The following is a 47,123-nucleotide window of genomic DNA, read 5'->3' on the forward strand; positions in this document are numbered from 1 at the left end:
CCTTCTCTCCCCTGAGAGCGGCGAAATCCAACTTCGATAGCGAAGGTGCAGTACCCAAAAGAAAGCATCTTTGACCAGAAAACTTACCTTCAATCTCTTTGAATTTGTCGGGCGTCGATTTAATCATTCTCGGCGCTATTTCAGGAATCTTCCGATTCAGGTCGCTCTGTAATTTCTTGAGATTTTTTTCAATGTCGTCCAGTTTCGAGAGTTTAGCCTCAATGCTATTAAGAAGTCGTACATCCGCCCCAGGTAAATAGGTACTTGTTCGACCTTTCCCAAATAGGAGCCTAGCCAGTTTCGTGGAACTCGTATTTCTGCCTTGCTTCTCGCCCATCGCTTATCCCCTATACTAAATGCCGAATTTTATTGAACATCCGGTCCATGTCCTTTCTTCCTTGAAGGACATAATTTCGCGATTTGGCGATAAAATCAGTATGATCTTGCTTTGCGAACTCGTTCACGCGCTTTTCAGTAAGGTCCTCACTATTCACCAACAGATATGAAGAAAGATCGATTCCCAGATCAGAAAGCAACGCGCCTATCTTGTGTGTATTCGACTCGATGCATAGCATTGGTTTTCCAGCTGAGAGACCTAGACACAATGCATGAAAACGGCCTCCAACGATGGCATCAGCGTTTGTGATCCTGTCCAAAGTCAACGGGTTAGGGGTCCCATTTGCCATTGCGTATGACGGCAAATCCATGCCAGCAGAAAGCGTTTTTAGCTTTGCGCTCACATCGTGCAATACGCTGTCTGTGAATATTAGATTCCCCTTAGGGCTTTGAACGCTTTCAATGTGTTTGTAGAGGCTTAGATCGGGGACACATATGGCCTCTTTTGCACCATCGGCGGAGGCTAGCTTCATCGACGTGGATTCTCGGAACGCCGTGAGCTTAAAAAGCTGTAAATACTCCTTGGTTTTTGGGTTTGACTGCCAAACAGAATTGACCAAAACAACAGGTTTTCCGGCGTCAGCCGCAAGGGCGGCCTGTTCAAAAAGACCGATGCCTCGATCATGGTGCAGGCTCCCTTCACCGTTTAAGATAACGATGTCCGCACCACGAATACGCTTCTGGAATGTCGCCTTCTGCGGTTTTTTTTTGCTTTGTATCGTGCGAGATACATTGATCCCATGCCGGGTGCAAAGTTCGATTAGATTCCCCATTACGAAATGGCACCCCAAGTGATCACCATCGCGCCGAGTATCGTTTAGAATTACGGCTTTTGGCTTTCGAAACAGGTATTTCATCACAGAAGTCCGATCGCTTTGCTTTGTCTAGTTGGCATCCGTATCTAGAAACCAGTTCGAAGCCTAATCATGATGTCTGCACCGGTCGTTCATAACCCAGAAAGTCAAAATCGCTTTGGTAATAGTCTATGATTCGACACCAGGCGCGATCGGAGCTTTCAAGCAGATCTTGGAAACTCTCTCCTTTGGTATGACGGATTCGAGGGAAATCACCGGCCTCTTTTCCAACGGCCTCCAGAACCTTGTTGAGATCTTTCTCATAGTTTTCATATCGGCCAACAAAATCAGCCTCTTCCAAGCAGTTGTAAGGGTGAGTTTGAGGGATCGTATGGTGGCGCACGCTGATCTCAACATTGCCGCCTGCTCGGCCATAAGGGATATTTTCATCCAGAACGATATCAAGAAACTTGTGAAAGCCTCCGTCAAATCGCCGTATATCCCTGAAATCGCGATAGGCCGACGCAAGTCGCTCAAGAGGGTGGCGCACAAAGGCGAACTTGTAATGTCTTTTCCAGTCGGCCGGGATCTCGCCGAAGATCGGGCCAGTATATTTGCGTTCCCAGAGTCCGACGCGGATAGTTGATCCTCCGGTTTTGGGAATGTGAATAAAAACCGCATCAGGATCGGATAGCAAAAAATTAGACAAATCCTCAATTCTCCGTTTTCAGTTTTGATCGGATATAGCGGCCTGTTCCCAGTCGCAATTCAATTTCCAGCCCAGCCTCGCCGCTGTGTCACGAACATAGTTTTCCTCACCCTGGAAGTCATGCGGTCCGAAGTGTTGCTTGGCTGAGTAGTTGGTCAGCGTCCGTTTGAAATCAAACCCAAAGATCGAAACGTGTCGTGGATTTAAGCACGAAATCAAATCTACCGTCATCGCGCCCACGCTTGGTCTTGCGGTCAACCTTTGGTGCAAGTGCTCCCATCTTTCTAAGGGATAAAAGCTCATACCATCCAACTTGGTCTGAGCGCTTTGCTCGCGAAGTTTCGGCGACATCCATATCAAGCGACGGGCATCGAACTCAAGATAAACATCTTCGATAATCCGGGGCGTACTGAATGCCAGAATGTCAGTTCTCGTTCCCTGCGAAATAAAGGACTTGGGAACACCGCGATTCATCCTAACGACAATATCGCAACTATCGATGGCGTGCCCGTGCCGCATGGATAACAGTGAGGCCGCATTGCCCACGATGGCGACAGAGCGCAGGCTCCAGTCCGCGAATTGACTTAGGTCGGCAGTAATATCCAAGATTCGATTTCCTCACCTTCGATACTGTGACTGAGGTATGGAACTGTCGCTAAAGCTGGTTTCGTGACAAATGTCTAGGGGCTAATCGCGCACCGTTTGCAATCTAGCGGAGCAGATGGCCATCCAAGTATTCTGGGGTTTGTCCCAGTTTTCTACGACTTTCCAGCCTAGACAGGCTGCAGAATATTTGATTGGTAGGATGTGAAATGGTCGCAGAATGCCAGAAGTCACTGCTAACTACTTGAATAAAAAATGAAACTTGACCTTTTCCCATAATTTTCTTGCGGACCCCAGTTTCTGTGTCTCTGCCACCCATTCTTCTGGGAAACGCTTGCGACAACAGGCTTGTATATATGAGCGGACGGAATCGGCGGCGTATTTCTGAACCTCTGCACTCTGACTATCGGCAAAAAGTAGTGCGGCACCAGGGCGGCTTCCTTTGAGCAGACCATCAATCAATTCTCGCGGATCCTTGTCCTGCGCTGCATTTTGATGAGGAACCTCACCTGAAAAATCCAACCCTATAAAGCTCACGAGCTTGCTTCTGGCTTCTTGATCATTCCAGCAGATTTCAATGAAGTTTTCGGAACCTGAAAAATACTCTCGCACTTCCTCGATATGGCGCAGGTAAAACTCCTTTAACTCTGCCGCGTTCTGCGCTGGCAGATAGCCGTTAAGCGACATAAGTTGATTGTCTTTAGGGCCTTGCCGAAGATTGTGCGTATTTAAAGACTTCCACCAAGTATCAGGGTTTTCCCTCTTGGTCAGCACAAATTTGGCATCTGGATATTTTTCATGCATCACCCGATAAAGGAACGGCCACGGGTAATCATCAAAGCTATCGAACATCTCGGAAATCCTGAAAAGGGTTTCGAGGTCTTGAACCTTGAAAGCGGCAAGTCCTATGTGAACCGGGCCTTCCGAATGCTTGTAGCCACATTGACGCATGATTTCGCCAAACGTTGAAGTGCCCGTTTTGCCGAGACCTATACAAAACACCTTCGTCTTGGGCTCGCATCCCGGCTGGCTAATGGTTTGCATTCTCTTCTCATCTGTTCGCATCGGTGTTCGGTTAGTGTACACGTTAGACGCATCCCGGCTGGTGTACTAGTCCATCTCCTTCTTGCAGTCTATCCGGTTTTTACAAGACAATTGGGTTGGTCCTCGTACCTCTTTCTATGCTTAGGACTGTTTTGTTTGAGCTCTTGCAGTCCCTGCTTTCACGACCCCTAAGTATTTTGTGCTGCAGGTGGCGAGAAAGATGATCTTACATCCTGACTTGCGTGCATTTAGGGTCAATCGCCAATGATCCTTCCCGATTGAGATGCTGTTGTGGCTTTGGACTCCCACTCCGTCATGGCTACAAACATGAGGTACTGCATCGAGGGTCTTCTCGATGCCGGATCATATGGCCTTGCGTCCAACAAAAAGATTTTTTAGTAGCGCGAAGATGGAATTCTCGACCTTTGCCCTATCATACAAAGATGTTCTGGCATCCTCGAGCGCATATCGATAAAGCTACCAACAAAATTTAGTTAAAACTGCATCGATCAGAAAACACAAGATGAGCTCATTAAAGCTACCGGCGAACTACATTGCGCTTGACGACTTCGGGGGATTGCAAACCCTTTATGCTGGCTTTGCCGAAGCAGTCACCGCGAAGGGATATCAAGTTTTTACCGTCAACAGAGCGAATTCACTTCCGCTTCAGCATTTTTCTGCGACGCTGGAGCAAATTGGCGGGTCGGTGCAGTCGCCTCAAACTTATCGGGTCGCGAATGTGTTGCCGGGAACACGGCGCCTGGTGCAGCACACTCTTTTGAACTGGCGATTTGGCAGCTCGAATCTGGATCATGTGTTGTGCTGGAACGCCCCACCCGATTCGTACATGAAGTCAAAGCGGCGAAAATTCGCTTTCTATGATCATGGCTTCTCTTCAATCAGGAAAGTGAACAACTGGCGACAACAGCAACTGGCTCGGATGAATGGGATCATTAGCGTCTCCGAGTCCAATAAACGCTTACTTAAGGATTTATGGCATTATGAGGGCAAAGTTCATGTTGTTCGAAACCCGCTGCGTCAGGAAATCGCCAAGCAAAGTTTGAAAAAAAAGAGGAATCCGGAAGACAATTTTAGAATCTCTTGCGCGTCGCGTTTGGTTTCTTTCAAAGGAATTGTAAGTGTTATACACGCAACTGCTCTGCTTGTGCACCGAGGTTACCCGGTAACACTTACAATCGCTGGAGAAGGACCCGAGGCGCGCATTTTGGAAGATACCGCACGGCAACTTCTTCCAATCGACAAAGTGGCGTTTCCCGGTCTAGTAAAAGATATGTGCTCGTTTTTCGAAGAAACTGACATCTTCGTCGCACCATCGCTCCGTGAACCATTCGGGCTTTCTCCGCTGGAAGCACTGGCTTCAGGTGTCCCAACAGTTCTATCGAACATCGATGGTCATCCAGAAACTCTACCGTTCGTCGGAGCTGCGACACTAGTTGAGCCGGAATTGTCACTAACAGAGTACGCCCAATTGGGTTCAACAAACACAAAGCTGCCAGAATACGTTTACTTTCCTTCTCTGCAGATGATTGCCGAGCCAAAGGCGCTTGCGCCCGATACGCTAGCCGATGCCCTGTCTCAGGTAATCAATTCATACACTGAACACGCTAACACGGCCTTCGCCGCAGCGGAGCAGGTGCGCCGAAAATTTAGTATTGAAAAATACACTGATGAACTCCTGGAAGTTCTTGGAGAAGTTTTTTGAATCTCGTATCTAGACGCCGCAGCGTATATGTTAGGGCGATCAGTAAGCTTTGCAAAATGTCGCCAACCTGTCTCAAGTTCTTTCGAGATGTATTTTGGAATAAGCAGCGCGTTTTTGTCGTAGGTGGGCACGGGGGTACAGCCTTTGATGATAACGGCCGAGCTGTTGCTCTTCATCTTGCTCATGACAATGGGAACTTGGTTTACTGGATCTTCAAATCAGGCGAACTCGCAGGACTGGATCATGGCAATATCCGACCGCTCGAACGCGGAACTTTAAAAGCGCAGATTGCGCTCGAATTGTGTCATGCCTGTTTGTATTCACATGGATGGACAGACGTCACTAGTGATCGCCACCGATCAAGGTCGTGGCGAATTGACGTTTTTCTAAGCCATGGAGTCTATGGTTTAAAACGTGCGGCGCGTTACATCGATTGTCCGCCTAATACGCCATTCGATGTGACGATTTGCAGTTCGGACTGGGAACGTAAGGTTAGAGCGCGGCTGTTTGGTGTGGCTGAACACAAAGTCCTGCCTGTGGGCCTTCCGAAACATGATACCTACTTGGAAGCGCAGAAAAACGGTCGGGACACCATCACGCATCGGGTAGTTTATATGCCGACTTGGCGAGATTGGTTGCAGGCCAAACCGACCCAGCGAGCCACCGATAATCATATTGCCGGCCTTTCCGGCCTCATAACTTCTATGCCGAAGAAAGATTCTAGTGGTCGTGAATTCGCACTTACGCTTGTAATCCATAAAAACATAAAATCTTCCCTATCGAGCTTCGCTGCAGCATTCTCAGAGGATCGTGTCCGTGTTGTTCAAAGCGACGAAGTCGATTTGCAAGAGCTGCTGGTTTCTTCCGAAACGCTTATAACAGACTACTCATCAGTATTTTGGGATTTCTCACTTACCGGGCGAAAAGCAGCCAGATACATCTTCGATAAGGAAGTTTATGAATGGATTACCGGCGAATATCCGGAAGCTTCTGAGCTCACGGCGCCGATTACGTTCTTTGACCCATTGCAGATTTGGAACTTCCTACGAGACGATAACAATTCGGACCTGTCAAAACGTATGGCACAGGAATGGGCAATCTACTCGCGCGGAGACGCTTGCTCCCAGATTGAGATGTACCTGTTGGAAAACCTGGAGACATTTCGTTGATCCACGCCAGTTCTTATAGCCGCGCACGGCTTTGTTGCACAAATCGCGGCGTAAGCACACTTCCCCTATTTATCCTACAGGCTCGGTGACGGGTATGCCAAGAGCGGTGTAGCGGTTGAGAACAGCGATGCGAACCTAGAGCTCAGCGACCTGCCGTTCGAAGTCGCGGACCATGAGGCCTTGGCCAAGGAGTTAGACGCAGTTCATCTTTGCCTCTGCGCGTCTTACGCTTGATGCCCCTGACCAACTTGTTAGCGGCGTCATTCGACGTTCCGGATTTCTTGTTAATCTTCGTTCCATATAGGCTTCGATGAACCAGAAATCCTCCGCTGCTCATCAGACATTCGCGGCTGTGTTCGTTGAGGGTGATAAACGTGCGAAACACCTTTCCATCATCTGTGCGACAATGAACGAGGTCATAGCTTCAGACTGGTTACGTCGCTCGGGGCGCAACCGGACGCCTGACCCATCATTCAGCCAGAGCCGCCCCTTCTTCGGTTGCTTCATTGGCACTTTCAGCCCCTTACGACGCCACAGACGTTCCACAAGCTTGTCGTTGATTGGCCCGCCCGCATCTCTCAGCAATGCCGCGATCCGGCGGTAAACTTATCGGCCATACTGACGAGCCAGTTCGATCATGTCCGCGACTAATCCGCCTTTGTCAGCTCGGCCCCTCGATGGCTTGCGTTGCGTGGATCGATGCTGCCTCAGCACCCGACAAGCACCTCAACCTGCCGCAATGTCGGGACAATTTCTTCGGGTTTGCGTCGCTTGTTTCCTATCGTGAACCCTCGTTCTCCTAAACATAACGGCGGACCACTTTAGTGTGGGAGAATCAGGACCACGTTGTCTTTCAAAAGAATCGGAGGAAAGCTGCCTTTCGCTGCGACTGCAAAACACTTGTTTTGAATTGGAGCCAAATACCTTTAGATTTTATGCTTCTTTGCTATCAAAAGCGATAGAAGCGTTTTGATGTGCCATGGAACACGTCTTCTTGGTTTGAGCTCGGGATGAGTTTCTGGTGCCGGGAAACAACCTCGTTGTAAGTTGAAGTGAGGCTATCGACCGGGAAATTCGATCCGAACATGCAGCGATCGGCGCCAAACTGGGACAAGCAAGTCGAAACAACAGGCGCGACGCTATCAACGCTCCAGTTGTGGTCGAACATTCCGAGGCCGGAGAGTTTGCAATAAACTTGCGGCAGGCTCGACAATGCTGTCAGTTCATCCGCCCACCTTTGCAAACCTTGTGGTGACCTGTCGTGTGGTGAACCTGCGTGACACAGGGCAATCCGGGTTTCCGGGGATTGCGCAAGAACATCTGCAGCTTGATCCATTAGTTCGGGCAGGAGTTGAAGGTCAAAGGAAAGGCCGCGAGTGCCCAATTGCTTTAGACCAGCCAAAAACGCTGGGTCTTTAAGCAACGCGTTTGTGCCAGTTGACGCATCTTCACCCGGAGCACGTCCAATGATCTGACGAACGCCGCGCACAGAAGGCAGGGTTTGAAGACGGTCGAGTTGCTTGCTCAGATCATCAGCAGTCAGATCGCAGAAAGCCACTTGTACCAACGGCCAGTCAGAAAACTGGTCAGCAATGGTTTGCACCCATTGAGCTTCGGCCCAGTGGTCAGCCGCACCGACCTGAATGTGTACCGAAGCGCCGAAGCCCATGGCCTCGGCATCAGCGCGAAATTCCGGCAGCAAATAGTCCCGCTGAATTGAAGCCGGGTCGCCAAAAAAACGAACGATACCTTTCTCCATGAGCCATGGATAGGTCACTGCCGAGAGGTCCCATAGGTGGTGATGCGCATCGATCTTCATGGTGTTTCGATCCCTGTGGTGCGGGCCAGAATATCAACACCTTGCCCATTCCAGAAATGGAGAAGGTCGATAAAGATCCAGTTTTCGGCCAGTTTGTCACCAGCGCGGCGATAGATGTCGATCACCCTAAACTCTCCGGGTTTATCAGTGGCAGGCATACCCATAAACCCTCCCGTCGGAGTGGCCGTGAAGTTGGGCCAGCCAAAGAAGCCGCCATAATGCCCTTCGGCCAGTCGGCAGACATGTTTGGTTTTTGATCGATCTTTGAAACCTGCACGGAACGGTCCAGAGTGTTGCTTGGCATAGCGTTCTATCGTGTAAGTAGCGCCGATCCCCTCAGGGCCCCACCAGATCATGTCCTGGTGCCAGGTCCGGGCCAATTCATCCTCGAGCGACACTCCACTATCCCATTGGCCAAGATCCGTGATCATCGCATTGATGACCGCCAGCGTCTTCTCGCCTTCTTCAACGGGTTGTTCGTTCAACAGCAGGCCGTCATGGGGCATTGGTCCGGGTTGCACCAAATGTGCTGCCGTTTGTGGGGGAAACGGATTCTGTCCTGCTTGCACCATCAGGTGAGGTATGTCGAAGTACATTGCTGTTTCGACAATCCTGCCATTGGAAACTTTGTGGAACACGCAATATCGCAGGAATGCCAATTTACCAGTTGGGCGAATACCCAACCAAGGTCGGTCGAACAGGCCCATCAAGTGCCCCATGGACACGACCCAAACGTCAGCCTGGTCTCCCAGTGAGTTTTGCCCCGCGAACAATATATCCACACGGTTTTGCATGTGGGTAAGGCTGCTTTTCAGCGGCTTCCAGAATTGCCGGGCAACCTGCTCGGCACTGTTGATTTCGTGGAATGGATGAAAGCCGCGCCACTTCAGGTCCGGAGCGCAGAATTGGCTCATGACTGTGGGGGATTCGTGCTCTGTCGCGGACACCAGGGCGGTGTGAAACGCAGAGACCAGTTTTTTTTCTGTCTGAAAGTTCACAGTGTTTACCATTGTAATCAGGGTTTTACGAGAGGCACGAGGCCGGTGTGAGTCGGAAGTCAGCGGTAGTTTTGCATACGTATGCAAAAAAGTCTTGCCTGATTTGGTATATGCGAATTACAGTTTTGCAAACGTATGCAAAATGATTCCTTGCAGGGGGCACCATGGCGGAAATTCAATTGCGGAACGTCGGTAAACGATGGGGCTCATTCGTTGGGGTTCACAATTTCGACCTGACGATCGCGGATCGCGAGTTTCTGGTGCTGCTCGGGCCCTCGGGCTGCGGCAAGACCACAACGATGCGTATGATCGCTGGCCTTGAGGACGTGACCGAGGGCGAAATCCTAGTCGACGGCAAGGTGGTCAATGACCTTGAGCCCAAGGACCGCGACGTGGCGATGGTGTTCCAGAGCTACGCGCTTTATCCCAACATGAACGTCTATGAAAACATCCGTTTTCCGCTGAAGGTGCGCGGCATCGACGCCTCGACGCATGACGACAAGGTGCGCCGTGCCAGCGCGATGGTCGAGCTGGACGATTTCCTGCACCGGAAGCCTGCCGAGTTGTCGGGCGGTCAGCGACAGCGTGTGGCACTGGCCCGCGCCATTGTACGCGAGCCGAACGTGTTCCTGATGGATGAGCCACTATCAAACTTGGACGCTAAGCTTCGGGTTTCGACGCGGGCACAGATCAAGAACCTCAGCCACGAACTGGCGGTGACGACCATCTATGTGACCCATGACCAGATCGAAGCCATGACTCTGGCCGACCGTGTCGTAGTTATGAAGCAGGGTGTGGTGCAGCAGGTCGGCAGCCCGACCGAAATTTATGACCGCCCAGCGAATACTTTCGTAGCCAGCTTTATCGGCTCGCCCGCGATGAACCTGATGGATGGTAAGGTTTTGGACGGCGTTTTCCGTGCAGAGCACGTCGAAATTCCGGTCGATGCGCTGGACGGCCCGATGACGCTGGGCTTTAGGGCCGAGGATGCCAGCCTTGCCGAAGGAAAAGGCCAGATTACCGCGCCGATCTACACGCTGGAATTGCTAGGCGACGCGACCATGATCTCGGTCCGGGTCGGTGGGGCTCTGGTCTCGGTCAAAGCGGACAAAGCCTTCCGTGCCGAAATTGGCGAGCCGGTCTCATTCTCGGTGCCAACAGAAATCTGTCACCTCTTTGAAGCTGAAAGTGGTGCGCGGATCGGGGGTTAACCCCAAAAACTGCCCGCATGGGCATAACAACGGTCCGGACGTCGACGACGGACCGATCCTGACAGGGAGAAACGCATGAAACTCAAGACGATCCTTATGGCAGGTGCCATGTCCATCGCCTCCACCGGTGCGTGGGCTGATTGCGCCTTTGAAAATGATGTACCGCTGAAATCGCTCTCTGCTGGGTTCGAGGCCTGGAAAGCGGTAACCGATGCGATGGCGGAATGCGGCAATTTCAGCGCCTCGCTGGACCAGGAATTCCGCGAAAAGCAACCCGAAGCGTTTGCAGCCGATCCGGCGCTGTATCAGATTGGTGGTGTTTCAAATGCCACGTTGGTGCCGTTGCTAAATGCGGGCACGATCCGCCCGCTGGACGATCTGGTCGAGAAGTACGGTCAGGATTTGCTGCCTAACCAGTTGATCAAGGTGGATGGCAAGACCATGGCCATCGCGATGATGGTGAATGCTCAGCACTTGATGTATCGCGACGACGTTCTGGCCGAATTGGGCATCGAAGAACCAAAATCCTACGCCGACGTTCTGGCCGCAGCTGCTAAGATCAAAGAAGCCGGTGTCATGGATTATCCGATTGGCGGCACGTTTAAGACCGGTTGGAACCTCGGTCAGGAATTCGTCAATATGTATCTCGGTGAAGGGGGGACGTTCTTTGGCGACGGCAACATGCCCGCAATCAACAATGAGCAGGGCGTTGCCGCGCTGGAAACCCTGAAAGCCATGACCGAATACATGGATCCAGAATATTTGGTCTCTGACTCGACTTATGTTCAGCAGCAGTTCCAACAGGGCAAGATTGCCATGGCGAACCTATGGGCCAGCCGTGCAGCCGCCATGAACGACGAAGCCGAAAGCCAGGTTGTTGGCAAAGTGACTATGGCCGCAGCGCCGATGGGTTCGGCGGTGCCAGCGACTACCATCTGGTGGGACGGTATCGTTTTGGCCTCGAACATGAGCGACGAAGAGGCCGATGCTGCCTTCCGCGTCGCGCTTGAGGGGATGGACAGCGATATGGTCAGCGCGAACAACGATGTCGCTGTATGGTTGAGCCCGGCCTACTCAGCAGGTGAATTGGCCGCCGGTGCTGCAGCTTCCGCAGAAGGGGGCGCCAAGGCGTACCCGGCTTCGGGTCCGATGGGGATCATGCACACAGCCTTAGGTAATGGTCTGGCCGACTACCTGACCGGTGCCAAGGATGCGCAGACTACACTGGCCGATATCGAGGCAGATTACATCACCGCCGCGAAAGAAGCTGGCCTGATCAGCAACTGATCCTTCCTGCGGGAGGGCTGCGGCCCTCCCGTCCTTTACCTTGAGAACCATGAGAAAGGCAGAGCCATGAATTTCCGGACATTTGCCGCTTTTGTCGGCCCCTCTGTCTTTATGATGCTTCTCTTCATCGCGTTTCCGCTAGTCAGCGTGTTCAAGCAAAGCTTCTATGTCACCCAACCAATCTATGAGACGGTTGAAAAGGAAACCTGTACGCCCGGTTTCCTGACGCAGATTTGTGTGACCGAGCAAGTGTCGCAGCCTATGCTGGATGAGCATGGTGAGATTATCACGCAGACCCAATATGTCGGGCTGCAAAGCTATCGCAATGTGTTGGAGCCTGAGCGGGCATGGCGCGCCATAAGCGATGGCAGTTGGCATGTGCTGTCGACGATTAACTTCTGGAAAGCCCTGCGGTTTACGTTGACCTTCACGCTGATCACTTTGCCGCTGGTGGTCGGGTGCGGTCTTGGAATTGCAATCCTTATCAACAACGCCGCTCGATCAATCCGTGGACCGGTGATCTTTATCTCGTTGCTGCCGTTCATCATCACGCCGGTGATTGGTGTGCTTTCGATCAATTGGCTGTTCCGCGGCGACGGTATCCTGACCGCGATGATGGAATGGTGGCTGAACCGCGACATAGCTCTGTTCGCGCAGGCTTGGACCATCGAGGTTCTGATGATGCTCTACCGCGTCTGGCACGTCGCCCCCTTTGCAGCGATCATCTTCTATGCCGGTCTTCAAACGGTCAATCAGGACAGTTTGGAAAGCGCGGTGATTGACGGGGCAACCCGCTGGCAGCGTTTGAAATACATCGTCATCCCGCACCTGATGCCCTTGATCATCTTTGTTGCGATGATCCACCTGATGGACAGCTATCGTGTCTTCGAAGAAATCGTTGGTTTCTCGAGTCAGGGCTACGTCATCTCGCTTCAGTGGCTGACCTTCGACTACCTGACGCCTGATCAGGCGGGCAACCGGTCGATCAGCCGTGCCTCGGCGAACTCGATGCTGACCATGATCGGTGTCGTCATCTTGCTTATCCTGCCGCTGCGCCGCACCTGGCGCGATCATAAAGGAGGTCACTGATATGTCCTCACGCGCGCTTCGCCAACCTTTCAGCTTGCGGTTGACCTCGAACATCTTTTTGGCGCTTTGGTGTCTGATCGCAGCTTTCCCGATCTTCTGGATCGTAGTGATGAGCTTCAAGTCACCCGTCGATGCATTCGACAGCAACGCGCTTAACGTGATCTTTGGTCCAGCCACGCTAGGCGTCGGCAAAGGATTGTCACTGCTCGACATCATTCTGGGCATCGCGGTCATCTGGGGTACGATCCTCGCGGCTACCAAGACCCTACCTTCCATGGTGAAGTCCTACACCAAATCCGGGCAGGAGTGGTTTGGCTGGCTAGTCGGCGTGCTGGCTTTGTTGGTGGGCTTCCTGCTGGCCTTCTTCGTCATACTGCCTGCGATCCTGAACGTGTTGAACCCGCTCTTTGGCCCTCTCGGACGGGATGTACTTGGTCTGACGACGGAACACTACAAGACCGTTTGGATCGACCGGGGCTTTTCGAACAACTTCAAGAATTCGCTGATCGTGACGACTGGCGTGGTGACGGTATCGCTGACTGTGGGCACGTTGGCAGGGTACGGTCTGGCTCGGTCAGGTTCGACTTTGGCATTCTGGATTCTGATCGTCGCGCTGGTCTTTCGCGCCTTGCCGCACTCGGTGCTTGTCGCGGGCTATCTGCCAGTATTCATCAACTCGGCTGAGTGGCTTAGCCCAATACTGGGTGAAAATGCGCCGACCCTTTACGGTAAGCCTTTCGCGGTGATCGCTGTATTAGTTGCCATCAACCAGCCCTTCACCATCTGGATGCTGCGGTCGTTCTTTCAGAACATCCCGGCAGAGTTGGACGAGGCCGCCCGCGTTGACGGATGCAGCCATTTCCAGGCGTTCCGCCGTGTCATCATGCCGGTGATGTGGCCGGGGGTTATCACGACGGGCCTGTTCAGCTTCTTGCTGGCCTATAACGATTTTCTGGTCACAGCGTTGCTACTAGACGCGCAGAACCAGACCATGGTTCCCGCCATCGTCGGCATGTTCAATCGCGAAACGACCACAACCGACCAAGTCGTCGCCGTGGCCGCCGCCGTGTCGATCACCGCGCCACTAATCTTCCTTGTTCTGATCTTCCAGCGCCAGATCGTCAGCGGTCTGACAGCCGGGGCGGTGAAAGGCTGATGAGTAACCACGCCCGCCATAACGCCATGTCGCGCCACCCGGCGCTGAACAGGATGCCCAGGGATTTTCTGAGCTTTGGGGGCCTTTCCCCCAATCTCTTCCCTGCAATACCTGAAAGGACATGACACATGAAAGGTTCCCGCCCCGCACAAGCGGTTCTGACCCGCGACACGGATCTCAGCAAAACCGAAGACACACGCCGAGTGATTGAAACCATGGTGGATGGTCTGAATGACCATCGCATCGACGATATTGGCGAGTTTTTCGCCAGTGGCTTTCGCTGGATGGGCAATCAGGGCTGCGGTACCAAGACCGGCCTGAAAGAATTTCAAGACAACTGGCAGCGCCCGTTTCAGGCCGCGTTCTCGGACAAGACCTGTATCGACGAGGCGCGTCTTTATATGGGTGAATGGGCGGCTGCCTTTGGCCGTCAGGAAGCCACCCATTCGGGCGAGTTTCTGGGCATCGCCCCCACCGGCAAGCGCGTCGAGATTCGCTACATGGACTTCTGGAAAGTGGTCGACGGCAAGATCGTCGACAACTGGGTGAATGTCGATTTCGCCCATGTCGCCGCGCAGCTGGGCGTGGACCTGTTCAACGGCCAAGGCTGGGAAGCATTTGACCGGGGGGAAAAGGCTCCGCCCCGGCCCAAAAACTGAGGATTGAAAAATGGCAATCGAGTATCTCAAACGCGGTAAGTCTGACGCTGACCGGGCTGAAGACGACGCCAAAACCCGTGCCGTGGTCGAGGCGACGCTGAAAGACATCGAAACCCGCGGCGATGCCGCCGTGCGCGAGCTGAGCGAGAAGTTCGACAACTATTCGCCCGCGTCTTTCCGCCTGTCGCAGCAAGAGATTGACGACCTGATTGGTCAGCTGACCGAGCGTGAACTGGCGGACATCAAGTTTGCGCAGGAACAAGTGCGCAACTTCGCACAGGCGCAACGCGATTCCATGCTGGATATTGAGGTCGAAACCCTGCCGGGTGTGATCCTGGGTCACAAGAACATCCCCGTTCAGTCCGTGGGCTGTTATGTACCCGGCGGCAAGTTCCCGATGGTGGCCTCGGCACATATGTCCGTCGCCACCGCCTCGGTCGCCGGTGTTCCGCGTATCATCGCCTGTACGCCGCCGTTCAACGGCAAGCCGAATGGGGCTGTAATCGCAGCGATGCATCTGGGCGGCGCGCATGAGATCTATGTCATGGGCGGCATTCAGGCCATAGGCGCCATGGCGCTGGGAACCGAGACCATCGATCCGGTTCACATGCTGGTTGGCCCCGGCAACGCCTTTGTAGCCGAAGCCAAGCGCCAGTTGTTTGGGCGTGTCGGTATCGATCTTTTCGCTGGTCCGACCGAGACGATGGTCATCGCTGACGAGTCCGCCGCAGACGCAGAGCTTTGCGCCACTGACCTGCTGGGGCAGGCCGAGCACGGCTATAACAGCCCCTGCGTGCTGCTGACCAACTCGCGCAAACTGGCTGAGGACACCTTGGCCGAGGTGGACCGCCTGCTGGGCATCCTACCGACTGCAGGGACCGCGAAAGTGTCGTGGGAAGAATATGGCGAGGTGATCGTCTGTGACACCTATGACGAGATGCTGCAGGTTGCCGATGACATCGCCTCGGAGCACGTCCAGGTCATGACCGACCGTGACGACTGGTTCCTTGAGAACATGACCTGCTATGGCGCTTTGTTCCTTGGACCGCGCACCAATGTGTCGAATGGCGATAAGGTGATTGGGACCAACCATACGCTGCCAACGAAGAAAGCCGGGCGTTACACCGGTGGGCTATGGGTCGGTAAGTATCTGAAGACGCACAGCTATCAAAAAGTTCTGACTGATGAGGCGGCGACATTGATCGGCGAATATGGTTCACGCCTATGTATGTTGGAAGGTTTTGTCGGCCATGCGGAGCAATGCAACATCCGTGTGCGCCGCTATGGCGGCATCAACGTGCCCTATGGCGAACCGGCACCTTACCGGGACGCAGCCGAATGAGTGACAAGCATACCCAGCACAAGGCCCTGATCGCTCCGCTTAGGGCTGCAATGTATGATTTTTCCGAGGCCAGTGTGCGAAAGGCACTGGCCGAGGTCACGACTTCGGATGCCGTGTTCCATCTGTGCCACCCCTTTGGCGACAGCACTGGCAGTGACACGTACTACGATATCGCCTACAAAGACCTGCTGTCCGCCTGGCCCGATCTGGAACGCCGCGACTATATCGTCATGGCTGGCCCGGATGAGCATGGGGCCGATTGGGTCGGGTGCGGCGGCTACTATACCGGCACCTTTACCGGGCCATGGCTGGATATCCCGCCGACCGGCCATCAGGTGACCATGCGCTTCCACGAATTCTACCGTTTTCTAGACGGCAAAGTGGTCGAGATGCAGGCCCTGTGGGACATCCCCGAGGTGATGATGCAGGCAAATGCCTGGCCGATGGCCCCCAGTCTGGGCCGTGAATGGCATGTGCCCGGACCGGCCACGCAGGACGGCTTGGTGCCCGGCCCCTATGATGCGGCCAAGGGGCAGGCGGCCTGTCAGCATATCATCGACATGCTTGAACACCTCAAGAAGCACCCCTCGCAAGGCGGGCCGGAGGTGATGGAGCCCGACCGGTTCTGGCATCCCCGCATGAATTGGTACGGCCCGGCGGGCATCGGCACCGGGCGCGGGTTTTCCGGGTTTCGCAACTGGCACCAGATTCCGTTCCTCAACGGGATGCCGGATCGCGGGCAATATATCGACGACATCACCTATCACTTCTTCGGGGATGGCGATTATGCCGCCGTGACCGGCTGGCCCAACATGATCCAGACCGTAACCCATGATGGCTGGATGGGGATCGCGCCCTCGGGCAAACGGATCACCATGCGCAGTCTCGATTTCTGGCGGCTGGAAAACGGGCGAATCCGGGAAAACTGGGTATTGGTCGATTTGTTGGACGCCTACCGGCAGCTTGGCGTTGACGTCTTTGCCCGTCTGCGGGAATTCAACAAGGCCCGCAACATGGGCCGCATTGAAATACCGGATGGAATGACCTGATGACCGACTTGCCGCGCACACCTTCGTTTTCCCTGAACGGAAAAACCGCCCTTGTTACCGGAGCCTCCTCGGGGATCGGGCAGGGATGTGCGGTAGCTTTGGCCGAGGCAGGCGCGCATGTCGTCTGCGCGGCCCGCGGTGCGGATCGGTTGAACGACACAGTGGCTGCACTTAAGGCGCAGGGTTGGTCAGCCGAGGCTCTTATGCTGGATCAGAGCGATCTGGACGCGTTAAAACAACTTTTTGAAACGCGCGCCTTTGATATCGTGGTGAACTCGGCCGGGGTCGCTCGGCACAGTGCAGCAATTGAGACAACGCCAGAGGATTTCGATGCCGTCACCAGCGTCAATCTGCGCTCGGCTTATTTCCTCTCAAGCTATGCTGCCCGCGCTTTGATCGAAGCCGGCAAACCCGGCTCGATTATCCACATCTCCAGCCAGATGGGGCATGTCGGCGGGGTCGACCGGGCGCTTTACTGCGCCACCAAGCATGGGCTGGAGGGCATGGTCAAATCCATGGCCATCGAATGGGGCAAACAAGGCATACGGATCAATACCGTCTGCCCGACTTTCATCCGAACGCCTCTGACCCAATCTACCTTTGACAACCCCGAACGCGCCGCGTGGATCATGGAAAAGATCAAGCTGGACCGGGTGGGCGAGGTCGAGGACATCATGGGCGCGGTGCGCTACCTCGCCTCAGACGCTTCAGCGCTGGTCACCGGCACCTCGATGTTGATTGACGGAGGTTGGACGGCAGACTGATGGCTGAGAAAGTAACATCACTTCAGGTCGCCCAGCTTGCAGGGGTCAGCCAGTCAGCGGTTAGCCGAGTCTTTACGCCCGGAGCTTCGGTCAGCAAGAAGACTGAAGAGAAAGTGCGCAAGGCCGCAGCCGAACTGGGTTATCGCCCCAATGTGTTGGCGCGTGCAATGGTATCCGGAAAAAGCCGCATCATCGGTTTGGTGGTCGCCTATCTGGATAACTATTTCTATCCCGAAGCACTCGAGAAGTTGTCGAACGAGTTGCAGGAGCAGGGGTATCACGTCCTGATCTTCATGGCCTCCAGAACAGCGGGAAACATTGACGACGTGATGGAGGAAATCCTCGATTACCAGGTTGATGGCGTCATTCTGGCCTCGGTCGCGATGTCGTCTGATATCGCAACGCGCTGCCAACAGGCCGGTGTGCCAGTGGTGCTGTTCAACCGTAGTCAGGACATCGACGGGATCACGTCGGTCACTTCCGACAACTATGCGGGCGGTCGCAAAGTGGCCGAGTTCCTTATCGCAGCCGGTCACAGCCGCATCGCTTACATTGCCGGGTGGCAGGGCGCATCAACCCAGCGAGACCGCGAAGCTGGCTTCCGGGCAGCTCTGAGCGATGCGGGCCAGGACCTGTACGCTCATGAGATCGGAGAGTTTCACACCGAGAATGCGCGCTTAGCGGCACGTCGTATGTTCGATGTCGAACCGCAGAAACGGCCAGACGCGGTATTTGTTGCCAATGACCACATGGCTCTTGCCGTCATGGATGTCATCCGGTTCGAGTTGGGAATGCGTGTGCCCGAAGACGTTTCGGTCGTTGGATATGATGACGTCCCGCAGGCCGCATGGCTTGCCTATAACCTCACCACCATTCGTCAGCGCGCCAACCTGATGGTTGCCGAGACCGTTGACGCCCTTTTGGGCCATATTGAAAACCCGACAGCCGCTATGGCACGCAAGGTCGCAATTGATGGGCCTCTGATTGTGCGCACATCGGCACGGCTGCCCAAAGGCTGGACGCCGCAAAGGATGAAAACATGAAAGGTTTCGATCCCAAGTTTCGTGACTTCCCCGACTATATCATCGGTATCACCAAAGAGATTTGGGAAGACCGGGGTATCGCGACCCTGCACGACTATTACAGCGAGGATATCGTCGTGCGATCGCCCGGTTCGGTGGTTTTGGGCAATCAGAACGTAATCGGCGCGACCATGGCAACACTGGCCGAGTTTCCGGATCGGCAGCTGTTGGGCGAGGACGTGATCTGGTCTGGTACACCCGAAGACGGGATGCTGAGTTCGCATCGTATCATTTCAACGGCCACGCATTTGGCCGAGGGCGTTTACGGCAAGCCAACCGGAACCAAGCTGCGCTATCGGATACTGGCCGATTGCCACGCCATCGACAATCAGATCAACGACGAATGGCTTATCCGCGATCAGGGTGCCATCGTCCGCCAGATGGGATGGGACCCGAAGGAATACGCCGCCGATCTCATCGCCCGCGAAGGAGGCCCGGACAACTGTGTCAAACCCCTAACTCCCGAAATCGATCAGTCGGGGCCGTACAAGGGCCGTGGAAACGACAACGAGTGGGGTCAGCGCTACGCCGACATTTTGACCCGGATCATGAACGCAGATATGGGCGCGATCGAGTCCGAGTATGACCGGGCTGTTCAATCGGAATATGTGGGCGGCGTAACTGGACATGGTTGGGATGCGGTTGACCGTTTCTGGATGGGCCTACGGGCGAGTTTCCCGAATGCCAAATTTAGGATCGAGCACCAGATCGGGCGCGACGATCCGGATATGCCACCCCGCGCCGCGATCCGCTGGAGTCTGTGGGGCAAACATGACGGCTGGGGCGTGTTTGGCGCACCGACGGGTGCACAGGTGTATGTCCTCGGCATCAGCCACGCAGAGATCGGCGCGCTGATTGGCGGCCAGCCGCAGTTGCGCCGTGAATATACTCTGTTTGATGAAACCTCGGTCTGGAAGCAGATCCTGCTGCAGAGCGGAGAGGTTTGAGTGGCGCGCCCGGTCGCATATCGCATCCTTGTGGATGGCCTGAGTGAGACCGGGACTCTTCGGCGTTACCATATGCACCGTCAAAGCCTGCGTGCACGGCGTTTGAACCTGCGTCCGCCAGGGGAGTGAGAGAGTGTGCTGCAAACGCACGCAGACCACCATTCCTGCAAACGTCGTATCGGAACTTACAAAATGTCGAAATCAACCATCTCTTCCCGCATTGTTCGCTATGGTGAACTCCAGCCCTGCAAAACCGCTTTTATCGACGCCCATACCCCCGGCAGCGATCAGAAAGAGAACTTTACAATCATCGGCGGTGGTGTCTCGGAATCCCCGGATCAGCACGTGCACATCACTGACAAGATCGGCTTTAACATCGGCGCTGCGGGCCAGCCGCCGAAGTGCCGGAACTCTTTGCACAGCCACACGACGGCCGAGGTCTTCTTCGTCGCCAAAGGACGTTGGCGGTTTTTCTGGGGCCGCTATGGCACTGCAGGAGAGTTCATCGCCGAGGAGGGTGATATCTTCAACATCCCGACCGGCATTTTCCGTGGTTTCGAAAATGTCGGTCAGGATTATGGGATGATCATGTCGATCTTGGGCGGTGACGACGCGGGCGGCGGAGTGACGTGGGCACCTCAAGTTATCGAAGATGCGCAGGCACATGGATTGATGCTGGGCGACAATGGTGTGCTTTACGACTCCAAAAAGGGGCAGGAACTGCCTCACAACGTCCGACCAATGCCTTTGCTGACCGAAGAGCAGTTGAAAGGCTACCCCGAGGTTCCGGTTGAGGATGTCGTTGGTAAATACGTCGCGCGGTATTGGGACCTGATGGCGTTTTCGGCCAACAAGCCCGCGCAGGTGATTGGCGAAAACGGAATGATCAAGGATAAACCCGGTTTCGAGGTTGATTTCCTTGGGCGAGGGTCCGCTGTGACCGAGTCGATCGCGGCAGAAAAACCTGTGGTTCTTATGCCGGCCAGCGGCCACTGGCGTGTTTCGATCGACGATCATGAAACCACTTTGTCGACCGGCGACACGGCTTTAGTTTTGCCCGGTGAAGCCTATAGCGTACAACCTTCAATGACTGGTCAGGCGGGTTTGTACAGGATCACCGCAACCGATGACCCGGCAGGAGCGACCTGGACAGGATGAGCGTAGATCCAAACGACACCCATGCCGTTTATGAGCGGCAAGCGACGGAGTATGACAAGCTTCGCTCAAAGGCCCTGTTCGAAGCGCGCTGGCTGGCGCGCTTCACCGCCAGTCTCAAGCCGGGGGATCATGTGCTGGATCTGGGCTGCGGCACAGGCGATCCGATTGCGCGCTGGTTCATGGCCGAAGGGTTCGCAGTAACAGGCGTCGATTTCGCCGAGGCAATGCTGGCCATCGCCCGTGACCGCTGGCCTGACGGGGATTGGCGGCATGCTGATATGCGGGACTTTGAGTTAGACCAGCAATTCGACGGCATCATCGCCTGGAATAGCTTTTATCATCTGACGGCAGGTGAACAAAAAGACTGTATCGCGCGCATGTCGCATCATTTGCGCTCCGGTGGAATGCTTATGCTGACTGTTGGACCTCGGGCCGGAGAGGTTAGCGGAGCGGTGGGATCAGAGCTTGTCTATCACGCCTCGCTATCCCCAGCCGGTTACGCGACATGTCTTGAAGAAAACGGACTGCAAATGACCGGGTATCTGGCCGAAGACCCTGAGACCCAAAGCCACACGATCCTGATGGCACGCAAAGTTTAAGGAGGCGCTGATGACTATCAAAACCACACATGTTGGGTCTCTGCCCCGGACGCAAGACGTGGTGGATTTCATTTTCGCCCGTGAGAACGGTGAACCCTACAACGCGGCCGCGTTTGATGCCTGTATGACCGATGCGGTTTCTGAGACAGTGCGTAAACAGATCGAATCCGGTGTCGATGTTGTCAGCGATGGCGAAACCTCAAAGATTTCGTACGCCACCTATGTCAAGGATCGTTACACTGGCTTTTCCGGAGACAGTCCCCGAAATGCGCCTGCAGATTTGAAGATGTTCCCCAGTTTTCTGCAGCGACTGGCTGATGACGGTGGCACGCCAAAATACGCACGTCCGATGTGCACAGGCGAGGTGCGTTCAAAGGGGCAGGGCGAGTTGGAGAAGGACATTGCCAACCTCAAAGCCGCCATGGCCCAACATGGGAGCGAGCGCGGTTTCATGAATGCTGCGTCACCTGGTGTGATTTCGTTGTTTTTGCAGAATGAATTTTACCCAACACGAGAGGCCTATCTGGCAGCGCTGGCCGATGCCATGAAAGAAGAATACGAAACCATCGTGGCCGCTGGTTTGGACCTGCAACTGGATTGCCCCGATCTGGCCTTGTCGCGCCATATGCTGTTCACCGATCTTTCGGACGACGAGTTCGTCAAGATTGCCGACTTGCACGTTGAGGCCCTGAATCACGCGCTTCAAGACGTCCCACAGGATCGTGTGCGGGTGCATATCTGCTGGGGCAACTACGAAGGTCCGCATTGCTGTGACATCGCAATGGACAAGGTTTTCAGCACCCTGATGGCCACGAAATCTCGCTATGTTCTGTTTGAGACCTCGAACCCACGACACGCGCATGAGTGGACTGTGTTTCGCGATCGCAAGTCGGAGATACCAGATGACAAGATTCTGGTGCCTGGTGTGGTCGACACCACCACCAATTTCATCGAGCATCCCGAACTTGTGGCGCAGCGGATCGAGCGCTTTACGGGAATTGTCGGCGCGGACCGCGTAATAGCGGGCAGCGATTGCGGTTTTGGGACCTTTGCGGGATTTGGGGCGGTTGATCCTCAGATTGCCTACGCCAAATTGTCCGCGCTGTCTGCGGGGGCGAAGCTGGCTTCGGCATGACACCCGTGATTTTCTTGCCGGGTATGATGTGTAATGCCCGCCTCTTTGGCCCGCAGATCAATGCTCTGTCGGGCAACAGGCCCGTAATGACGTTCCCTTTGTCCCGGCATGACAGCGTGCAGGCCATGGCGTATGATATCCTGAAAAACGCGCCGCCCGATTTCGCACTGGCAGGTTTGTCGATGGGGGGGATCGTGGCGATGGAAGTATTGCGTCAAGCCCCTGAACGTGTCTCGCGACTGGCATTGCTCGACACAAATCCACTCGCTGAAAATCCAGAGGTAAAAGCCCGTCGTGGGCCCCAAATGGCGGCTGTTCGCGACGGCAAGCTGAGGTCGGTTATGCGGGACGAGATGAAACCCAATTATCTGGCCGACGGACCTAACCGGGGGGCTATCCTGGATCTTTGTATGGCGATGGCCACCGATCTGGGCCCAGACGTTTTCTTGCGCCAATCGCAGGCGCTGATGGACCGCCCAGACCAAAGCGCGACTCTGGGGGCTTTTACCGGAAAGGCCCTGGTCCTGTGTGGGCGAGAAGACAAATTGTGCCCAGTTGAGCGCCACCAGTTGATGCATGATCTGCTGCCACACAGCGCGCTGGAGATCATTGAAGGTGCAGGGCACCTCCCGACACTGGAACAACCACAAAAAACCACGGCGGCATTAATCCGCTGGTTGGAGGACACATGACCCCATCTCTTTTGTCCCTGCTGCGCAAGGTCGACACCCCCACCGTCTGCAATGCCATCGAAGTGGCGAAGGGCAAGCGCGGTTTCGACGATTTTACGCGCGGTACCATGCTGTGTTCAGCGCCTGAAGAACCCGCGATTGTCGGCTATGCGCGCACGGCCAAGATCGCGGCAGCCAACCCACCGACCGACCCGTCCGACGTCATCAAAGCCCGGCGCATGGCCTATTACAAATACATGGCCGAAGCGCCCAGCCCCTGTGTCGCTGTGATTGAGGACTTGGATTATCCGGAATGCATCGGAGCCTATTGGGGTGAGATCAATACCTCTGTCCACAAAGGGTTTGGCATTTTCGGTGTCGTAACCAACGGTGTCATGCGCGATCTCGGAGACTTACCCGAGGGGTTCCCAGTTGTTGCCGGTTCCATTGGGCCGAGCCACGGTTTCGTCCACATCCGCGAGATTGATACGCCGGTTTCAATTTTTGGCCTGACGGTCAATCCAGGCGAGTTGGTCCATGCCGACCGCCATGGTGCGCTGGTGGTTCCTGAGGATGTTCTCAATCAATTAGAAGCTGCAATACAAAAGCTGTTGTCGACGGAACGTATTGTCTTGGACGCAGCCCGTCATCCGGAGTTTAATTTTGAAGCATTCGAAACCGCTTGGGCCGCTTTTGAAAAGGCCAGAGTCTGAGTGTCGGTTAAGTGAACGAGAAACGATATACCTTAGGTACAACTGACTTTATTTGGTGCCGCAATGACAATCTCTGAAAATGGCAGGTCAAAAGAAGTTATATTGCGGAATCATACTCAACTTCGAAAGTCCGGATTGGTCCGAAGGCTTCCCACCGCGGGATGCGAACGCGAAAGGAAACTTCGCTGATGGCTGAGAACCTTTTTAACTGCAAAGCTTCGGAGAACCTGCGCTCCTGATTTTCCGGCCGTAGTACATGTGACGGATCCCGGCCCAGTAAGCCGCGGCTTCGCACATGGGACACGGCCTGGAAGATGAGTACATGACCGCGCTGTTCAAATCTCGGTCATTGAGGCGGCGCGCGGCGTCCCTGATCGCGGCCATTTCGGCGTGGGCCGTGGGGTCTTGATCCAAGATGACCCTGCTCCATGATTGGCCAATAATAACGTTGTCGCGCACCACAACTGCGCCATACCCCTGATCTCCATGGTCAATCGCATACTGACGCATCTCGAAAGCCCGCTCCATGAATGTGGCATCATTGGGATTACTTGGTTGAGGTATTGCGTCGTCCGCCCTTGTAGAAGTTTGGCCTACAGCGGAGCCACTCAATCCAATTGTCAGTGCGCCAAGGCCTGATGCGCCAAGAAAACCACGCCTCGCGAGAACGAGTGCGCTAGGACAGTCCTGTTCACTTTTTCTGATCTTGTCCATTGTGCCGTTACCCGTGAGATGTGTTTAACTCTGTCAGCGCTCCGCTACGAGAGGACCTTGATTTGAGGTTGGTCTCATCCAAGCTGCCATCGGTACCTGTGAGGTGGAACGCTCCGCTCCAGCATGCTGGATTGGCCTCAATCATCTTTTCTTAGCCGCTCTGCCATCTCAGTAAATCCGCGCAGTTCGGCGTGTTCGAGCGGCGTAGTGCCGTTTCGATCGGCAAGCGATCGGTCAGCACCTGCTGCCAACAATGCATCCAGAACTGCAAGATGATCCGGACCGCCGTCGCCAAGCACAACGGCTTCGATAACTGCAGTCCAGTGCAGATTGTTCACATGGTCCAGAGGCGCGCCAGCGGCGATCAGCCGTCTGACAATCTCAACATGACCGAGATGCGCGGCCGCGATCAAAGCCGTTCCTTCATAAGGGCTGGTCGTTAGGCCTGGATCATTGCCCAATGCGATTGCGAGCGTCATCAGTTCCGGATCGTTTGCCACGGCGGCGATCGTGACCACGTCGTAGGCCTGACCTTCAAGCGCATTCATATCAGCGCCTGCCTCAGCGAGTGCACGCAACGCTTCGTCCTTCGAAGCAAAGGCTGCCGCATGGGCTGGCGTGCGGCCTCGCGAGTCCCGCGCGTTGACATTTGCTCCCGCCGCAACGAGCTGCTGGATCATTTCTACGTTGCCAGTGTGAGCGGCTGCAAAAAGGCCATCGTATTCTGCGACCTCCGCAGCCGAAGGCGGCGTCTGCGCCATACCCATGTTGGCGGCAAGACCCGTCACGAACGTAAATAGCAAAAGACGAAACATGGCCAATCCTTATACTTAAAAACAGGTCAGGAGGGTGCGGTAGCAATAGCAGGTGTATTCGATGTCCTTTTCCATTCAAGCTCAGAATCTTTTCCTACTGTCCGTCCTCAGGGATTTTGGGACAGATGGTCGCCTGATCTAAGATAGGATCTGGCTCAACTGGTTGTTGTGATTATGCGGCGGATTTGCGGTGAAGCAAGCGCCTGGTTTCGATTGTTTTCCGTTTAATCCTTTCGCGTTGTTTCAGAATGGTCTGGCCCCGTCCGAAGTAGACGTCAGCCGTTGCTGATGCTTCGCCCCGGTGTATTTGCCATTTGAGGGTTGCGCGAAATACGCGGTGTTGCTTATCCAATCGAGCTATTTGCCCTCATCGAGTGAGACAGTTTCGAACCTTTGGACTATTAACGAAGAATTTTGCACTCATTTCACCAAACTATTTGGTGTTGGCTAACCAAACACCGATCATTCGATAGTCTCTTCCGGTGGCACTGGGTAACCAGCCATAGTCAAGCCCTCCATGACCCTGTGGATCAGCTCTTTAGGCATGCCGCGCGCGCGAAACGGGGCACGGGGATCTAATTGGTAGTCCGGAAACTGCTCTTTGATGTATTCTACTGTCTCTTCAGCCTTCTCCTGTTGTCCATTTAGCGCATAACAGGCAGCGAGGCTGGCTTGGTTCATTGGCAATCTGCCGCCCATCGCTAGCAGAATGTCAATGGCTTCGCCGTATTCACCTAGCATGATGGCGTTCAAGTGCGCTGCATAATTATAGCCCGGATGTAGTTTGGGATTAAGCGCTCGCGCTCGCTCGATCCATGCCAGCCCTGTTTCAAAGTCACCGGAATAGGCAAAAAAGATTCCAAGGTCGGCTAAAATCCAAGAGTCATTCGGGTTTAACGACACCGCGCGCTCAGCATGTTTACGGTAGACATCCATGCTCTCGCCGAGCAACCGGCTTCGTACCGCAAGAGCGTAATAGGCATCAGGATTATTTGGGTCTGCTTCAATGGCATGATGTGCTGCGTCAGAGCTTTTCTGGGCCCAGTTTGGATCCAGATCGTAAGAGTTCTTTTTTGAATCAAGATAGTTATACGCTAGGCGCGACCAGCCCAACGAATAGCCTGGCTCCTCCTCTACAGTCCGCAACAGGCAATCGCGCGCTCTGCGGTGCTCCGGCAGGGCAAAAGTTTGATAAAACCAATGTGCCGTCATGTAACACTCGTACGCGTCAAGGCTTTCGGGTGCCTTTTCGCGGATCGTCTGTATGACGTCGGCCTTGAATAGCGGCGCATCGCTCGACCCTATGAGCGAAGCAATCTTGCGAGCAACTTCCACCTGCACGTCCAGAATGCTTGCAAGGCTCACGTCGCCTTCAAACGGACCAGGTGCCTGAAGCTGCAGGCAGGTTTTTGCATCGGTGAACGTGGTAGTGACCCGCAGCTTGTCATCCGATCGTTGTACGGTGCCACCCAGAATGTAATCTGCACTAAGCTCATTACGGATCACCTCGCACTCTGGCTTGTCGCGTAATGCAGTGCCGGCCTCAGGCGCGAAGATAAAAAGATTGGTGAATTTGGCGAGCATGGCGTTGATGTCTCGGGTCAGTCCATCGCTGAAATAGTCGTCCTGTGGATCTCCGCCTACGTTCTCGAAGGGTAGGATCAACACCTTAGGCCCGGTCGGCAGCGTAAAGCTCTCTTCATTTGGGTAGACCAGATAGACCAGCCCGCCTAAGACAAGAGCAGTTGCTGCGGCTAACGATCCTAGTTTTTTGGGGTCGCGCTGTTTTGCCGACCTTACTGCTTTCTCGGGCGGCCAGGTCCAGAGATTTATTCTTTGCGTGATGTTCTTTAGCTTGTGGGCACCTGAATCCCCAAACGCGACATCCAGCTTGCCGTGTACCATTTCGGCAACCGGTTTCGAGATGATAATTCCACCGGGCGGCGCCAGTGACTCGAGCCGGGCGGCAATGTTGACGCCATCTCCCAGAAGGTTTTCACCCTGAACCATTACGTCGCCAAGATGAACGCCCATGCGAAACTGCAGCTGGCCACTCTTCCGGCTTTCGGCGTTAGCTTGGGCAATGCCATTTTGCGCAGCCAATGCTGCTTGTACAGCCTTCACTGGGCTTGCGAATTCCGCAATGACACTGTCCCCGGCGCTCCCGAAGATCCGACCGCCATGGCTTGATATTTGTGCGTCAATGAGTGCACGGCAGGCCGTCAAATCGGCCAATGCCGCTACTTCGTCCTCGCCCATTAGCTTTGAATATGCGACAGCATCTGCAGCGAGGATTGTGGCCAACCGTCGTTCCATCAAAACCTCTCGTTAACCGATTTTAGCCTAAAGGAGAAAAATTGCTAAGCGCATAGGCCAGTGCAATCGAATGCCAATGCCTTTTTGCGTAGACTGTGAGTTTATGTGGTCTTCGATTTCGTACCCGCAGCGTGGCATCACGACAGCATTTCTCGAAGTGAACTCAGACATCGCGGGTTGCCAAGGCTTTCATCCACCAGTGCAGCACCAGCAGTTGATCCGTGGCAGACATTTACAATCAGCCATTGCATTTCTCGAAATCGCAACGGGGCGGACTTTTGCCCGAGACTACACTCGATACCAGCTTTCAACGTCTCGGGCGGCTTCCCCGACTGTAAAAGCAGCCTCTACCTCTGCGATTGCACACTGTACTTCGTCCGGGCCTGCACTGAGTTCTGAGACGTTCGCACCCAGGTCATGGGCTGACCCGGCATCTGAATAAATCGTATCAACCCCAATTCCGATGGCGTTTCGGTGTTGCAGCAGGTGCTCAAAAAACCGCACATAAATCATCTCCTCGTACGGAGAATAAATTTCTTCTTCAGAGATCAAGCCCAATTCTGCAGCCTTGGCACACGTCAAGTGCCAAGCCAGCTCCATTGTCGATGGAGGCGCATCTCTGGCCTCATCAGGATGTTTTGGGTTCGCAAACGTAGATCTTCGGATGGCTTCGAGTTTGTCGCGCAAACTCTTTGTGGGAACCGGATAGATGAATTTGGTTCCATCGGATGCGAGTGCTGTTTCAACCTGATCCGGCTGTACCTGAATGAACTCGGAAAACCTGTTTCCGATGATAGGGACTTCACCGACAATCATGTCGGTGGGATCGGTATTCTCTGCCAGCCATCGCGCCAGGGCTCTCCGGCCCCACAATCCGGCTGCCTTTCGGATCAACGGATGAGTTCCATCCGAAACATCTGGATACCTTGCGAGTATGTCCTCGGTCTGAAACGCCGCGAGCCCCGTATCCCAACGCATGATATGCACACGACGCCCCAAGGATACCGAAATAGATATCTGCTTGCGCAACAGGAATGACTTTCCAGAAGCTGGTAATCCGGTGAAGAAAACCATGCGGCAACGGCGTGCAGCATCCGCAAGGTGTCTTCCAATCTCTGTGTCCGCAAAACTGTCGATAGAAATTGCGAATCTCCTAATTCGGTGTCGGCCACAGGCCGAAACGGCAATTGGACTTTGCTGCCCAAAAACCGTTTCCAGCACGCGACCTTTAAAGCCAACCAGACAATATCAGGTGCAATGCGGGTGACACGCGCACCAATGCTGCCTGATCAGTCGGTTGCGAAGCAATAAAACAGACCCGCCCCACCAGAACGTGGCAGATGTTCCTCCCCGCAACCGCGCGAGCCGTGCGATGAGTTCCAGGACAACATGTTGCGGGCATCGTTGAGACCGACACGGTCATGGTGTCCAACAATTGCAGACCCGTCTTCACTATTCGAAGTCCAGTTGCTGCATGTCGTGTCACCACCTGCCGTCGAGAAATATCCAGCGGAATCGGAGCCGGTCAGAATGTCATGTTTGTTCGGCTGACTGCCACGCCCATTGACAGGAATACCATTTTCGTCGAGCGCGGTTTGAAGATTAATATTCACGCCTTCACTGTGCAGCTCTTCAACATTATTGGCGATGAGCTCTCCATTGGCATTATACCATGGACCTGACCCGATCCGGTCGCGTGCAGAAATGCCATTGGTGATTGTCATCGGATCGGTGCTGCGATCAATGGACATTGAGGTGCTCAGATAGGCCGCAAAAGTTTTGGAAGAACCGGCCGCGGAAGCAAGCGCATTGCAATGAGCATCGGCACCTTCGAGGCCGCCTAGATTGGCACCATCCCCCTTGCCCACGCTAGTGATGAAAAATGACATCTCCTCGCCTGCCGATTGCGCCTGTGCGGTCGCCGCGAAACAGAAGGTTAGAAGTGCAGCAAACCCGTGAACAGTTGTTCTTTTGGTGAACTTCAACATATATGTCTCCCTTCGTGCTATGTGATCACTGATGCTAGTCGTATGCCCGGTATGGGTCCACGAAATAGCGATCACGATTTGTAGAATACAGCAGCGAAGCCTGCCAAACACGTGATGACTGAATATCGGCTGGCACAAACTTTGTGGCGGACTTTCGTCACCTCCGCAGCAACAAAAAAATTGGTTCGTCCGACAACTTCGCTGCTGGGGCCGCGAAAGCTCGGTCTGAGGAGTGCTCTTTCGCTGCGCCGTAACCGAACGCCTAAAACGCGGTTACCTCTGACTTATTGCACGTACGCGTCTAGGATACATCCATGGGCTCACCTTCAAAGCCAAAGAGCGGCCATGTTCGAGAAAGGGGCAACCGAAATGTTGTTTGCTGATGCGCTAGAGAAAGCTTCTTCGTACGCTGCTGCCTGGAGTTCCAACGATCCGGCGCAGGTGGCAGCACATTTCGCTGAAGATGGGGCGGCACGGCTCAATTCCGGCAAAGCAATTCGAGGTCGGGAAGCGATTGCTTCGGATTACGCAGCACCGTTCTTCCGTGATTTTCCAGGCTCTTCTGTGTTACTGCATGATTTTCGTTTATCAGGGAACCACGCTCTCTTTACCGGTATGCTCGTCGGTCCCGGAAAGCGTGAAAGTTCTCCTGTTCGCCTGTTGGGCTGGGAGGAGTGGACCCTCGACGATAATGGCTTGATACAATTGTCTTTGGTTTGGTTCGACCGCGACGACCATGCTAGACAGGGCGGTGACACTTTCTCATAGTGATATCGCCACGCAAAGCGGGTAATCTTGCATCTGAGAGGCGCGGTAAAGTTGAACCTCAGCAAACGAAAATTCGTGTCCGTATTCGGTCTAACTATGCGGAATGCACTCTCAGTAAATTGTGACAGAGGCAATTCTTCCTGCTCAATGTGAACTGAATTGAGATTTTCGTGCATTTGTTGGTGGGCATCAACGAATTCGTTACGAAGGTGGCCACAAGATTTTTCTCTTCTACTGCGGTAGGCGCAGGTGTTTGGGCATAAATTGCTCCTCGCAAATGACAGGTTTTCCGACTCTTTCAAAGCGATACCCGGTAGCGTGGAAGTATATGCGACCTCCGCAGCGGTCATTCAGTTCGATGGTCCAGACAAATTCGGAATATTCTTTTCCGTGGATTCGAACTGGTTCTCTGGACCTGGTGATCCGGTCAATTGGCAGGGGTGTTATGGTCGTTTTCGGAAACGAAAAGGAGACAGACAGATCGGAAACGCCCTCGAAACACAGATTGACTTGGGAAACGGAAAAACTGAAATGTCCGTAGTCCTGCCTGATCCACTCCTCAATGTGGTCGATATCGAGTTTTAGTTCACTCACCCAGTCATCGGTGTCTGGGTCAGGTGAAATCAAATTTAAGGCATAGATGGAATTGTCGTGGAATTCATGACTGATGTCCTGAAAGAGCCTCTGTCCTGTATCCATCGCAATCACTCGACTTCGAATTGTTGCTGATACACTCGATCTCAGGGTTTCAGCCAAGTTAATATGTCACCATGCCAAAGGTAACGACAACAACGGAAGCTCTTGCAACCCAGATCATTGCTGCATTTGACGGTCTTGATCCACCTGCTGATGATGAACTTCTTCACCCCGAATGTATGGATGACGTGGATATTCTTGAATTCTACGGCGGAGTCAAATGGCATGAGATGACCGATCAAATGATCTTATACAGTTACGCTGCCCCCACGGCTTTTAGCCCCAAAGCATTTCAATATTACTTGCCCGCGTTTCTGATTTGGACACTGCGAAATTCAGACAGTCCGGAATATGCCAGTGAAAGTATCCTTCTGGCACTCGACCCCGGCACATCGAAAGAAATGCTGCACGAGTTCAGGAAGTCCAAATTCAACCATTTGACGCATGCACAGAAGGAGGCTGTGTTGAGTTTTCTGTATTATTTCAGCGACCACCCTGATCTTGGTGAGTTTGCGGAAGCCGCATTGGTAAATTACTGGATTGAACAAGGCGTGCGGTGACCGGGTCTTTGATTTTTAGGTATTTAATGTGGTTCTTCGCTGCGCTTTTTGTCGCAACCGGTTTGCCGCTGTCACTGACTGAGGATGAACAATGGCAGCGATTGTGGGGTGGATCCAGTGCGCTGTCGCTTGGCCTTTTTGCGATATCGATGGCAGCAGATGGTTTGCTTAGAGGCCAGATAAGAATTCATTTTTCGATTATCCGCCGCTCCAGCCAGCCGCGTATGTTCTTCAGCGCAATCGCATTGGTGTTCGCCACTGGCACCGGTGTCATCATTGCCGCTATCTGGGCAATTTTCATTAAGGATCAGTAAAATTTACCCAGCACAGCGAGAGTTCAGAACTAATGCGCCAAATTAGACTGAGCGAATACGACCGTCGTTTAGACTGGTGCCTTCGGTGATGATCAACCCTGTGTTATGATTTTCTGTAGCCTGTGGACGGAGGTACAGTTTTGATGCGATCCGAAACGCGCAGTCGCATTTTGACGCTCGGTATTGCCGTTGTTCTCACTGCTGCGAAACCGAACGCTGCCCTCGCTTCTGATGGAGAGTGTGGCGCGCCAGATGCACCTTGCACACTGGAAGGCGGGGAGTACTACGTGGCCCTGCCAGAGGCTCCGAATGAACCGCCTGCTGTTATTTGGTTGCACGGTTATGGACGGTCTGGGAAGGGGATGATCCAGAACTCCGCCTATGTCGATCCTTTCATCCGGCGCGGCTACGCAGTGATTATGCCGAGCGGGCAACCCAGTATAAATGGCAAGGACCTCGATTGGGGTGTGGCTGACGGGTATGATCTGGCGCGCGATGATGTCGCCTTTATTGGCGCCGTGCGCGCCGACGCAGTGGAGCGCTTCGGTATTGACCCGTCGAGAATACTGATCGCAGGTTTCTCCCGCGGCGGCTCGATGGTTTGGGACCTTGCGTGTCAGGCGCCAGAGCTGGCGAAAAGCTTTGCTGCTGCGGCTGGGGCATTTTGGGAGCCCATGACCACTGAGTGTGATGCGCCAGTTCACCTATTTCACGTACATGGCTTTAAAGATCGAATGGTGCCGTTCGAAGGCCGGCAGCTTACATGGGAGGGTGTTGATTTTCACCAAGGTAACGTCATGAAGGGCGTGGATGTCTGGCGCCGCGAGAACGCCTGCTTGGGTAGTGCGGAAAACAGCTTTGGCGATGACGACTCGATGCAGAAGGACTGGATGGATTGTGAAGCAGGCTCGATCCGGCTGAAAGTCACCAAAGGCGGGCACGGTGTGCCAGAGGGCTGGCGGGATGCGGTGCTCGACTGGTTCGAAGCTCTTCCTTGAGCACTTGAGTGCCCCTCCGATCCTCCGGGTACTTTGATCAAATGTGTACTCGATAGCACTCAATATGCTTGGTGAAAGGGACTTAGAATGAAAGAGCAAGTTTCAGATCACTATGGTCGCAGCCATAAACTGATCGACCAGATCGTTGATAGCCTAAGGGACGCAGGCGTTGAGCCCACGAAACTGCGCGCCGCTGATTTTGAACCAATCGATGAGTTCCATTTTCGAGGCCGGCAAGCGACTTTGCAGCTTCTGGAGAAGCTGGAGTTGGCACCAGATGCGAATGTGCTTGATATTGGTAGTGGACTGGGTGGGGTCACCAGAACAATTGCCGAAGAAGCAAGCGCTAAAGTTACAGGCATAGATCTGACGCAAGAGTTTTGCGACGCAGCCAAAATCATTTCTGATTGGGTCAATCTTAGTGCACAAACCACGTTTATTCAGGGAGATGCGACAAAACTCCCATTTTCGGACAGCAGTTTTGATGGCGCGGTAACTGTCCACGTTGCAATGAACATCCCGGACAAGCTTGCGGTGTACAAAGAGGCCCACCGTGTCCTGAAGCCGGGAGCACGATTTGGAATTTATGACATTCTACAGGGCGAAGGTGGTGACGTCGTTTATCCGACACCATGGGCCATGGACGCCTCGATCAGTTATCTCGCAACCGCGAAAGAAATGGCCAGTTTGTTGCAAGATGCAGGTTTTACGATATTGGACGAAGAAGACTCGACAACTGAAAGCCATGAGTGGCTTAAGACGAGAATTTCGAAGCCCAAGTCTGATCGTACCATGCCGGTTACGACACAGATTCTCTTTGGGAACGTCGCCAGCGACATGGTTCAGAACCAACTTCTGGCTTTGGACGAACGCCGTTTGTTAACGTACCACTTCATTTGCGTGGCCTGACGATGGGGTTGCGCCGACGCTCGACCCGGTTTTTCTGCTGGACCTGTAAGCTCGGGCATGACCGAGGCTAACTTGCCTGAATAGCGTCGGCAGGCATCGGGCCCACGAAACGAAATTGCCGCGTTTCCCTGTTGAATAACCACCTTTGTTCAATTCAGGGCGTTCATTTTCTCCGAGTTCTCAGCCGCCTAGGCAAAACTCTTTTTGACGACGCGGCCAACTCTTCATTCGTTGGCCGGTCGAAGTATATATCGGGTACTTCCGCTACGTTGATGAAAAGGTCTTCACTGCCGTTTTTGTGCAAAAGAGTTTGTCCGCGTGTCATAAAGCAAAGTCTCAGCCTATTTTCACTTGATCACGACTTGTAGATCGCAGCGTAACGAGGTGCGAAGAACTTAACGAAAGCTCTGACTTCCGGCCGACGATAGGCTTCAGGCGAAATGAGCATTATGTGCGGTACCGCAAGTTCGGGGATTTCGTCGAAGCATCGGATAAAGGACACGTCTGTTTCAACCAGCTTGACATTGCTGATCCCAAGGCCTTGCCCTGACCTGATCGCCGCGTGCATTAGCTCCAGTTCGGTAAAAGACATGACGATCTGTTCCGGTGCCACGTGATCGGTAAGCCATTCGTGGAATACATTCGGTACATCGTCCCGCTGAAAGGTAACAAACCGATGCCCGGCCAGATCATTCGTTGACCCCGGTAAGCCAAATTTGTCCGCGTAATTTCTGCTGCCGAACAAAGACCAGCGCGCCGTGCTGATCTTCCTGCAGATAAGGTCAGGATCGGGATCGGTTCTGGCAAGGCGCAACGCAATGTCGGCCTCCCCAGCCATCAGGTCCAGTGCCCGAACGCTGGATAAAAACTCGAATGCGACATCCTGATTGTCGGCGGAAAACTCGTTTACGATTTCAATCATGCGTGCAGAGAAGTTTGCTGAATAAGCGGTGATACGGATGGGTTGTGTCGACGTCAATTCCTTCGCGCAATCGGCAAATTCGAGGACTGAAGCCTCGATTGCTTCGGCGAGTGGAACGAGGCGAAGGGCTTCTGGGGTTGGTTTGAAACCGTGCGTACCGCGCTCAAAAAGCGTCAAGCCTGTTTCTCTTTCGATAACATCAATGCGTCGGGCAACCGTTGGTTGGGAGACCTGCAGCTTTCTGGAGGCCGCAAGCGTCGATCCTTCTCTGAAGACAGAGAGGAACACACGAATATCCGACCAGTTTCGGAACCCGTTCTGCATTTTTGTAGAACAGCACAATTTTGCGCCGGATACCAGACGAACGGGTGAACAGTTACTGTTTTTGCGACAGCGCAAGTAACTCGGAAAGGACCACGAGATGGCTTCTCATACAATGTCACCCAGTATCTGGACCGTATTTGGTGGACTGTTCGGTTGGCCCAAGAGAGGCTTCCCCGAAACCCGGAAACCGCGGCCTACAGCCAACGATCTTCATTCGGAACGCGACTATATTAACGAGGTGATCTGGAGTAATCCGGACGCGTTTTCGAGTGAATTGGACGTGCAGAACATGATGAATCTGTATCCGGGAAGGTTCTGAAGACATTTGGTGACAATCGGCCGGATAAGGCGATTGTTTCACACCAAAGGCAGCTGCGAGCCCAACGCGGACTTACGCGGATTTACAATCCGCAAGATTGGCTTCGACCCAGCGTAAGTCTTCCGGTAAAAGCTTAGAGGCACAGTTTCCGAACGATACGGCAAACATGACTGAGACCATCGCTAAAACGGTTTTGACTGCTCTGGATGATCACAATCAAGTACCCCTCTTTTCAGAGGCACCTGCAGGCCTGAGCGTTTCCGACGCCTATCAGGTAACAGCTCAACTTCGCGCGGCTTTCGAAGCGCGTGGTGAAACGATAACGGGTCGCAAGATCGGGTTCACCAACCGTGGCATGTGGGACGCGCACGGTGTTCGTGCGCCCATTTGGGGGTACTGCACCGACACATCAACTTTCGAACTCGAAGACAACTTGGTGCAGAACGTGTCGAAATTCGTTGAGCCGCGGATCGAACCCGAGATCATCTTCGGCATTAGGGAAACACCGCACCCTTTGATGAATAAGGAGGAACTGCTGGATTGCATCGAATGGGTGTCGCTCGGATACGAAATTGTACAGTCAATCTTCGCCGGTTGGAAATTTTCTGCTTCTGATACAATAGCGGCAAATGCATTGCATGGCGCTCTACTCATAGGCAATCGGCACGAGGTTGTGTCGCGAAAGGCGGCATGGGAGCGAGAGCTTGCTTCGTTTCGTGCAGAACTTTTCTGTGACGGAGTATTGAGTCAAACTGGCGGAGGCGCATTTGTGCTGGGCAGTCCGCTTGTTGCACTTCAGCATCTCGTCAAATTGTTGGACAAGGACCCATATAACCCACCGCTCGGTGCGGGTGAGGTGGTCTCAACTGGGACCCTGACTCTCGCGATGCCGGTGGGCGTGGGGCAAAACTGGTCCACCAAAGTGCGTGGCATTCCTCTCGAAGAGATCAAATTGCGCTTTGAAAACTGAGTTTTCGGACCAAGCAGAGCCCACAAATACGATTGGTTTTTCCATGTTGTTGCGATCTTAGTACCGGGCGCGCCCGCCTGAAATGTCGAAGACAGCTCCGGTGTTAAAATTGCTCACTTCAGAACAAAGCCACGCGACAAGTCCAGCGACCTCTGCAGGATCGCCCAGCCGTCCCAGCGGGTTTGCAGCAATCATGTCATCCACGACTTCGTTGCCCAGGTCTCGGATCATCCGCGTATCGATGGGACCGGGAGCGACACAGTTGACCCGGATATTCGTGTCACTTACTTCGCGGGACAGGGCCTTCGTAAATGCGATGACACCGGCGCTTGCGGCAGAATACGCGGCCAGGTTCGGCAGGCCTTCTTTCCCGGCGAGAGAACCCAGGTTCACAATACGACCATAGGCGGCGCGGCGCATCGGCGGAAGTATTTGTCGGGTTACTTCCATCATGCCGATCAGATTGGTTTGAATAATGTTCTGGCACTCCGACGGGTCCATTGCCTCAAAAGACTGATAGGGGCCGAGATACCCGGCATCGTTGACCAGGATGTCGATCGGCGCATCGGCGATTAGCTCAATGGCGTTGGCTATCGTTTCACCAACAGTGATGTCGACTTGAACGGAGCGTGTGCCGGGTATTTCGACCGGGTCTTTGTCCCAATTCCAGACATCCGCGCCACTTTTTGCCAAAAGCTCCGAAATGGCCCGCCCGATGCCGCGCGATCCTCCAGTTACAACCGCTGTTCGTCCCTGAAACTCAAAAGATACCGGCATGGCACGATTCCCCTCATAGTTCGGCAGGCGGTCTCAATGTATCGACGACACCGATCTCGCGCCAAATGTATTCGATGAAGGAAGAGACAACGCCATTAGGCTACTCGCAGACGCTAAAGTGGTAGGCGGCGCACGGCTGGTGCAGAACGACCTGCCCTTCAAGAGTTTCTTTTACCCGAGAGAAGGTGTCCTCCATTTCGGCAGCGACTGCCTTGTAATCCTGAACCCGCTTGGGATCCGGCAGCACGATCTTCTCTAGGAAAATCTCGAACGTGGGATAATCACGAGTCAAGACGTACTCCCGCTTGTTCTCCAACTTGAACCCTTTTTCACCGTCTATCCGATTCAGTAATTGGTGAGACCTGGTGCGGACAAGCGTTTCATCTTCAACCATTCGAACCACGTCAAACATCGTTCCGTACGGATAGGGTTCCACGATGTGAAGGTGCCCACTGCCCTTAAGAACACGACGGAATTCAGCGAAGGCCGCGTATTGAACATCCTCTGGCACGTGATGAAGCGAGAAAAACAAACACACTAAGTCCTGTGACCCCGTTTCCAGCGGTATATCTTCAGCAGCTCCGAGTCTGACATCGACACTGTTTGGCAGGTTTTCTTGCGCCCTCGCAACTTTTTCGGCATCGATTTCGATTGCCGTGACCTTTGCGCCTGCAGCATCCAATTGGAGGGAATAAACGCCATCACCTGCACCAACATCGGCGACACGCAACCCTTCAAGCGGGCAGAGCGAAATCAGGTGTTCAAGATGAGTCACTCTCCACCTTCAATACATCGTTTGGATAATTCGGACAAAATAGCACATGAGCCGCCGCAAGTCTTTTCCAGGACAGGTATCGTTTGTTCTCCGCATCAAACGTGGTCGACCGTTTGGCGTTCAAAGCAATCGTCCCACAATTGTGAGGTCGACGAAGGCGACCCGTCACCGCCCCTGAGCAAACGGATGATGCCTCGAACCCGGTGGACATTGGTGACGCGTTGGCGCCAAATGAATTGGTGAGCACATCTCGATAGTTAGGATTGTACCATGCAAGATGGTGAACCAATCGTGGGCGGGTGTTTGTGTGAAGCGGTGCGCTTCGAACTTAGCGAGCCACTCTATGACTTGCATTATTGCCACTGCAGGACGTGCCAAAAGGTGAGTGGCGCGCCGGTTATTGCCGGTGGATTTGTTTCAAGGGATGCAATCAGGTTCACACGCGGCGGACCGAAAACCTACCAGTCATCACCTATCGTTGAGCGTGATTTCTGCGGGGACTGCGGAACTTATCTTCTTTATCGCCCGACTATTCCAGAGTAGTTGGATTGGGCTATCGTGACAATTGCCAGCCTGGACAATCCTGAACGGTATGCGCCTCAACACCACTATGGGGTAGAAAGCCGCATTCCCTGGTTCAACACCGACGATGAATTGCCGCGCGAGCCCTACGAAGACAATTTTGTAGACATCCTTGCAAGCGGCAGCCCAGAGGAGCGCATAGCCATTCTGGAGAGGTTTGGTTAAACATCTCTTGTGACAGATGCTCGAGGGAACCCCGCGACAGCATCAATACCGTTTCTGCAATGGTACAAGAGTATCGTCCGACTCAATGGTTCAGCGTAGTGTGATCGACCGATAGCCGCGTTCGGCCATGATTTCTTCAAGGTCTCGGTAGGAAACACCGTAGCGGGCATAACAGAAGACTGCGAAAAGGATCTCATCCTTCGGATACTGCGCACCCTAGAAAGAAATCATAACCCAACCTTTATCTGGATAACGCCGTTTGCCACTCAGGTACTAACGCGATGAAGGGAAAGGGTAAAAAATTTGCGACAGATCTTATTCGCCGTAGTATTGTGGCAGTGTCATCTGGCTTCAGTCACTTATTAGCTATGTGCTTCCTCCATTTTCTTAACGTAGCTGAATACCACCTCATTGGGGTGGGCGGACAATCAGTAGTTTCTGTGCCGGGGCGTACCTTCACGTTTTGTTGTTCTGAAGGCTGAGAATTTTTTCTGATGTGCCGGTGTTTAGGTCGTAATGACCCGCTCACTCAGACACCGGACAACTGATGACAATGCTCACTACAAACAAACTTTCGATGTCTTCGATCGTGCCGAAAGTAACTGACAGAGGCACTAATCTGATGACTAACAAGGATCGAAAAATCGAACAAACCTATTCTACATCGAGCGGTCTTGTTCGCCGACTGGCCAGCCTAAACGTCTCGTTTGCGTTCAGTTCATATCAGTCGAACACCTTGTATCTTGTGGGTCGCAACAAGAACAACGGGATCAACGTGCATCAGGCGATGGTGCAGCGTCCCATGGGTCTGCACGTCCAGAAATCTGGTGACCGAGTAGACATGGCGGGCGGCCTCACGGTGACGGCAGGCCATCAAGTCATCCGATTTGAAAATACCCTGCAACCCGGCCAGGAAATCAATCACACATTCGATGCCTGTCTTACCCCGCGCATGGTCCACTTCACCGGCAGCTTGGATGCCCATGATGTAGGCGTTGACGATCTGGATCGGCCGATATTCGTGAATACCCGGTTCAATTGTCTTGCCGAACCAGGGCATAAATATTCGTTTGAAAAAGTCTGGATGCCATCTTTCGTAAGTGCTCTGATCGATGAGGACAGGTGTCATCTGAATGGCCTGGCAATGCAGGATGGTAAGCCGAAATATGTGACTGCCGTCTCGCGATCGAACACGATTGACGGCTGGCGCGACCGCCGGAATGGCGGGGGTGTGATCATTGATGTCGACAGTGATCAGATTGTTTGCGATGGGTTGTCGATGCCTCATTCTCCGCGCGTTCACAATGGGCAGCTGTGGGTGTTGAATTCCGGCACGGGCGAGTTGGGGCGGGTGCCTCTTAAGGGCTCCGACAAAGGAAGGTTTATTCCTTTGGCTTTTTGCCCAGGTTTTCTGCGCGGTCTCAGTTTTCAGGGCGATCTGGCGTTCGTGGGCCTGTCCAAACCGCGATACAAACGGTTTGAGGGTCTGCCGCTGGATCAACGGCTGAAAGATGCGGATTCCGAACCATGGTGTGGCGTTCAGATAATCGATTTGAACACTGGGTCATGCGTGGATTGGTTCCGCATCGATGGTGATGTCGCCGAACTTTACGATGTCGAAGTTCTGCCGGGCACTGTTTGTCCTATGGCAATTTCACCAAGCTCGAATGAGTTGGAGACCCTCGTAACCTACGACGGAATGATGGCCGGTACCTGCGAAAGCTGACGGCCTCTTTCAGACATCCCCCTCAACAAAGCTGAAAAGAATAATCCTGACGGAAAGGATCCAGGTACTATGCGTGCGATAAACGGTAAGCTGGCAGGTCATAACCCCCAAAAAAGTAATCACTTTATCATGGCTGTCCGAGATAAGCTGTTGCGCGGAGGACGTATTGCAAAAGCCGCCGGCCAGGTGGTCAGCTATGCTCCATCGTTTTCAGGCACCTTGGTTTCTGTTTCGGTTTCGGCATCCGGCCGCATTACCGGCCTGGCGCTCGCCACGTCTTCGTTTGTGGCCCTTGGGTCTGCCGCGTTTGGGCAGTCATTGCCTGCGCAATGTACGGCGACCCCGGAACCGCTGGCCGCGGGTAGCACGGTCAATTGCGTTGCCGAAGCACCCGAGGTGATCGATGGCATCCGCATTGAGGAAGACGACATCACCCTGAACGTCGGGGATGCAGAAACCCCGACAGCTGTGAACAACATGTCGAGTGCAGGTGTTCTTCTGAGTGGCGCAGGCTCGCAGACAGTCAATATCGTCAATGCAGGATCATCCGTGACAGGATCATCCGTTACTGGATCAGGTGCAGGTGTTGATGTCACAGTTTCTTCTGGAGAAGGCGATCTGACCATCACAAGTGAGGGAGATATCACCGGTGAAACGGACGGAATTGACGCTGTAAATCGTGGTTCTGGCGCCTTGCGAATTACGGTTGGAGGCGACGTAACTGGGATCACTAACGAAGGGTTGGTGGCACTCAATGACTCTTCGAGCAGTACAGATTTGTCCGTTACTTCCAGCGGCGTCATATCCGGCGAGGATTTCGGCCTCTTCGCCACCAATTATGGTACCGGTGCACTTAGCATCGAAGTCCATGATGTGGTTGCTTTTACTCGGGACGCAATTAATACCTATAACACCACCAATTCTACCGATTTATCCATTACGACCACGGGTTCCCTTTACGGGGGTGAAGATGGTATTGACGCTCTAAACTACGGTAGTGGACAGTTGACGATTTCGGTAACGGGCGATGTTGTCGGGATCAACGGAGCTGGGATAATAGCAGACGGAGGTCTGGATGGCTCAGGTGTTTCCGTTTCCACCCTTGGTTTGGTGCAAGGTGGAGGTTCAGGAGTGAACGATCGAGATGGTATTCTAGCAATCCACGGAAGCAATGGATCCATAAGTATCTCGGCAACGGGCTCAGTCACTTCGACTAACGGAACGGGTATCAGTGCAGACAATGCCATGTTCGGCGATGGTATCGAAATCACCACCCAAGGCACGGTTTTAGGCCAGCTTGATGGCATCAGCGCAACGAATGAAGGTTCGGGCGCGATCAATATCAATATGCAAGGCATGGTCACCGGATCGACCGGTGCTGGGATCAGTGCACGAAACAGTTCAAACGGTATCGGCCTCGCGATTACGACGGATGGTAGCGTGTTCGGAGGCACATCCGGCATCGACGCGATCAATAACGGTTCCGGTGACCTTAACGTGAACTCAAGCGGCCTCGTAGAAGGTTTGGATTTTGGCATCTCAGCCGTTCAAAATGGCGAAGGAGCGCTGAACATCAACGCGAGCACGAGCAATGTCGTTGCTTTTGCCGGGGACGGTATTGCCATCAATGCCGAAAACACTTCGGCAAGCAGAGGTGACATCACCATTTCAGCAGGCGGGGCATACGGCGATACCGGGATCAGGGCTCGTCAACAGGGAACCGGTGCATTGAGCATCAACGTTGAGGATGCCCGTTCGCTGTACGGAAATGGCATTGATGCTGAAAACAGCGAGATAAGCACCGGAGATCTGACCATTACCAGCACGAGCAATGTTCAGGGCGGTCTAAATGATGATGGTATTGCTGCAATTCAGCGGGGCAGTGGCGACCTGATAATTAACACAGTGGATGTGTCAGGCGGTGATGGGATTGAGGCTGGTGCGTTCAGCACCAGTACAGGGAATGTAAGTATCACCAGTACAGGTATAGTGAGAGGTGAGGCGGTCGGCATTCGATCGTTCAATAATGGCTCTGGTGGTGTGTTTGTTGATGTTGTTGATGTCGTTGGCACCAATCAAGAGGGCATCCAGGCGGAAACCTCATCCACCAGCATTGGTGATATCACCGTTACAAGTACCGGAACGGTGTCTGGCAGAGATCAAGGGATCAGAGCCCGCCAATTGGGAACTGGCGCGCTGAGCTTGACCGTACGAGATGTTGTTGCTCAGGACGACGAAGGTATTGACGCCGAAAGCAGCGCGATCAGCGCCGGTGATTTGACCATTACCAGTACCGGTATGGTTCGCGGTGGCGATGAGGCAGGCATTCGTGCACGCCAGGCAGGGACGGGCGATCTAAATGTCGACGCGGTGGACGTGTTCGGTCGGAATGCGATTGATGTGGAGACCGACACCACCGCTACAGGGGACGTAAGCATAAGCAGCAGTGGAGTTGTCGAAGGTGCCAACATCGGTATCTGGGCGCTTAACGAAGGTACAGGTGCATTGTCGGTTGACGTCCAGGATGTCACCGGAACCAGTTATTCTGGCATTGTGGCGGCAAATCTTTCAGGGGCATCGGGTGACCTTACCGTTACGGGTCGAGGCACAATCACGGGCCGTGAAACTGGCGTTGTGGCAGCTAGTTATAGCGCAAACGCGGCTACAACCGTATCGCTGCATGACGTAACGAGCGAAACAGGCACTGCAATCGTTGCAGGTAGTTTCAGTGAAGGCGATCTCACCGTTACGACGACTGGCCGGATAGAAGGTCAGACCACAGGAATCTATGCTCGGCACCTTGGATCAGGTGCGCTGCGGATTACGGTTAGTGATGAGGTTTCCGGTGCAACAATCGCCGGGATCAACACCATTACCTTAGAAGATCAGTTGTCTGAGATTACACTGGAGTCTGGTGCCCGCGTAAGCTCGGAGACTGGGGATGCGATCGTTAATAACGAGGGGAATTCCAGAACAGAAGTGTTGGCCGGAGCATCTGTGGTCGGGTCGGTGAGCCTGGGCGCTGGAGCCGATGCATTTATCTTCGACGGTGCCGATTTCAGCGATCTGACCATTTTTGATGCCGGAGATGATGTCGACACGCTGACCTTTGTAAATACCAGCGGCGGGCTGGACGGATCCGACATCCTAAATGTCGAGAATTTCGTCATCGGCAATGGCGCGCAACTGTTTATTGATGACCAAAACCTGACCGCTGACAATGTCATTGTCGAAAGCGGCGGCATTCTGGACGCGATTGGCGGTCTGACTGTAAACGGGTCGTTGTTGGCCAGCAGCGGTCTGGTCCGGGCGCAAAATGACTCGGTCGGGGACATCGTCAGAGTGACCGAGGATTTTGTCGGCGGTGGCACCTTCTCCATTGATACCGATTTCGCGGCTGGAACCGGTGATACACTGATAGTCGAAGGTGACGTGCGCGGCGGTACAACCCGCCTGGACATTATCGATATTTCGGCCAGCGAAACGCTTACAAGCGATATTCTGGTTGTCGATGTCGCTGGTGCTGTGTCTGAGGGGGATTTCGTTCTTGCCGATGCTCCAGGATTGTTGGGCCTCTTCACATTGGGGCTGGATCAGCGGGACGGCCAGTTCTTCCTCAGCAATCTTGGCGTCAATTCAACTGGTGCCGTGTATGAGGCGACGCCCTCAGTTCTACTGGACGCGTTCTCGAACACCGGGACGCTGCGTCAAAGACAGCTTGGCCGGCAATGGCTGGGCGGGGACGCCAGTGCTCAGGGCGCAGAAGTCGGACGGTTGCGGACGTTCTTGCCGGGCGGTGTGCAGGGCGAACGGGAACCCCGCCAGGGTGCCTGGGTCCAGTTCCGCGGCGGTTTCCAGGAGGCGCAGCCTGAATCCAGCACCAGCGGTCTTGATTATGACAGCACCACGTTCGGGGCGCGGGCTGGTCTTGACTTTTTGGCACCGACTGGCGCGCGGGGACAGTGGGTTTTAGGTGCAACTGCCCAGTTTGGCACGTTGAACGCTGATGTGTCGAACGCCAATGGTTCTGGCGAGGTTGACGCAACAGGTTACGGGATTGGCGCAACGGCGACGTGGTATGGCAACAGTGGAACCTATTTCGACATTCAGGGCCAGATTAACCGGGTCGAGGCTGACATCCGTTCATCTTTGGCCGGTTCACTGATTTCGAATGAAACATTTACGGCCTACGCTCTGAGTGGTGAAGTTGGACATCGCATTCAGGTCAGCGACCGTGGGTCCTTGATCCCACAGGCGCAATTGACAGTAGCACGCCTGGCTGGGGATTCATTTACCGACGATGCAGGCAATCTTGTGGACCCTGGAACCAATACTGCAACATTTGGGCGGCTTGGTCTTGCATATGAATACGCATCCGCCAATACGACGGCCTATACGCTTTTTAACCTGCTTCACGATTTCTCGGGGACACGGAGCATACAGGTCGCAGACACAACCCTCAGTTCAAGAAATGACAGGACCTTCGCGGAAATTGGATTCGGCGGAACCGTCACGGTGGGGGACAATCTTTCGCTGTTCGCGGAAGGAACCTATGCGTCGTCGCTCAGCGGGGATGCCAGCAACAATCGGGGAGCATCTCTGACAGCGGGCGCAACACTTACGTGGTAGCGACCTTGGGCCTACCAGCCATTGAACTTGGCGGCGCACGTACCTTACAGTAAGGCGCCGTTTTGCGACTTGAGGTAAACAAGTTTCCAACGAAGCCAAGAAGTTTCAGGTTGCTAAAATGGTGATTGGCCGAAACGCACTGGCTTCGCCTTTGAATCGGCGCTCTGCATTTTTAATTCCATTCCGCTCTGCATGTGTCGATGCAACCGGCAAAGTGCCCAATTTCAGGCAGGTCTTACGTTTGATCAACCGGTGGGAGGAAACCCCGCCTGACCATCACGGGTCATCAAAAGCCGATAGGCGTCTTTTCGTTCTCATTATAATGACGGGAACGTTATCTTTATGCTTTTAAGCTTTCGATACAAAGCGCTCAGGTAGCAAAATTTCATTTTTCAATGACTTATATATTTCAATAAAGCTGTCTGTGCACAGGCTGACAATTTTGCAAGGCTTCTCTCCAAATATGAATGTGCCTTGTGAGGAGGGGTGGTGTTCGATCATCACAATGCAATTCCATCAGGCCGGATAAACTGTTCGCCAGTCGTTATTTCCTTCGCGAGTCTTACATGAGCGTGACTCAGCCGCTTGGAATGACGTCCTGCACCCAATCAATTGATCGCGAGATCAATCTTGATTGGCCCAGGAAAGCAGTTGGCAAAGGCGGGCGTTCAAATCAAACCAAGGAGAAAGATCATGAGCAAAAACAGCCACGTTGATGGGGTCGAGAACATCGCTTTCGCAGGGAACGCTGTTCGACTGTCGCTATTCGCATTTAAAGCGACGGCCAGTAAAGAAGGAAACGCACCCGCGCGTGAAGAATCGGCAAGTCTTGTTCTGTCGCCCGAGGCGTTCCTGAGAACACGTGCTGCATTCAACCAGCTGTTCGATGATTTGCTGAAGAAAGGCGTGTTTAAAGAGCGCCCCAACGGTGAGGCAGAAGAAGATAAGGCAGTTGAGACAGCCGCTGAAGACACAGTTGAAAGTGACGGCAAAAACGCCACGATTAACTGAGCGGCGCATTGTCTTCTAAGCATATGCGCTATCTGAGATTGCTGCTACATCCATTTACTCCAATGTTGGTTCGCCCGGCGAGTTGAGTGTACCTGACACAGTGGACGCGCGATTGGCATCTTTCAGGGTGTGGTTGAAAATTTGCGGATCAATCATGCATGCGTTGGAAGACGTTGTGTTGTTCTTTCTGGATGTACTGGCGCAGATCGATAAATTCGATCTGCGCCGCCTTTAACGCAGGTGCAGCAAATCCGACATCAATTTTAAGAAAAAGCATAGATCAGTAGCTACAGAAGCTTAGCGCCTCGGGCTGACTCTTTTGAAAGAAGGATACTATTGCATTCTAGCTAAGATCGATAAAGAAGCCGGAGAAGTTCTTTTGTTCGAACCAAAGTCTGGCAGGCCAAGAAAAGAAATTATCTAATTATTGTCGGAAAACACGATGGGCGAGTTGCTGTCGATCAAGTTTTCCGGAAGCAACAACAGCCTAAACCAGTTTACGATCAATTGGTTGGTCGATGCGTTTTGTAACTATAAACCGCTCTTGGCCGAAATTCTGTTGTCATCAGTATTTGTCAACCTCTTGGCCTTGATGATCCCGCTGTTTTTTTGGGTTAAAATCGACAAACTCATCTTACACCAAGCTACGATCACCCTAGGGTTAGGATTCATTACCAATAGATGACTGTAGCTGCGAGTGCGATTGCGGAGAGGAAGACTTTGGGACA

The 47,123-nt window shown here is 53.6% G+C and carries 47 protein-coding genes and 3 pseudogenes (1 of these 50 running past the window's edge); 31 read left to right on the forward strand and 19 right to left on the reverse strand.

Going from position 1 to position 47,123, the window contains the following annotated elements; all coding sequences use genetic code 11:
• The 5 genes from GOW93_RS11480 to GOW93_RS11500 all read right to left on the reverse strand — a co-directional run.
• A protein-coding gene (locus GOW93_RS11480) for a 6-hydroxymethylpterin diphosphokinase MptE-like protein (protein ID WP_170384189.1) crosses the window boundary here: on the reverse strand, window positions 1–337 show its start. It extends 566 nt beyond the left edge of the window; only the first 337 of its 903 coding nucleotides appear in the window; the start codon lies at window positions 335–337; the stop codon falls past the left edge of the window.
• Between the two features lie 10 nt (window positions 338–347).
• Complete coding sequence (locus tag GOW93_RS11485; protein ID WP_170384191.1) at window positions 348–1,253, reverse strand: polysaccharide pyruvyl transferase family protein; 906 nt, start codon at window positions 1,251–1,253, stop codon at window positions 348–350.
• 67 nt (window positions 1,254–1,320) lie between these two features.
• Window positions 1,321–1,899 (reverse strand): sulfotransferase family 2 domain-containing protein, encoded by a 579-nt coding sequence (locus GOW93_RS11490; RefSeq protein WP_170384193.1) that lies wholly within the window; start codon window positions 1,897–1,899, stop codon window positions 1,321–1,323.
• Window positions 1,900–1,917: 18 nt separating this feature from the next.
• Entirely contained in the window at window positions 1,918–2,505 is a 588-nt protein-coding gene (locus GOW93_RS11495; RefSeq protein ID WP_170384195.1) for a glycosyltransferase family 29 protein, read from the reverse strand.
• Window positions 2,506–2,742: 237 nt separating this feature from the next.
• The gene (locus tag GOW93_RS11500) at window positions 2,743–3,546 is read right to left on the reverse strand and encodes a sulfotransferase (RefSeq protein WP_170384197.1); all 804 of its coding nucleotides are present in this window, start codon (window positions 3,544–3,546) and stop codon (window positions 2,743–2,745) included.
• A gap of 523 nt (window positions 3,547–4,069) precedes the next feature.
• On the opposite strand from GOW93_RS11500, the gene GOW93_RS11505 reads away from it, so the two are divergent.
• A complete protein-coding gene (locus tag GOW93_RS11505) occupies window positions 4,070–5,269 on the forward strand; it encodes a glycosyltransferase family 4 protein (protein ID WP_170384199.1) in 1,200 nt (399 codons plus the stop codon).
• Complete coding sequence (locus GOW93_RS11510; protein ID WP_170384201.1) at window positions 5,266–6,438, forward strand: CDP-glycerol glycerophosphotransferase family protein; 1,173 nt, start codon at window positions 5,266–5,268, stop codon at window positions 6,436–6,438. The genes GOW93_RS11505 and GOW93_RS11510 overlap by 4 nt, the downstream gene beginning before the upstream one ends.
• A gap of 69 nt (window positions 6,439–6,507) precedes the next feature.
• On the opposite strand, the pseudogene GOW93_RS11515 reads toward GOW93_RS11510, so the two are convergent.
• From GOW93_RS11515 to GOW93_RS11530, 4 genes and pseudogenes are all read right to left on the reverse strand, one after another.
• A pseudogene (locus GOW93_RS11515) lies at window positions 6,508–6,660 on the reverse strand (IS5/IS1182 family transposase); the annotation flags it as partial.
• Between the two features lie 115 nt (window positions 6,661–6,775).
• Window positions 6,776–7,161, reverse strand: a pseudogene (locus GOW93_RS11520) (IS3 family transposase); the annotation flags it as partial.
• 226 nt (window positions 7,162–7,387) lie between these two features.
• Entirely contained in the window at window positions 7,388–8,257 is an 870-nt protein-coding gene (locus GOW93_RS11525) for an amidohydrolase family protein (protein WP_170384203.1), read from the reverse strand.
• Window positions 8,254–9,255 (reverse strand): ester cyclase, encoded by a 1,002-nt coding sequence (locus tag GOW93_RS11530; RefSeq protein WP_368039664.1) that lies wholly within the window; start codon window positions 9,253–9,255, stop codon window positions 8,254–8,256. Before GOW93_RS11530 ends, GOW93_RS11525 begins: the two co-directional genes overlap by 4 nt.
• 164 nt (window positions 9,256–9,419) lie before the next feature.
• Between GOW93_RS11530 and GOW93_RS11535 the strand changes: the two genes are divergently transcribed.
• From GOW93_RS11535 to GOW93_RS11605, 15 genes are all read left to right on the forward strand, one after another.
• Window positions 9,420–10,466 (forward strand): ABC transporter ATP-binding protein, encoded by a 1,047-nt coding sequence (locus tag GOW93_RS11535; protein WP_170384207.1) that lies wholly within the window; start codon window positions 9,420–9,422, stop codon window positions 10,464–10,466.
• A gap of 75 nt (window positions 10,467–10,541) precedes the next feature.
• Window positions 10,542–11,753: an ABC transporter substrate-binding protein gene (locus GOW93_RS11540; RefSeq protein ID WP_170384208.1), complete on the forward strand. Its 1,212-nt coding sequence runs from the start codon at window positions 10,542–10,544 to the stop codon at window positions 11,751–11,753.
• A 66-nt stretch (window positions 11,754–11,819) separates the two neighbouring features.
• Window positions 11,820–12,842: a carbohydrate ABC transporter permease gene (locus GOW93_RS11545; RefSeq protein WP_170384210.1), complete on the forward strand. Its 1,023-nt coding sequence runs from the start codon at window positions 11,820–11,822 to the stop codon at window positions 12,840–12,842.
• Window position 12,843: 1 nt separating this feature from the next.
• The gene (locus GOW93_RS11550) at window positions 12,844–13,998 is read left to right on the forward strand and encodes a carbohydrate ABC transporter permease (protein ID WP_170384212.1); all 1,155 of its coding nucleotides are present in this window, start codon (window positions 12,844–12,846) and stop codon (window positions 13,996–13,998) included.
• A gap of 128 nt (window positions 13,999–14,126) precedes the next feature.
• Window positions 14,127–14,657, forward strand: a complete 531-nt coding sequence (locus tag GOW93_RS11555) for an ester cyclase (RefSeq protein WP_170384215.1) — start codon at window positions 14,127–14,129, stop codon at window positions 14,655–14,657.
• 10 nt (window positions 14,658–14,667) lie between these two features.
• Entirely contained in the window at window positions 14,668–15,999 is a 1,332-nt protein-coding gene (gene hisD, locus GOW93_RS11560) for a histidinol dehydrogenase (protein ID WP_170384217.1), read from the forward strand.
• A complete protein-coding gene (locus tag GOW93_RS11565; RefSeq protein WP_170384219.1) occupies window positions 15,996–17,048 on the forward strand; it encodes an ester cyclase in 1,053 nt (350 codons plus the stop codon). The genes hisD and GOW93_RS11565 overlap by 4 nt, the downstream gene beginning before the upstream one ends.
• Entirely contained in the window at window positions 17,048–17,812 is a 765-nt protein-coding gene (locus GOW93_RS11570; protein ID WP_170384221.1) for an SDR family NAD(P)-dependent oxidoreductase, read from the forward strand. Before GOW93_RS11565 ends, GOW93_RS11570 begins: the two co-directional genes overlap by 1 nt.
• Window positions 17,812–18,855, forward strand: coding sequence for a LacI family DNA-binding transcriptional regulator (locus GOW93_RS11575; RefSeq protein WP_217354789.1), 1,044 nt, complete (start codon window positions 17,812–17,814; stop codon window positions 18,853–18,855). Before GOW93_RS11570 ends, GOW93_RS11575 begins: the two co-directional genes overlap by 1 nt.
• Window positions 18,852–19,841 (forward strand): ester cyclase, encoded by a 990-nt coding sequence (locus GOW93_RS11580; protein WP_170384223.1) that lies wholly within the window; start codon window positions 18,852–18,854, stop codon window positions 19,839–19,841. Before GOW93_RS11575 ends, GOW93_RS11580 begins: the two co-directional genes overlap by 4 nt.
• 192 nt (window positions 19,842–20,033) lie before the next feature.
• Window positions 20,034–20,999: a cupin gene (locus tag GOW93_RS11585; protein WP_170384225.1), complete on the forward strand. Its 966-nt coding sequence runs from the start codon at window positions 20,034–20,036 to the stop codon at window positions 20,997–20,999.
• Window positions 20,996–21,598, forward strand: a complete 603-nt coding sequence (locus GOW93_RS11590) for a class I SAM-dependent methyltransferase (protein ID WP_170384227.1) — start codon at window positions 20,996–20,998, stop codon at window positions 21,596–21,598. Before GOW93_RS11585 ends, GOW93_RS11590 begins: the two co-directional genes overlap by 4 nt.
• A 10-nt stretch (window positions 21,599–21,608) precedes the next feature.
• The gene (locus GOW93_RS11595; protein WP_170384229.1) at window positions 21,609–22,733 is read left to right on the forward strand and encodes a cobalamin-independent methionine synthase II family protein; all 1,125 of its coding nucleotides are present in this window, start codon (window positions 21,609–21,611) and stop codon (window positions 22,731–22,733) included.
• Complete coding sequence (locus tag GOW93_RS11600) at window positions 22,730–23,425, forward strand: alpha/beta fold hydrolase (RefSeq protein ID WP_170384231.1); 696 nt, start codon at window positions 22,730–22,732, stop codon at window positions 23,423–23,425. The genes GOW93_RS11595 and GOW93_RS11600 overlap by 4 nt, the downstream gene beginning before the upstream one ends.
• Window positions 23,422–24,117, forward strand: a complete 696-nt coding sequence (locus GOW93_RS11605; protein WP_170384233.1) for an RraA family protein — start codon at window positions 23,422–23,424, stop codon at window positions 24,115–24,117. Before GOW93_RS11600 ends, GOW93_RS11605 begins: the two co-directional genes overlap by 4 nt.
• Window positions 24,118–24,321: 204 nt before the next feature.
• On the opposite strand, the gene GOW93_RS20920 is transcribed toward GOW93_RS11605, so the two are convergent.
• From GOW93_RS20920 to GOW93_RS11630, 5 genes are all read right to left on the reverse strand, one after another.
• A complete protein-coding gene (locus GOW93_RS20920) occupies window positions 24,322–24,831 on the reverse strand; it encodes a nucleoside deaminase (protein WP_170384234.1) in 510 nt (169 codons plus the stop codon).
• Window positions 24,832–24,968: 137 nt separating this feature from the next.
• A complete protein-coding gene (locus GOW93_RS11615) occupies window positions 24,969–25,646 on the reverse strand; it encodes an ankyrin repeat domain-containing protein (protein WP_170384236.1) in 678 nt (225 codons plus the stop codon).
• Between the two features lie 462 nt (window positions 25,647–26,108).
• Window positions 26,109–27,962: an adenylate/guanylate cyclase domain-containing protein gene (locus GOW93_RS11620; RefSeq protein ID WP_170384238.1), complete on the reverse strand. Its 1,854-nt coding sequence runs from the start codon at window positions 27,960–27,962 to the stop codon at window positions 26,109–26,111.
• A gap of 288 nt (window positions 27,963–28,250) precedes the next feature.
• On the reverse strand, window positions 28,251–28,940 hold the full coding sequence (locus GOW93_RS11625; protein ID WP_170384240.1) for a hypothetical protein: 690 nt from the start codon (window positions 28,938–28,940) through the stop codon (window positions 28,251–28,253).
• A gap of 311 nt (window positions 28,941–29,251) precedes the next feature.
• Window positions 29,252–29,950, reverse strand: coding sequence for a hypothetical protein (locus GOW93_RS11630; protein ID WP_170384242.1), 699 nt, complete (start codon window positions 29,948–29,950; stop codon window positions 29,252–29,254).
• Between the two features lie 345 nt (window positions 29,951–30,295).
• Between GOW93_RS11630 and GOW93_RS11635 the strand changes: the two genes are divergently transcribed.
• Window positions 30,296–30,718: a nuclear transport factor 2 family protein gene (locus tag GOW93_RS11635; RefSeq protein WP_170384244.1), complete on the forward strand. Its 423-nt coding sequence runs from the start codon at window positions 30,296–30,298 to the stop codon at window positions 30,716–30,718.
• Between the two features lie 231 nt (window positions 30,719–30,949).
• On the opposite strand, the gene GOW93_RS11640 is transcribed toward GOW93_RS11635, so the two are convergent.
• On the reverse strand, window positions 30,950–31,474 hold the full coding sequence (locus GOW93_RS11640; protein WP_170384246.1) for a hypothetical protein: 525 nt from the start codon (window positions 31,472–31,474) through the stop codon (window positions 30,950–30,952).
• Window positions 31,475–31,488: 14 nt separating this feature from the next.
• Here GOW93_RS11640 and GOW93_RS11645 point away from each other — a divergent pair, with 14 nt between their 5' ends.
• From GOW93_RS11645 to GOW93_RS11660, 4 genes are all read left to right on the forward strand, one after another.
• Window positions 31,489–31,974, forward strand: coding sequence for a DUF6714 family protein (locus GOW93_RS11645; RefSeq protein WP_170384248.1), 486 nt, complete (start codon window positions 31,489–31,491; stop codon window positions 31,972–31,974).
• Between the two features lie 26 nt (window positions 31,975–32,000).
• On the forward strand, window positions 32,001–32,288 hold the full coding sequence (locus GOW93_RS11650) for a hypothetical protein (RefSeq protein ID WP_170384250.1): 288 nt from the start codon (window positions 32,001–32,003) through the stop codon (window positions 32,286–32,288).
• Window positions 32,289–32,431: 143 nt separating this feature from the next.
• Window positions 32,432–33,286, forward strand: a complete 855-nt coding sequence (locus GOW93_RS11655; RefSeq protein ID WP_170384252.1) for an alpha/beta hydrolase family esterase — start codon at window positions 32,432–32,434, stop codon at window positions 33,284–33,286.
• An 87-nt stretch (window positions 33,287–33,373) separates the two neighbouring features.
• Window positions 33,374–34,195: a class I SAM-dependent methyltransferase gene (locus tag GOW93_RS11660; RefSeq protein ID WP_170384254.1), complete on the forward strand. Its 822-nt coding sequence runs from the start codon at window positions 33,374–33,376 to the stop codon at window positions 34,193–34,195.
• A gap of 355 nt (window positions 34,196–34,550) precedes the next feature.
• Here the strand turns inward: GOW93_RS11660 and GOW93_RS11665 are convergent, their stop codons facing one another.
• Window positions 34,551–35,405 carry a LysR family transcriptional regulator gene (locus tag GOW93_RS11665; protein ID WP_170384256.1) on the reverse strand — a complete coding sequence of 285 codons (855 nt, stop codon included), beginning with the start codon at window positions 35,403–35,405 and terminating at the stop codon, window positions 34,551–34,553.
• 133 nt (window positions 35,406–35,538) lie between these two features.
• On the opposite strand from GOW93_RS11665, the gene GOW93_RS11670 reads away from it, so the two are divergent.
• Window positions 35,539–35,760, forward strand: coding sequence for a hypothetical protein (locus GOW93_RS11670; RefSeq protein ID WP_170384259.1), 222 nt, complete (start codon window positions 35,539–35,541; stop codon window positions 35,758–35,760).
• 166 nt (window positions 35,761–35,926) lie between these two features.
• Window positions 35,927–36,730, forward strand: a complete 804-nt coding sequence (locus GOW93_RS11675) for a 2-keto-4-pentenoate hydratase (protein WP_217354790.1) — start codon at window positions 35,927–35,929, stop codon at window positions 36,728–36,730.
• Window positions 36,731–36,787: 57 nt separating this feature from the next.
• Here GOW93_RS11675 and GOW93_RS11680 read toward each other — a convergent pair whose 3' ends face one another.
• Window positions 36,788–37,507, reverse strand: coding sequence for an SDR family oxidoreductase (locus tag GOW93_RS11680; RefSeq protein WP_170384262.1), 720 nt, complete (start codon window positions 37,505–37,507; stop codon window positions 36,788–36,790).
• 100 nt (window positions 37,508–37,607) lie between these two features.
• Entirely contained in the window at window positions 37,608–38,282 is a 675-nt protein-coding gene (locus GOW93_RS11685; protein WP_170384264.1) for a class I SAM-dependent methyltransferase, read from the reverse strand.
• A gap of 270 nt (window positions 38,283–38,552) precedes the next feature.
• Here GOW93_RS11685 and GOW93_RS20925 point away from each other — a divergent pair, with 270 nt between their 5' ends.
• Both GOW93_RS20925 and GOW93_RS11695 read left to right on the forward strand, forming a co-directional pair.
• Window positions 38,553–38,825: a GFA family protein gene (locus GOW93_RS20925; protein ID WP_170384266.1), complete on the forward strand. Its 273-nt coding sequence runs from the start codon at window positions 38,553–38,555 to the stop codon at window positions 38,823–38,825.
• Window positions 38,826–38,840: 15 nt separating this feature from the next.
• Window positions 38,841–39,029 carry a hypothetical protein gene (locus GOW93_RS11695; protein ID WP_170384268.1) on the forward strand — a complete coding sequence of 63 codons (189 nt, stop codon included), beginning with the start codon at window positions 38,841–38,843 and terminating at the stop codon, window positions 39,027–39,029.
• 88 nt (window positions 39,030–39,117) lie between these two features.
• On the opposite strand, the pseudogene GOW93_RS11700 reads toward GOW93_RS11695, so the two are convergent.
• A pseudogene (locus GOW93_RS11700) lies at window positions 39,118–39,221 on the reverse strand (IS6 family transposase); the annotation flags it as partial.
• 430 nt (window positions 39,222–39,651) lie between these two features.
• Between GOW93_RS11700 and GOW93_RS11705 the strand changes: the two are divergent.
• From GOW93_RS11705 to GOW93_RS11720, 5 genes are all read left to right on the forward strand, one after another.
• The gene (locus tag GOW93_RS11705) at window positions 39,652–40,755 is read left to right on the forward strand and encodes a TIGR03032 family protein (protein WP_170384270.1); all 1,104 of its coding nucleotides are present in this window, start codon (window positions 39,652–39,654) and stop codon (window positions 40,753–40,755) included.
• Window positions 40,756–40,824: 69 nt separating this feature from the next.
• Window positions 40,825–45,384, forward strand: a complete 4,560-nt coding sequence (locus GOW93_RS11710; RefSeq protein ID WP_170384272.1) for an autotransporter outer membrane beta-barrel domain-containing protein — start codon at window positions 40,825–40,827, stop codon at window positions 45,382–45,384.
• Between the two features lie 693 nt (window positions 45,385–46,077).
• Entirely contained in the window at window positions 46,078–46,395 is a 318-nt protein-coding gene (locus GOW93_RS11715) for a hypothetical protein (protein ID WP_170384273.1), read from the forward strand.
• A 112-nt stretch (window positions 46,396–46,507) separates the two neighbouring features.
• Window positions 46,508–46,630 (forward strand): hypothetical protein, encoded by a 123-nt coding sequence (locus GOW93_RS20845; RefSeq protein WP_302477015.1) that lies wholly within the window; start codon window positions 46,508–46,510, stop codon window positions 46,628–46,630.
• A 207-nt stretch (window positions 46,631–46,837) separates the two neighbouring features.
• Window positions 46,838–47,080 carry a hypothetical protein gene (locus tag GOW93_RS11720; RefSeq protein WP_170384275.1) on the forward strand — a complete coding sequence of 81 codons (243 nt, stop codon included), beginning with the start codon at window positions 46,838–46,840 and terminating at the stop codon, window positions 47,078–47,080.
• The last annotated feature ends 43 nt before the right edge of the window (window positions 47,081–47,123 follow it).

Source organism: Ruegeria atlantica (assembly GCF_013032455.1).
Taxonomy (GTDB): domain Bacteria; phylum Pseudomonadota; class Alphaproteobacteria; order Rhodobacterales; family Rhodobacteraceae; genus Ruegeria; species Ruegeria atlantica_B.

What these genes read in the sequence shown, in the direction of transcription:
- GOW93_RS11485 (WP_170384191.1), bottom strand. Translation starts at nt 1,253, where the DNA reads ATGAAATACCTGTTTCGAAAGCCAAAAGCCGTAATTCTAAACGATACT.
- GOW93_RS11620 (WP_170384238.1), bottom strand. Translation starts at nt 27,962, where the DNA reads ATGGAACGACGGTTGGCCACAATCCTCGCTGCAGATGCTGTCGCATAT.
- GOW93_RS11535 (WP_170384207.1), top strand. Translation starts at nt 9,420, where the DNA reads ATGGCGGAAATTCAATTGCGGAACGTCGGTAAACGATGGGGCTCATTC.
- hisD (WP_170384217.1), top strand. Translation starts at nt 14,668, where the DNA reads ATGGCAATCGAGTATCTCAAACGCGGTAAGTCTGACGCTGACCGGGCT.
- GOW93_RS11540 (WP_170384208.1), top strand. Translation starts at nt 10,542, where the DNA reads ATGAAACTCAAGACGATCCTTATGGCAGGTGCCATGTCCATCGCCTCC.
- GOW93_RS11550 (WP_170384212.1), top strand. Translation starts at nt 12,844, where the DNA reads ATGTCCTCACGCGCGCTTCGCCAACCTTTCAGCTTGCGGTTGACCTCG.
- GOW93_RS20920 (WP_170384234.1), bottom strand. Translation starts at nt 24,831, where the DNA reads ATGGACAAGATCAGAAAAAGTGAACAGGACTGTCCTAGCGCACTCGTT.
- GOW93_RS11590 (WP_170384227.1), top strand. Translation starts at nt 20,996, where the DNA reads ATGAGCGTAGATCCAAACGACACCCATGCCGTTTATGAGCGGCAAGCG.
- GOW93_RS11605 (WP_170384233.1), top strand. Translation starts at nt 23,422, where the DNA reads ATGACCCCATCTCTTTTGTCCCTGCTGCGCAAGGTCGACACCCCCACC.
- GOW93_RS11505 (WP_170384199.1), top strand. Translation starts at nt 4,070, where the DNA reads ATGAGCTCATTAAAGCTACCGGCGAACTACATTGCGCTTGACGACTTC.
- GOW93_RS11705 (WP_170384270.1), top strand. Translation starts at nt 39,652, where the DNA reads ATGACTAACAAGGATCGAAAAATCGAACAAACCTATTCTACATCGAGC.
- GOW93_RS11660 (WP_170384254.1), top strand. Translation starts at nt 33,374, where the DNA reads ATGAAAGAGCAAGTTTCAGATCACTATGGTCGCAGCCATAAACTGATC.
- GOW93_RS11585 (WP_170384225.1), top strand. Translation starts at nt 20,034, where the DNA reads ATGTCGAAATCAACCATCTCTTCCCGCATTGTTCGCTATGGTGAACTC.
- GOW93_RS11635 (WP_170384244.1), top strand. Translation starts at nt 30,296, where the DNA reads ATGTTCGAGAAAGGGGCAACCGAAATGTTGTTTGCTGATGCGCTAGAG.
- GOW93_RS20925 (WP_170384266.1), top strand. Translation starts at nt 38,553, where the DNA reads ATGCAAGATGGTGAACCAATCGTGGGCGGGTGTTTGTGTGAAGCGGTG.
- GOW93_RS11575 (WP_217354789.1), top strand. Translation starts at nt 17,812, where the DNA reads ATGGCTGAGAAAGTAACATCACTTCAGGTCGCCCAGCTTGCAGGGGTC.
- GOW93_RS11545 (WP_170384210.1), top strand. Translation starts at nt 11,820, where the DNA reads ATGAATTTCCGGACATTTGCCGCTTTTGTCGGCCCCTCTGTCTTTATG.
- GOW93_RS11580 (WP_170384223.1), top strand. Translation starts at nt 18,852, where the DNA reads ATGAAAGGTTTCGATCCCAAGTTTCGTGACTTCCCCGACTATATCATC.
- GOW93_RS11655 (WP_170384252.1), top strand. Translation starts at nt 32,432, where the DNA reads ATGCGATCCGAAACGCGCAGTCGCATTTTGACGCTCGGTATTGCCGTT.
- GOW93_RS11525 (WP_170384203.1), bottom strand. Translation starts at nt 8,257, where the DNA reads ATGAAGATCGATGCGCATCACCACCTATGGGACCTCTCGGCAGTGACC.
- GOW93_RS11625 (WP_170384240.1), bottom strand. Translation starts at nt 28,940, where the DNA reads ATGCGTTGGGATACGGGGCTCGCGGCGTTTCAGACCGAGGACATACTC.
- GOW93_RS11675 (WP_217354790.1), top strand. Translation starts at nt 35,927, where the DNA reads ATGACTGAGACCATCGCTAAAACGGTTTTGACTGCTCTGGATGATCAC.
- GOW93_RS11500 (WP_170384197.1), bottom strand. Translation starts at nt 3,546, where the DNA reads ATGCAAACCATTAGCCAGCCGGGATGCGAGCCCAAGACGAAGGTGTTT.
- GOW93_RS11630 (WP_170384242.1), bottom strand. Translation starts at nt 29,950, where the DNA reads ATGTTGAAGTTCACCAAAAGAACAACTGTTCACGGGTTTGCTGCACTT.
- GOW93_RS11595 (WP_170384229.1), top strand. Translation starts at nt 21,609, where the DNA reads ATGACTATCAAAACCACACATGTTGGGTCTCTGCCCCGGACGCAAGAC.
- GOW93_RS11615 (WP_170384236.1), bottom strand. Translation starts at nt 25,646, where the DNA reads ATGTTTCGTCTTTTGCTATTTACGTTCGTGACGGGTCTTGCCGCCAAC.
- GOW93_RS11555 (WP_170384215.1), top strand. Translation starts at nt 14,127, where the DNA reads ATGAAAGGTTCCCGCCCCGCACAAGCGGTTCTGACCCGCGACACGGAT.
- GOW93_RS11645 (WP_170384248.1), top strand. Translation starts at nt 31,489, where the DNA reads ATGCCAAAGGTAACGACAACAACGGAAGCTCTTGCAACCCAGATCATT.
- GOW93_RS11680 (WP_170384262.1), bottom strand. Translation starts at nt 37,507, where the DNA reads ATGCCGGTATCTTTTGAGTTTCAGGGACGAACAGCGGTTGTAACTGGA.
- GOW93_RS11650 (WP_170384250.1), top strand. Translation starts at nt 32,001, where the DNA reads ATGTGGTTCTTCGCTGCGCTTTTTGTCGCAACCGGTTTGCCGCTGTCA.
- GOW93_RS11720 (WP_170384275.1), top strand. Translation starts at nt 46,838, where the DNA reads ATGGGCGAGTTGCTGTCGATCAAGTTTTCCGGAAGCAACAACAGCCTA.
- GOW93_RS11565 (WP_170384219.1), top strand. Translation starts at nt 15,996, where the DNA reads ATGAGTGACAAGCATACCCAGCACAAGGCCCTGATCGCTCCGCTTAGG.
- GOW93_RS11570 (WP_170384221.1), top strand. Translation starts at nt 17,048, where the DNA reads ATGACCGACTTGCCGCGCACACCTTCGTTTTCCCTGAACGGAAAAACC.
- GOW93_RS11710 (WP_170384272.1), top strand. Translation starts at nt 40,825, where the DNA reads ATGCGTGCGATAAACGGTAAGCTGGCAGGTCATAACCCCCAAAAAAGT.
- GOW93_RS11600 (WP_170384231.1), top strand. Translation starts at nt 22,730, where the DNA reads ATGACACCCGTGATTTTCTTGCCGGGTATGATGTGTAATGCCCGCCTC.
- GOW93_RS11715 (WP_170384273.1), top strand. Translation starts at nt 46,078, where the DNA reads ATGAGCAAAAACAGCCACGTTGATGGGGTCGAGAACATCGCTTTCGCA.
- GOW93_RS11670 (WP_170384259.1), top strand. Translation starts at nt 35,539, where the DNA reads ATGGCTTCTCATACAATGTCACCCAGTATCTGGACCGTATTTGGTGGA.